Annotated in this window: 53 protein-coding genes (2 of these 53 cut by a window edge); 32 read left to right on the top strand and 21 right to left on the bottom strand. The window is 69.8% G+C overall.

Annotated elements, in window-relative coordinates; all coding sequences use genetic code 11:
- On the top strand, positions 1-170 hold the 3' portion of the coding sequence (locus tag ACWD0F_RS02825; RefSeq protein ID WP_449872152.1) for a cytidine deaminase. 226 nt of this gene lie to the left of the window's left edge; only the last 170 of its 396 coding nucleotides appear in the window; the start codon falls outside the window, past its left edge; the stop codon is at positions 168-170.
- A complete protein-coding gene (locus tag ACWD0F_RS02820; protein WP_449872150.1) occupies positions 170-1,444 on the top strand; it encodes a thymidine phosphorylase in 1,275 nt (424 codons plus the stop codon). Before ACWD0F_RS02825 ends, ACWD0F_RS02820 begins: the two co-directional genes overlap by 1 nt.
- Positions 1,445-1,500: 56 nt before the next feature.
- On the opposite strand, the gene ACWD0F_RS02815 is transcribed toward ACWD0F_RS02820, so the two are convergent.
- Entirely contained in the window at positions 1,501-1,887 is a 387-nt protein-coding gene (locus ACWD0F_RS02815) for a MarR family winged helix-turn-helix transcriptional regulator (protein ID WP_449872148.1), read from the bottom strand.
- An 87-nt stretch (positions 1,888-1,974) separates the two neighbouring features.
- Here ACWD0F_RS02815 and ACWD0F_RS02810 point away from each other — a divergent pair, with 87 nt between their 5' ends.
- A complete protein-coding gene (locus tag ACWD0F_RS02810) occupies positions 1,975-3,384 on the top strand; it encodes an MFS transporter (RefSeq protein WP_449872146.1) in 1,410 nt (469 codons plus the stop codon).
- Between the two features lie 40 nt (positions 3,385-3,424).
- On the opposite strand, the gene ACWD0F_RS02805 is transcribed toward ACWD0F_RS02810, so the two are convergent.
- Positions 3,425-5,200, bottom strand: coding sequence for a hypothetical protein (locus ACWD0F_RS02805; RefSeq protein WP_449872144.1), 1,776 nt, complete (start codon positions 5,198-5,200; stop codon positions 3,425-3,427).
- A gap of 123 nt (positions 5,201-5,323) precedes the next feature.
- Between ACWD0F_RS02805 and ACWD0F_RS02800 the strand changes: the two genes are divergently transcribed.
- From ACWD0F_RS02800 to ACWD0F_RS02785, 4 genes are read left to right on the top strand one after another with little or no spacing between them, the layout of a single operon-like run.
- Entirely contained in the window at positions 5,324-5,950 is a 627-nt protein-coding gene (locus ACWD0F_RS02800; RefSeq protein WP_449872142.1) for an AMIN-like domain-containing (lipo)protein, read from the top strand.
- A gap of 5 nt (positions 5,951-5,955) precedes the next feature.
- Positions 5,956-6,306 carry a cupin domain-containing protein gene (locus ACWD0F_RS02795; protein ID WP_449872140.1) on the top strand — a complete coding sequence of 117 codons (351 nt, stop codon included), beginning with the start codon at positions 5,956-5,958 and terminating at the stop codon, positions 6,304-6,306.
- Between the two features lie 18 nt (positions 6,307-6,324).
- On the top strand, positions 6,325-7,398 hold the full coding sequence (locus ACWD0F_RS02790; RefSeq protein ID WP_449872138.1) for an adenosine deaminase: 1,074 nt from the start codon (positions 6,325-6,327) through the stop codon (positions 7,396-7,398).
- Positions 7,395-8,003, top strand: coding sequence for a PH domain-containing protein (locus ACWD0F_RS02785; RefSeq protein WP_449872136.1), 609 nt, complete (start codon positions 7,395-7,397; stop codon positions 8,001-8,003). Before ACWD0F_RS02790 ends, ACWD0F_RS02785 begins: the two co-directional genes overlap by 4 nt.
- Here ACWD0F_RS02785 and ACWD0F_RS02780 read toward each other — a convergent pair.
- Both ACWD0F_RS02780 and ACWD0F_RS02775 read right to left on the bottom strand, forming a co-directional pair.
- Positions 8,000-8,731 (bottom strand): enoyl-CoA hydratase/isomerase family protein, encoded by a 732-nt coding sequence (locus ACWD0F_RS02780; RefSeq protein WP_449872134.1) that lies wholly within the window; start codon positions 8,729-8,731, stop codon positions 8,000-8,002. The genes ACWD0F_RS02785 and ACWD0F_RS02780 overlap by 4 nt on opposite strands.
- A complete protein-coding gene (locus tag ACWD0F_RS02775) occupies positions 8,728-8,994 on the bottom strand; it encodes a hypothetical protein (RefSeq protein WP_449872132.1) in 267 nt (88 codons plus the stop codon). Before ACWD0F_RS02775 ends, ACWD0F_RS02780 begins: the two co-directional genes overlap by 4 nt.
- 86 nt (positions 8,995-9,080) lie before the next feature.
- Here ACWD0F_RS02775 and ACWD0F_RS02770 point away from each other — a divergent pair, with 86 nt between their 5' ends.
- The 3 genes from ACWD0F_RS02770 (at position 9,081) to ACWD0F_RS02760 (ending at position 11,229) form a co-directional block, all read left to right on the top strand.
- Positions 9,081-9,221 carry a hypothetical protein gene (locus tag ACWD0F_RS02770; protein ID WP_449872130.1) on the top strand — a complete coding sequence of 47 codons (141 nt, stop codon included), beginning with the start codon at positions 9,081-9,083 and terminating at the stop codon, positions 9,219-9,221.
- 10 nt (positions 9,222-9,231) lie between these two features.
- Positions 9,232-9,717, top strand: coding sequence for a GyrI-like domain-containing protein (locus tag ACWD0F_RS02765; RefSeq protein ID WP_449872128.1), 486 nt, complete (start codon positions 9,232-9,234; stop codon positions 9,715-9,717).
- Between the two features lie 108 nt (positions 9,718-9,825).
- The gene (locus ACWD0F_RS02760) at positions 9,826-11,229 is read left to right on the top strand and encodes an ATP-binding protein (RefSeq protein ID WP_449872126.1); all 1,404 of its coding nucleotides are present in this window, start codon (positions 9,826-9,828) and stop codon (positions 11,227-11,229) included.
- Between the two features lie 20 nt (positions 11,230-11,249).
- Here ACWD0F_RS02760 and ACWD0F_RS02755 read toward each other — a convergent pair whose 3' ends face one another.
- Both ACWD0F_RS02755 and ACWD0F_RS02750 read right to left on the bottom strand, forming a co-directional pair.
- On the bottom strand, positions 11,250-11,660 hold the full coding sequence (locus ACWD0F_RS02755; protein WP_449872123.1) for a RidA family protein: 411 nt from the start codon (positions 11,658-11,660) through the stop codon (positions 11,250-11,252).
- A gap of 142 nt (positions 11,661-11,802) precedes the next feature.
- Positions 11,803-12,120: an ArsR/SmtB family transcription factor gene (locus ACWD0F_RS02750; protein ID WP_449872121.1), complete on the bottom strand. Its 318-nt coding sequence runs from the start codon at positions 12,118-12,120 to the stop codon at positions 11,803-11,805.
- Between the two features lie 115 nt (positions 12,121-12,235).
- Here ACWD0F_RS02750 and ACWD0F_RS02745 point away from each other — a divergent pair, with 115 nt between their 5' ends.
- A complete protein-coding gene (locus ACWD0F_RS02745) occupies positions 12,236-13,165 on the top strand; it encodes an alpha/beta fold hydrolase (protein ID WP_449872120.1) in 930 nt (309 codons plus the stop codon).
- An 84-nt stretch (positions 13,166-13,249) separates the two neighbouring features.
- Positions 13,250-14,497 (top strand): CynX/NimT family MFS transporter, encoded by a 1,248-nt coding sequence (locus tag ACWD0F_RS02740; RefSeq protein ID WP_449872118.1) that lies wholly within the window; start codon positions 13,250-13,252, stop codon positions 14,495-14,497.
- A gap of 16 nt (positions 14,498-14,513) precedes the next feature.
- On the opposite strand, the gene ACWD0F_RS02735 is transcribed toward ACWD0F_RS02740, so the two are convergent.
- Positions 14,514-15,035: an ATP-binding protein gene (locus tag ACWD0F_RS02735; protein ID WP_449872116.1), complete on the bottom strand. Its 522-nt coding sequence runs from the start codon at positions 15,033-15,035 to the stop codon at positions 14,514-14,516.
- A 156-nt stretch (positions 15,036-15,191) separates the two neighbouring features.
- Here ACWD0F_RS02735 and ACWD0F_RS02730 point away from each other — a divergent pair, with 156 nt between their 5' ends.
- The 4 genes from ACWD0F_RS02730 to ACWD0F_RS02715 are packed head-to-tail and all read left to right on the top strand — an operon-like array spanning position 15,192 to position 17,497.
- Complete coding sequence (locus ACWD0F_RS02730; protein WP_449872114.1) at positions 15,192-16,010, top strand: helix-turn-helix domain-containing protein; 819 nt, start codon at positions 15,192-15,194, stop codon at positions 16,008-16,010.
- Positions 15,998-16,204: a DUF397 domain-containing protein gene (locus ACWD0F_RS02725; protein WP_449872112.1), complete on the top strand. Its 207-nt coding sequence runs from the start codon at positions 15,998-16,000 to the stop codon at positions 16,202-16,204. Before ACWD0F_RS02730 ends, ACWD0F_RS02725 begins: the two co-directional genes overlap by 13 nt.
- A 22-nt stretch (positions 16,205-16,226) precedes the next feature.
- A complete protein-coding gene (locus ACWD0F_RS02720; protein ID WP_449872111.1) occupies positions 16,227-16,355 on the top strand; it encodes a hypothetical protein in 129 nt (42 codons plus the stop codon).
- The gene (locus ACWD0F_RS02715; protein ID WP_449872109.1) at positions 16,352-17,497 is read left to right on the top strand and encodes a methyltransferase domain-containing protein; all 1,146 of its coding nucleotides are present in this window, start codon (positions 16,352-16,354) and stop codon (positions 17,495-17,497) included. Before ACWD0F_RS02720 ends, ACWD0F_RS02715 begins: the two co-directional genes overlap by 4 nt.
- 35 nt (positions 17,498-17,532) lie before the next feature.
- Here ACWD0F_RS02715 and ACWD0F_RS02710 read toward each other — a convergent pair whose 3' ends face one another.
- Positions 17,533-17,943 (bottom strand): PIN domain-containing protein, encoded by a 411-nt coding sequence (locus ACWD0F_RS02710; protein WP_449872108.1) that lies wholly within the window; start codon positions 17,941-17,943, stop codon positions 17,533-17,535.
- On the bottom strand, positions 17,940-18,254 hold the full coding sequence (locus tag ACWD0F_RS02705) for a type II toxin-antitoxin system Phd/YefM family antitoxin (RefSeq protein ID WP_449872379.1): 315 nt from the start codon (positions 18,252-18,254) through the stop codon (positions 17,940-17,942). The genes ACWD0F_RS02710 and ACWD0F_RS02705 overlap by 4 nt, the downstream gene beginning before the upstream one ends.
- 259 nt (positions 18,255-18,513) lie before the next feature.
- On the opposite strand from ACWD0F_RS02705, the gene ACWD0F_RS02700 reads away from it, so the two are divergent.
- Positions 18,514-19,269: a hypothetical protein gene (locus ACWD0F_RS02700; protein ID WP_449872107.1), complete on the top strand. Its 756-nt coding sequence runs from the start codon at positions 18,514-18,516 to the stop codon at positions 19,267-19,269.
- A 197-nt stretch (positions 19,270-19,466) separates the two neighbouring features.
- Here ACWD0F_RS02700 and ACWD0F_RS02695 read toward each other — a convergent pair whose 3' ends face one another.
- Genes ACWD0F_RS02695 through ACWD0F_RS02680 form a run of 4 tightly spaced genes read right to left on the bottom strand, consistent with a single transcriptional unit; the run spans position 19,467 to position 24,249 of the window.
- Complete coding sequence (locus ACWD0F_RS02695; RefSeq protein WP_449872106.1) at positions 19,467-21,095, bottom strand: phospho-sugar mutase; 1,629 nt, start codon at positions 21,093-21,095, stop codon at positions 19,467-19,469.
- Positions 21,092-21,895 (bottom strand): purine-nucleoside phosphorylase, encoded by an 804-nt coding sequence (locus ACWD0F_RS02690; RefSeq protein ID WP_449872104.1) that lies wholly within the window; start codon positions 21,893-21,895, stop codon positions 21,092-21,094. The genes ACWD0F_RS02695 and ACWD0F_RS02690 overlap by 4 nt, the downstream gene beginning before the upstream one ends.
- A gap of 3 nt (positions 21,896-21,898) precedes the next feature.
- Positions 21,899-23,221, bottom strand: coding sequence for a M20/M25/M40 family metallo-hydrolase (locus ACWD0F_RS02685; protein ID WP_449872102.1), 1,323 nt, complete (start codon positions 23,219-23,221; stop codon positions 21,899-21,901).
- Positions 23,218-24,249 (bottom strand): Lrp/AsnC family transcriptional regulator, encoded by a 1,032-nt coding sequence (locus ACWD0F_RS02680; protein ID WP_449872100.1) that lies wholly within the window; start codon positions 24,247-24,249, stop codon positions 23,218-23,220. The genes ACWD0F_RS02685 and ACWD0F_RS02680 overlap by 4 nt, the downstream gene beginning before the upstream one ends.
- A gap of 110 nt (positions 24,250-24,359) precedes the next feature.
- Between ACWD0F_RS02680 and ACWD0F_RS02675 the strand changes: the two genes are divergently transcribed.
- Entirely contained in the window at positions 24,360-25,664 is a 1,305-nt protein-coding gene (locus ACWD0F_RS02675) for an MFS transporter (protein WP_449872099.1), read from the top strand.
- On the opposite strand, the gene ACWD0F_RS02670 is transcribed toward ACWD0F_RS02675, so the two are convergent.
- Positions 25,661-26,146, bottom strand: a complete 486-nt coding sequence (locus ACWD0F_RS02670) for a gamma-glutamylcyclotransferase (RefSeq protein ID WP_449872097.1) — start codon at positions 26,144-26,146, stop codon at positions 25,661-25,663. The genes ACWD0F_RS02675 and ACWD0F_RS02670 overlap by 4 nt on opposite strands.
- A gap of 163 nt (positions 26,147-26,309) precedes the next feature.
- On the opposite strand from ACWD0F_RS02670, the gene ACWD0F_RS02665 reads away from it, so the two are divergent.
- The 8 genes from ACWD0F_RS02665 to ACWD0F_RS02630 all read left to right on the top strand — a co-directional run bounded on the left by ACWD0F_RS02665 (position 26,310) and on the right by ACWD0F_RS02630 (position 39,398).
- Entirely contained in the window at positions 26,310-27,698 is a 1,389-nt protein-coding gene (locus tag ACWD0F_RS02665) for an NAD(P)H-quinone dehydrogenase (protein ID WP_449872095.1), read from the top strand.
- A 152-nt stretch (positions 27,699-27,850) separates the two neighbouring features.
- A complete protein-coding gene (locus ACWD0F_RS02660; protein ID WP_449872093.1) occupies positions 27,851-30,136 on the top strand; it encodes a TIM-barrel domain-containing protein in 2,286 nt (761 codons plus the stop codon).
- A 17-nt stretch (positions 30,137-30,153) separates the two neighbouring features.
- On the top strand, positions 30,154-31,458 hold the full coding sequence (locus tag ACWD0F_RS02655) for an ABC transporter substrate-binding protein (protein ID WP_449872091.1): 1,305 nt from the start codon (positions 30,154-30,156) through the stop codon (positions 31,456-31,458).
- Positions 31,459-32,322 (top strand): carbohydrate ABC transporter permease, encoded by an 864-nt coding sequence (locus ACWD0F_RS02650; protein ID WP_449872089.1) that lies wholly within the window; start codon positions 31,459-31,461, stop codon positions 32,320-32,322. It abuts the gene before it with no gap.
- Positions 32,319-33,140: a carbohydrate ABC transporter permease gene (locus tag ACWD0F_RS02645; protein WP_449872087.1), complete on the top strand. Its 822-nt coding sequence runs from the start codon at positions 32,319-32,321 to the stop codon at positions 33,138-33,140. Before ACWD0F_RS02650 ends, ACWD0F_RS02645 begins: the two co-directional genes overlap by 4 nt.
- A 14-nt stretch (positions 33,141-33,154) precedes the next feature.
- Positions 33,155-36,028 (top strand): glycoside hydrolase family 3 C-terminal domain-containing protein, encoded by a 2,874-nt coding sequence (locus tag ACWD0F_RS02640; protein ID WP_449872085.1) that lies wholly within the window; start codon positions 33,155-33,157, stop codon positions 36,026-36,028.
- A gap of 74 nt (positions 36,029-36,102) precedes the next feature.
- Complete coding sequence (locus ACWD0F_RS02635; protein ID WP_449872083.1) at positions 36,103-36,594, top strand: DoxX family protein; 492 nt, start codon at positions 36,103-36,105, stop codon at positions 36,592-36,594.
- 125 nt (positions 36,595-36,719) lie between these two features.
- Entirely contained in the window at positions 36,720-39,398 is a 2,679-nt protein-coding gene (locus ACWD0F_RS02630; protein WP_449872081.1) for a cellulose binding domain-containing protein, read from the top strand.
- 40 nt (positions 39,399-39,438) lie between these two features.
- Here the strand turns inward: ACWD0F_RS02630 and ACWD0F_RS02625 are convergent, their stop codons facing one another.
- The 3 genes from ACWD0F_RS02625 to ACWD0F_RS02615 are packed head-to-tail and all read right to left on the bottom strand — an operon-like array spanning position 39,439 to position 42,990.
- Positions 39,439-40,371: a carbohydrate ABC transporter permease gene (locus tag ACWD0F_RS02625; RefSeq protein WP_449872079.1), complete on the bottom strand. Its 933-nt coding sequence runs from the start codon at positions 40,369-40,371 to the stop codon at positions 39,439-39,441.
- Complete coding sequence (locus ACWD0F_RS02620; protein WP_449872077.1) at positions 40,368-41,339, bottom strand: ABC transporter permease; 972 nt, start codon at positions 41,337-41,339, stop codon at positions 40,368-40,370. The genes ACWD0F_RS02625 and ACWD0F_RS02620 overlap by 4 nt, the downstream gene beginning before the upstream one ends.
- A gap of 10 nt (positions 41,340-41,349) precedes the next feature.
- Positions 41,350-42,990, bottom strand: coding sequence for an extracellular solute-binding protein (locus ACWD0F_RS02615; RefSeq protein ID WP_449872075.1), 1,641 nt, complete (start codon positions 42,988-42,990; stop codon positions 41,350-41,352).
- A 227-nt stretch (positions 42,991-43,217) separates the two neighbouring features.
- Between ACWD0F_RS02615 and ACWD0F_RS02610 the strand changes: the two genes are divergently transcribed.
- The 3 genes from ACWD0F_RS02610 to ACWD0F_RS02600 all read left to right on the top strand — a co-directional run bounded on the left by ACWD0F_RS02610 (position 43,218) and on the right by ACWD0F_RS02600 (position 48,300).
- Entirely contained in the window at positions 43,218-44,429 is a 1,212-nt protein-coding gene (locus ACWD0F_RS02610; RefSeq protein WP_449872073.1) for an ROK family protein, read from the top strand.
- A 98-nt stretch (positions 44,430-44,527) separates the two neighbouring features.
- The gene (locus tag ACWD0F_RS02605) at positions 44,528-47,299 is read left to right on the top strand and encodes a glycoside hydrolase family 3 C-terminal domain-containing protein (protein WP_449872071.1); all 2,772 of its coding nucleotides are present in this window, start codon (positions 44,528-44,530) and stop codon (positions 47,297-47,299) included.
- On the top strand, positions 47,296-48,300 hold the full coding sequence (locus tag ACWD0F_RS02600) for a LacI family DNA-binding transcriptional regulator (protein WP_449872069.1): 1,005 nt from the start codon (positions 47,296-47,298) through the stop codon (positions 48,298-48,300). The genes ACWD0F_RS02605 and ACWD0F_RS02600 overlap by 4 nt, the downstream gene beginning before the upstream one ends.
- A gap of 18 nt (positions 48,301-48,318) precedes the next feature.
- Here ACWD0F_RS02600 and ACWD0F_RS02595 read toward each other — a convergent pair whose 3' ends face one another.
- The 4 genes from ACWD0F_RS02595 to ACWD0F_RS02580 all read right to left on the bottom strand — a co-directional run bounded on the left by ACWD0F_RS02595 (position 48,319) and on the right by ACWD0F_RS02580 (position 52,951).
- The gene (locus ACWD0F_RS02595; protein WP_449872067.1) at positions 48,319-48,870 is read right to left on the bottom strand and encodes an NUDIX hydrolase; all 552 of its coding nucleotides are present in this window, start codon (positions 48,868-48,870) and stop codon (positions 48,319-48,321) included.
- Between the two features lie 108 nt (positions 48,871-48,978).
- Positions 48,979-50,211 carry a hypothetical protein gene (locus ACWD0F_RS02590; RefSeq protein WP_449872065.1) on the bottom strand — a complete coding sequence of 411 codons (1,233 nt, stop codon included), beginning with the start codon at positions 50,209-50,211 and terminating at the stop codon, positions 48,979-48,981.
- A 246-nt stretch (positions 50,212-50,457) separates the two neighbouring features.
- Positions 50,458-52,200 carry an acetyl/propionyl/methylcrotonyl-CoA carboxylase subunit alpha gene (locus ACWD0F_RS02585; protein ID WP_449872063.1) on the bottom strand — a complete coding sequence of 581 codons (1,743 nt, stop codon included), beginning with the start codon at positions 52,198-52,200 and terminating at the stop codon, positions 50,458-50,460.
- 31 nt (positions 52,201-52,231) lie between these two features.
- The gene (locus ACWD0F_RS02580; protein WP_449872061.1) at positions 52,232-52,951 is read right to left on the bottom strand and encodes an SDR family NAD(P)-dependent oxidoreductase; all 720 of its coding nucleotides are present in this window, start codon (positions 52,949-52,951) and stop codon (positions 52,232-52,234) included.
- 127 nt (positions 52,952-53,078) lie between these two features.
- Here ACWD0F_RS02580 and ACWD0F_RS02575 point away from each other — a divergent pair, with 127 nt between their 5' ends.
- The 3 genes from ACWD0F_RS02575 to ACWD0F_RS02565 all read left to right on the top strand — a co-directional run.
- Entirely contained in the window at positions 53,079-53,351 is a 273-nt protein-coding gene (locus ACWD0F_RS02575; RefSeq protein ID WP_449872060.1) for a WXG100 family type VII secretion target, read from the top strand.
- A gap of 100 nt (positions 53,352-53,451) precedes the next feature.
- Positions 53,452-54,597 carry a S8 family serine peptidase gene (locus tag ACWD0F_RS02570; RefSeq protein WP_449872058.1) on the top strand — a complete coding sequence of 382 codons (1,146 nt, stop codon included), beginning with the start codon at positions 53,452-53,454 and terminating at the stop codon, positions 54,595-54,597.
- Positions 54,598-54,666: 69 nt separating this feature from the next.
- Positions 54,667-56,073, top strand: the 5' portion of a protein-coding gene (locus ACWD0F_RS02565; protein ID WP_449872056.1) for a serine/threonine protein kinase. The gene runs 861 nt beyond the window's last position; the window shows 1,407 of its 2,268 coding nt (coding positions 1-1,407); it begins with the start codon at positions 54,667-54,669; the stop codon falls past the right edge of the window.

Here is a 56,073-nt window from a genome sequence, read left to right as displayed (position 1 = left end):
CCTGCGTGGACGGTCACGGCGAGCTGCTGATGCCGTGCGGGCGCTGCCGGCAGCTCCTCTACGAGTTCGGCGGTGACGCCCTGCTGGTCGAGACCGTGGACGGGCCGAAGCCCATGGCGGAGATCCTGCCGTACGCGTTCGGCCCGGCGGACCTCAGCCGGAGCGCGTGATGGACGCGATCGAGGTCATCCGCGCCAAGCGGGACGGCGGCGAGCTGACCACGGCGCAGATCGACTGGGTGATCGGCGCCTACACGCGGGGCGACGTGGCCGACGAGCAGATGTCCGCGCTGGCCATGGCGATCCTGCTGAACGGCATGAACCGGCGCGAGATCGCCGGCTGGACGCAGGCCATGATCCGCTCCGGCGAACGCATGGACTGGTCCGCGCTCGACCGGCCCACCGCCGACAAGCACTCCACGGGCGGCGTGGGCGACAAGATCACGCTGCCGCTGGCTCCGCTGGTGGCGGCGTGCGGCGCGTACGTGCCGCAACTGTCCGGCCGCGGCCTCGGGCACACCGGCGGCACGCTCGACAAGCTCGAATCCATCCCCGGCTGGCGGGCCTCGCTCTCCAACGACGAGATGCTGCACGTGCTGCGCTCGGCGGGCGCGGTCGTCTGCGCCGCCGGCTCCGGCCTGGCCCCCGCCGACAAGAAGCTGTACGCCCTGCGCGACGTCACCGGCACCGTCGAGTCGATCCCGCTGATCGCATCGTCGATCATGTCCAAGAAGATCGCCGAGGGCACCGGCTCGCTGGTCCTCGACGTGAAGGTGGGCTCGGGGGCGTTCATGAAGACGACGTCGGCCGCCCGCGAGCTGGCCGCGACCATGGTGGCGCTCGGCACGGACGCGGGCGTGCGCACGGTCGCGCTGCTGACCGCCATGGACCGGCCCCTGGGGCGGGCCGTGGGCAACGCGCTGGAGGTCGCGGAGTCCGTCGAGGTGCTCGCCGGCGGCGGCCCCGAAGACGTGGTGGAGCTGACCGTACGCCTGGCGCGGGAGATGCTGGAGGCCGCCGGGATCTCCGGCAGGGACCCCGCCAAGGCGCTGGAGGACGGCTCGGCCATGGACGCCTGGCGGCGGATGATCTCCGCCCAGGGTGGTGACCCCGACGCGGTCCTGCCGAGGGCGGCCGAGACGCTGACCGTCGAGGCGCCCGAGGCCGGGGTGCTGACGCGGCTGGACGCGTACGCGGTGGGGCTGGCCGCGTGGCGGCTCGGGGCCGGACGGGCGCGCAAGGAGGACCCGGTCTCGTTCGGGGCCGGGGTGACGCTGCACGCCAAGCCAGGGGATCTGGTGCGGCAGGGGCAGCCGCTGATGACGCTGCACGCCGATGAGACCGCCCGGTTCGGGCGGGCCATGGAGGCGCTGGAGGGCGCCTTCGCGGTCGGGCCGGCGAGCGAGGAGCAGCTTCCGCTCGTCATCGACCGCATCACTGCTTGATGAAGGCCGCGTCGCACCCGCTCCCAGCCTCGTGGCTGAGGGCGGTGCGGCCGGTGTCAGCGGGACAGGACCGGGGCCTCGGCGAAGACGCCGGCCAGGACGGCGCGCTGGGTCGGGAGCGCTTCCGCGTGTCTGGCGCGCCCCTCGTCGGTGATGCACACGAACACGCCGCGCCGGTCCTCGTCGCACACGCCGCGTGAGACGAGCGCGGCCTTCTCCAGCCGCGCCACCACTCTGGACAGGGCGCTCTGGCTCAGGTGGACCTCTTCGCAGAGCTCCTGAATGCGCAACTTCCGGCCGTGATGCACCATCCGATCCAGCACCTCGAACTCGCTGGGCCCCAGGCCGTGCCGCTCGCCCAGCTCCCGCTCCAGCGCGCACATGGCCTTGGCGTGTTTGGCCAGGACGTAGTGCCAGGTCTCGACGACGAAGTCCTCCTGCATGTCGCGGAGGTTACCACTGCGGGAAAACTCATGCAACGGAATTAAATGCGTTTGCATTAGATGCAAACGCATGTACTGTTCTGGCTCATGTCCTCTTCCTCATCCCGGTGGAGCGCGCTCGTCGTGCTCTGCGCAGTGATATTCCTGGACGCCCTTGACGTCTCGATGGTCGGTGTCGCCCTGCCGGCCATCCAGCACGACCTGGGCCTGAGCACTTCGTCTCTGCAGTGGGTGGTCAGCGGTTACGTGCTGGGGTATGGCGGTCTTCTGCTGCTCGGGGGCAGGACCGCCGATCTGCTCGGGCGGCGCAGGGTCTTCCTGGTCGCGCTGGGCGTCTTCGCCGTCGCGTCGTTGTTCGGTGGATTGGTGGACGACGGCGGGTTGCTGATCGCGGCCCGGTTCGTCAAGGGCGTGGCCGCCGCCTTCACCGCGCCGGCGGCCTTGTCGATCATCACGACGACCTTTCCCGAAGGGCCGGAGCGCAACAAGGCATTGAGCATCTTCACCGCCTGTGGCGCCAGCGGCTACTCGCTCGGCCTCGTGTTGTCCGGCTTGCTCACCGAGATCGGCTGGCGGTGGACGTTGCTGATGCCGGTGCCCGTCGCGGTGATCGCGCTGGTCGCCGCGTTGAAGGTGCTGCCCCGCGCCAAGGAGGACCGGGCCGAGGGCGGTCACGACCTGATCGGCGCCGTGACGATCAGCGCGTCCATGTTGCTACTGGTGTTCACCGTCGTGCAGGCGCCGGAGGCCGGCTGGGCCTCGTTGCAGACCATCGGCTCACTGGTGGGCGTGGCCGTGCTGCTCGGCCTGTTCGTCCTCACCGAGCTGCGGATCAAGCACCCGCTGGTGCGGCTGGGCATCCTGCGCTCCGCCTCCCTCGTGCGGGCCAACCTGGGGCTGCTGATCCTGATGGGCTCGTACGTGTCCTTCCAGTTCGTGGCCATGCAGTACTTCCAGAACCTGCTCGGCTGGTCGGCCCTGGGCACGGCCATGGCGTTCCTGCCCGCGGGCCTGCTCGTCGCGCTCAGCTCGACCAAGATGGGCGACTTCGCGGACAGGTTCGGCACCGGCAAGCTGATCGTCGTCGGGGCGGCCGCGCTGGCCGGCGGTTACGCGATCTTCCTGGGCATCGACGAGACACCCAGTCTGGGCGGCCTGGTGATCCCCGGCATGGTGCTGCTGGGCATCGCGTTCGCGCTGTCCTTCCCCTCGCTGAACATCCAGGCCACCAACGGCGTGGACGACGACGAGCAGGGGCTGGCCTCCGGGCTGCTCAACACCTCGGGCCAGGTCGGTGGCGCGATCGTGCTGGCCGTGGTCACCGCCGTGCTCACCGCGGGCGGCGGTGAGACGCTCTCGATCGGTTCGCTGCGCGCCGCCATCGTCGTGTCGCTGGTGCTCGCCCTGGTCGGGCTGGCGATCTCGGCGACCGGGCTGCGCCGGCGCAAGGCGGCGGTCGTACCGCAGGAGAGCGCCCAGGTCTACGAGACCGTCTGATCGCGCGCGGGAGGGGGCCCTGTCATGGGGCCCCCTCCCGTCATTTCAGCGCGCCGATCGGTGAGTCGTAGCCGAGCTCCTCCATCCAGTCCTCCGAGAGCTCGACGGTGGCGCCCGAGTGCACGTTGACCTTGGTCAGGTAGGCGTAGTCGTCGTCCCACTGCCGGATCAGCACCTCGTCCGCGCTGACCCAGCGCTCGACCGCGAGCACCTCGTAGTCCTCGATCACCGTGCGGTGGCCGAAGACGCGGCCGGTGCGGGCGTCCATGGTGATGAGCGTGCTGTCCTCCGCGATCAGGGCCACCGTGCGGCCGTCCGGCGCGAGGGCGCCGCCGAGCTTGAGCAGGTCGGGATCGACGCGATAGCCGCCTTCGAGTGCCCCCGGCGCGCCGAGGGTGAGGGTGGTGACCGAGGCGTGTCCCGGCACGTCGTGAACGTCCTTACGGACGCCGGCCAGCCGCGTGCCGTCGTCGCGCACGGCGAGGACGCGCTCGCTGAACAGGTAGTGGGTCACGCCGGTGTCGAAGTCGAACAGCCCTCCGTCCGAGAACTCGGAGCCGACGGCGAAGAAGCGGCCGTTGGGTGAGGAGGTGATGGCCGGGTTGACCAGCTCGTCGCGGACGTCGAACGCCTTGACCTTGCCGCTGGGCAGGTCGTGGACGACGTAGGCGCCCTCGCTGTTCCGGTAGGCCAGGCGGTGGCCGTCGCGGCTGACGCCCAGGGGCGCGCTGGCGCCCGTCGCCTCGTCGTAGGCGGGGCGCGCCGTCGTCAGCCGCCACTCCTCGCCCGAGGTGGTCGTCAGCCGCCACTGGGCGCAGGGCTTGGCGACGCTGAAGTCGCTGATTTCGGCGGGTGTGCCCGGGCAGTAGCCCGGATAGGCGTAGCGGATGGGGGCGCTCAGCTTCGCCGGCGCCGCCTCCGGGATCGGCTGCGGCGCCGACGGGTAGCCGGTCGGGTCGGCGATGAGCTGATCAAGGTTGCGCGCCATGGCGTTCACGCTGACCGCGATGAGGGCGACGAGCGCGCCCACCATGCCGACGGAGACGGAGGTCCACAGGGCCGTGCGGACCCTGCGGCGTCTGGTGACGCGGCGCAGGACGGGCTCGGAGAGGTTGGTGTGCGGCATCTCGGCCGCGATCCCGGCCAGGGCGGCGCGCAGCTCGGGATCGTCGGGTGTGGCCGGATCGGCGGCCGGTGGCGTCGCCGCCCACGTCCGGCCCTCGACCGCCCACGGGGTGGCGGCGGGCGCGACCGTCCCCCAGGGCGCCGCCCATGACGCCGGCTCGGCCGCCTGCTCCGGTGCTGAGGGCTGTGGTGTCTCGGGCTGCGGTGGCGGGGGTTGTGGTGCCAGAGGTGCCGAGGGTGGTGGTGCCAGGGGTGCCGGGTCGGGGGCCGGGCTGTGGGGCTGGACGGTGGTGAAGAGGTCGGGGCGGGTGGCCTGGAGGTAGTCCCGGGCCTCGCGGGTCTCCTGGGTGAGCACGGCCACCCACAGTCCGGTGATCGCCGCCGCCTGCCGTACGTCCAGCCCGTCGTGGTACTGCGTGACCAGGGCCACCCTGGCCTTCGGCGGCAGGGCGGCCAGCGCGCCGGTCGCGGGCGCCTCCCCGGCGTTGAGGAAGCGCCGGTACAGCTCGCGCAGCACTGCGTCGGCCGGCCGGCTCCAGCGGATCGCGCGCCAGCGGCGGCAGACCGTGGTCAGCGCGTCCACGGCCAGCGTGCGGCCCTTGTCCGCGTCGCCCGTCAGCAGGTACGCGGTACGAGCGAACGAAGGCCCATAACTGGCCAAAAAAGCCGGTAAATCACTAGATTTGCTCACGTATATGACTCCTTGTGGGTTGATCAGCGTAGAGGAGCCCCCGGTTCCGCGAAAGGCCAGGAAAGGGTGTCCCGATCCGCCGCGAAACCGCTTGCAGGCCCGTGGTCTGGGCATTTACCGGGCATGCGCTCGTCTTCTCCACCCGCCGGCCGGCCGTCACGCCTTCGCGTCCTCGCCTCGCTCGCCTGCCTCGTCCTGCTCACCGGCTGCGGCGCGGCCACGCAGACCACCGTGCGGACATCGCCCACCGCCACCGCCACCGCCACCGCCACGGCCACCGCGACGACGCCGGCGGAGCGGGCCGTGCCCGACCCCGAGACCCCCACGAGCACGACCGAGGTCGAGGTCGAGCGGGGCGGCGTCGATCCCGCCGTGGTGACGTCGGTGCGGTTCGCGGCCCACGAGACGTTCGACCGGGTGGTCGTCGATCTCAAGGGCGGCATTCCGGGCTACCACGTGAGATGGGTGGATGAGTTCGTACAGGACGGATCGGGCACGCCGATCGACGTCCGGGGCGGCGCGTACCTCCAGCTCACGCTCTTCCCCGCGCACGCCCACGACGAGGACGGCCGGCCCACCTGGGGCGGTGGCCCCATCTACCCGGCCAAGCTCGGCAACCTCACCCATGTCGTCAGGACCGGCGACTTCGAGGGGCGCGTCGGCATCGGCCTGGTGCTGGCCAGGCGGTCCGGGTTCCAGATCAAGGAGCAGGGCGGCCCGAGCCGGCTGGTCCTCGACGTGGCACACTGACCTCCGTGGTGAGAAAGATCGAGGGCCCGGCCCGCATCCCCGTGCCGGGCGGCAAGCTGATCGACGAGCACGTCGGCCGCGTCAGCAGTGGCGACCGGGACGTCTCCATCGCGCACATGACCGCTCCGCCCGGCTGGGCGGAGCCGGCCCAGACGCCGTCGTTCACCGAATACACCGTGGTCCTGCGGGGCCTGTTGATCGTGGAGCACGCCGAGGGCACGACGGAGGTCGCGGCCGGGCAGTCGGTGGTGACGTCGCCGGGGGAGAAGGTCAGCTACCGCGTGGGCGACGAGGGCGCCGAATACATCGCCGTGTGCCTTCCCGCGTTCTCGCCGGAGGCCGCCGGGCGCGACTGAGCCTCATATCATGGCCTGATGAGTCCCACGCTGCACGAGATCCGGCGGGCTCCCAAGGTGCTGCTGCACGATCACCTCGACGGCGGGCTCCGCGCCGAGACGATCGTCGAGCTGGCGCGGGAGTGCGACTACGATCTGCTGCCCACCGACGATCCCGGCGACCTGCGCCAATGGTTCGAGGAGGCGTCCGGCTCCGGGTCGCTGGAGCGCTATCTGGAGACCTTCGACCACACCGTCGGGGTCATGCAGACGCGCGAGTCGCTCGTCCGCGTGGCCGCCGAGTGCGCCGAGGACCTGGCCGCCGACGGCGTCGTCTACGCCGAGGTGCGCTTCGCGCCGGAGCAGCACACCACCAAGGGGCTGAGCCTCGACGAGGTGGTGGAGGCGGTGCTCGACGGGTTCAGGCAGGGCTCGGCCGGGCGCGGCGTCCGCGTCGGCACGCTCCTGACGGCCATGCGGCACCAGGCCCGCTCCCGGGAGATCGCCGAGCTGGCGGTCCGCTACCGCGACGTGGGCGTGGTCGGATTCGACATCGCGGGGGCCGAGGCCGGCTACCCGCCCACCCGTCACCTCGACGCCTTCGAATACCTGCAGCGCGAGAACGCCCAGTTCACCATCCACGCGGGCGAGGCGTTCGGGCTGCCGTCGATCTGGCAGGCGATCCAGTGGTGCGGCGCCGACCGGCTCGGGCACGGGGTGCGCATCATCGACGACATCTCCGTGGCCGACGACGGCTCCGCCAAGCTCGGCCGGCTGGCCGCGTACGTGCGGGACAAGCGCATCCCGCTGGAGATGTGCCCCACGTCCAACCTGCAGACCGGCGCCGCCGACTCCATCGCCGACCACCCCATCGGCCTGCTGCGGCGGCTGCACTTCCGGGTCACCGTCAACACCGACAACCGGCTGATGAGCGCGACGAGCGTGTCGCTGGAGTTCTTCAAGCTGGTGGAGGCGTTCGGCTACGGCTGGGACGACCTGCAGTGGTTCACGGTCAACGCGATGAAGTCGGCGTTCCTGCCGTTCGACGAGCGGCTGGCGCTGATCAACGGCGTGATCAAGCCCGGGTTCGCGCAGCTCAAGTGGCAGCCGTGAAGCAGACCTACCGCTCCAGGACCGCCTTCGTGCTCGGCTGGGTGTGGGTGGCCTTCGTCGCGTTCAACGTCTACGACCTGATCGCCCGCTACACCGGCAAGTCGTCGCTGGTGGCGCTGGCCGTGCTCGGGGTGCTGACGGCGATCGTCTACGTGATCGCGCTGCGCCCGGCCACCGTGGTCACCGAGGCCGGGCTGGTGGGGCGCAACCCGTTCCGCACGACGTTCCTGCCGTGGGCCGCCATCGACGACGTGACGGTCTCCCACTCCATCAACGTCAAGCACGACGACGAGCGCACGCTGCGGTTGTGGACGCCGATGAGCAGCGCCAGGGAGCGGGCCAAGGCGCAGCGGCGCGCGGCGCCCAAGCGGCGGCGGGGGCGTTTCGACGCCGAGCCCACCCTGTCGAAGGGCGAGCAGGCGGCGGCGGAGGTGTTCGCGGGCCGGACGCACGCCGACTGGGTGGCCGACCAGATCCGCGAGCGGGCCGAGTCGGCCAGGCGGCGTGCGGAGGAGGCCACGCCCGCCCGCGTCACCTGGGCCTACGACTCCATCGCGATCGTGGTGGCCGCGCTCGTGCTCGTGGTGGCGGCGATCGTCGGCTAACGCCGGTTCACGAACCGGGACACGCCCGCCTGGGCGATGCCCCACTCCTCCACCTGCTTGGCGGCCTCCGTCTCCACGGCGAAGGCCCGCTCGACGTTCGTGCGCGAGGGGCGCAGCATGTCCAGGTGGACCGAGGTGGCGGTGCCCGGGCGCGTCCAGTGGTGCACGCGGGCGGTCGCCGACTCGGTCAGGGTCTCCTGGGCGACGATCTCGTCCAGCAGGCCCGCGGCCAGGGCGCTCTCGGCGCTCACCCGGGCCGAGTCGAGCACCAGCCGCATCGCCCTGGCGGCGCCCACCAGGCGGGGGAGCAGGTAGCTGGCGGCGTTCGAGATCGACAGGCCGAGGTGGTTCTCCGGGAAGAAGTACTCCGCCGCCGGGGTGCCGACGCGGGCGTCGAAACACAGGGTCCATTCGGCGGCGCCGCCGACGGCCAGGCCGTTGACCGCCGCGACCACCGGGACCTGCGTCTCCAGCACAGCCCTGGTCATGTCGTGGAACAGCGCCACCTCCGCCACCAGCGACTGACCGGCCGCCTCGTGGAGGTCCTCGCCGGCGGAGAACGCCCGGCCCGTGCCGGTCACGACGATGCCCTTGACGCGCTTGCCGTCGCCGTAGCCGCGTACCGCCGCCGCCAGGTCCCTGCGCATGCCGGCGGTGAGGGCGTTGAGCTTCTCCGGGCGGGTGAGCGTGATCACGGCCACCTCGTCGCGTTCGGTCACATCGATCATGTTCTCTCCTTGTCGACGGAGATGGTGGGGGCGGTGCTCCGGCAGGAGGAGGTGGCGCTTCTCGATGCGGCCGACGGGGTCAGCGAGAAGCCTCCGCCGAACTTCACGTACGCGGGGATCTTGAACCGGGCCAGGTGCTCCATGGCGTGCCCGACCACGCCGGCGGCCGGGCCGGCGTCGGCGGCGTGGGGTGGGTGAGCGTCGGGGAAGCGGAGGAACTCACGTGTGCCGGAAAAATACCCCACTCCCTCCGAAACCGCCATAGCTGGGTATGCATCGCTACAACACCACAATGCGGGAAATTTCGCTGTACTGTCCGGATCAACCGGGATGAAGGGCCGAGGACGCGGTGCAGGAGGCGTTCGTCAGGGCGGAGCGCACGTACGATCCCGCGCGCGGACCCCGGCGCCCGTGGTTGTTCCACCTGGCCACCAAGTTCCGCTTTTCGGCCCCGATGAGTTTCGAGCCCGCACGCCGTACTGAACGGTAATGGAGGAAACATGCCACAGATTGTTGATTTTCCAGAACGTCCTTACATCGGGGTGCGCGCGACCATCACCATGACCAGCTTCAGCGTGGTGGCGGACCGCATCGGTGAGCTGATCGGCCGGCTCGCCCAACGCGGCGTCACCCCGGCAGGAGCCCCGTTCCTCAGGTACGACTCCATCAACATGACCGAGGACCGGCTGGTGGTGGAGGCCGGGGTCCCGGTGGCCGCCCCGGTGGAGGGCGAGGCCGACATCTATGCCGCCACCCTCCCCGCCGGGCGCTACGTCACCGTCTCTCACCACGGCCACCCGGACCGGCTCGCGGAGGTCGTCGCGGCCCTGCTGACGTGGGCCGAGGAGCAGGGGCTGACCTGGGACATGACCGAGAAGGACGGGACCGAGCACTGGGGCTGCCGCCTGGAGCTCTACACCACCGATCCGCGAGTCGAGCCCGACCCGAACAACTGGGACACGGACCTGCAGTTCCGCCTGTCCTGACCAGAAGCGTCGGGTGATCCCAGTTACGGAGCGTCCACCTGGGAAACAACCAAGTTTGGTTGTTCCAAATCTGGTACAACCAAACTTGGTTGTTCGAGGGAGGGTGACATGGACGGATTCATCGGCCGGGATCGAGAGCTGGCCGTCCTTGGCCGCTACTTCGATCGAGTCGGGTCGGGCGATCGGCCGGGACGTGCCATCCTCATGCGCGGTCGTCGCCGGGTGGGAAAGTCGCGTCTCGCTGAAGAGTTCATCCACCGGAGCGGCGTACCCAGCCTGTTCTTCACCGCGGCCCACGAGCCGCTCTCCGATCAACTGGACCGCTTCGTCGCGGACGCCCTGGCCTCGGACCTGCCCGACGCATCTCTTTTCGAGGGTCTGACCCCGACCGGGTGGGACACCGCGCTCAGGCTGCTGGCTCAGGCCCTCCCCCAGAACTCGCCCAGCATCGTGATCCTGGACGAGCTGCCCTTCATGATCGCCGAAGACCCGCACCTGGAAGGCAGGCTGCAGCGTCTTTTCGACCGCGAGTTCTCCCGTCGGCCCATCCTGCTCATCCTGATCGGTTCCGACCTGTCCATCATGGAAGCGATCAACCAGTACGACCGGCCGTTCTATATGCGCGCATCCGACATGGTGATCAACCCGCTCACCCCCGCCGATGTGGCGGAGAAGCTCGGTCTGCCGGCCGCTGAGGCCATCGATGCCTACTTGATCACGGGTGGGCTCCCCATGATCCTTGACGAATGGCCGGTCGGTGCGACCGTGTGGGATTTCCTGAACGCATCCATCCCGGACCCGACCTCGGCGCTGACGGTGAGCGGGGAACGGGCCCTGGCAGCGGAATTCCCGCCCGAGGCACAGGCCAGGACGCTGCTGAAAGCCATCGGCTCAGGACAGCGGACCTTCTCCTCCCTCTCCCAAGCCTCCGGCGGGATACCAGGCACGTCAGTCCAGCGAGGCGTGCAGATCCTCTTGGAGAAACGCATGGTCACGGCAGAAGTGCCACTGTCCACGCGCCCATCGCGGGAGCGCCGCTACCACATCGCCGATACACACCTGCGATTCTGGCTCTCCTTCGTCGAAGCGAGCATGCCGGAGATCGAGCGCGGACGGGGCGATCTCGTGATGCGCCGCATAGAGCGGTCATGGACCGCCTGGCGCGGCAGCGCCGTGGAGCCCGTCATCCGGGAGAGCCTTCGCCGGATGGACGGTTTGCCCGAGGAGACCGGAGCCATCGGAAGATATTGGACGCGGACCAACGATCCCGAGATCGACCTCGTGGGCGCCGACCGTGAGCCGGTGGCGAAGAAGATCACGATGGTCGGCTCTGTGAAGTGGCTGGAGAACCGGCCGTTCGATCATCATGACCTGAGTGAGCTCATCACCCGTCGCGCCCGGCTGCCCCATGCCGACACCTCCACCCCGCTCTATGCGGTGTCACGGAGCGGATGCGATGTACAAGGCGTTACCCACGTCGCCCCTGAAGAACTGCTCGCCGCCTGGCGCTGAGCCGGACGGCGCAGTGGTGCTCAGGAGTCGAGCACGGCGGCGACGGCTTCGATCTCGACGAGCTGGTCGGTGTAGCCGAGCACGGTGACGCCGAACAAGGTGCTGGGGACGTCATGGTCGCCGAACGCCTCCCTGACCACCTCCCACGCTGTCCCCAGGTCCTGCCGCCGGGTGGAGGCGACCAGGACGCGGGTGCTGATGACGTCCTGCAACGTCGCGCCGGCGGCGGCGAGAGCGGTCCGCATGTTCTCGACGGCTTTCGCCGCCTGGCCCGCGTAGTCACCGATCGCCGCCGTCGAGCCGTCCTCGTTCAGGGGGCAGGCTCCGGCGAGGAAGATGAGCCGCGCCTCGGCGGGCGCCGTGGCCGCGTAGGCGTACTCGGCGACGTCGGACAGGGACGTGGAGCGAATCAACGTGATGGCATGCGGCACGATCAGGTCCTCTCACATCGGGCATGAGGCACCATCCTGGCAGGGGCGTTCTGGCGCCTGCCTGCCGTTTTCGCCGGCCGCCTCCGAGCCGCTCCTGCCGGCGGCGCTCGATGGTCTCCGCTCGGCATCGACGGTTTGAGCCTCACTCGCCACTGCTCTGCGCGGCCCGGTCGAGGACGATGTCGAGCAGGCCGGGGAAGCGGGCCTCCAGATCGTCGCGGCGCAGCGTGAGGTAGAGCTTGCGGCCCGCGCGGCGCTGGCGGATCACGCCGCTCTCGCGCAGGGCTCGCCAGTGGTGGGTCATGCTCGACTTGGGGACATCGGGCAGGATCTCGCCGCAGAACCTCTCTTCGCCGGAGACGAGGGCCAGCGCGATGCCCAGGCGGACCGGGTGCCCGAGGGCGGCGAGCACGTCGACCAGCTCGATCTCCTCGGCGGCGGGATGGTGCAGTACGGCCATGCCTACCAATGTACGCGATTCTCGTACGGTCACTTGACATCATCCATACGACTGTACGAACATCTCGTACACAAACGGTACGAAATTCTCGTACGGTCGAACGATAAGGAACGCCATGACCACGTCCCTCACTGATCCCCTGCACGACGCCGAGCTCGCGCGTTCGCTGGAGGGAGCCTTCTCCAGCCGTCACGCCGAGGTGAACGGCGTTCGTCTGCACTACGTCGAGGGCGGCAGCGGTGAGCCGCTGCTCCTGCTCGGCGGATGGCCGCAGACCTGGTGGCAGTGGAGCAAGGTCATGCCCGCGCTGGCCCGCCGCCACCGGGTGATCGCCGTTGACCTGCGCGGCATGGGAGGCTCGGACAAGCCCGCCGACGGCTACGACAAGAAGACCATGGCGGCCGACATCCACGCTCTCGTCCGCCACCTGGGCCTGACGACCGTCAGCATCGCCGGCCACGACATCGGCGCCATGGTCGCCTATGCGTTCGCGGCCAATCATCCCGAGGCGACCACGAAGATCGCGCTGCTGGACGTCCCCCACCCCGACAAGACGTGGTCCACGTTCAGCCTGCTCCCCGAGTCCGACCAGCACGTCGACTCGGTCATCGAGGCCGGCGCCCGCTCCTACCTGTGGTGGTTCGCCTTCAACCAGGTCCGTGACCTGCCTGAGCTGCTGCTGGAGGGCCGCAGCCGGCTGCTGGTCGACTGGCTGTTCAACCGTCAGGCCAAGGACCCGGGCTCTGTCGACGAGTGGTCCCGGCAGGTGTACGCCCACGCCTACTCCACCGCCGACGCCGTACGCGCGGGCAACGGCTGGTACCAGACCTTCACCCGCGACGCCGACGACGAGCAGGCCTATGGGCGGGTGACCACGCCGATCCTCGCCCTCGGCGGGGACAAGAGCAACTACGCCTTCCTGCGTGAGCTGATGCCGTCCAAGGGCACGGACGTCCAGGTGATCGAGGTGGTCGACTGCGGCCACTACATCCCCGAGGAGCAGCCCCAGGCCGTCATCGACGCCCTGACCACCTTCCTCGGCTGACAGCGCGATCCCCTTCGCAGCGGGCCCTCGACGCGGTCGTGCCGACCTCGTCCAGGGCCCGCAGGCTGCTTGATCGGAGCATCCATGCCCCACCTCCACCGGACGCCCGACCGGGCCCCGGCCACCTCGATCGCCTCCGCCCGTACGCGCCGGGCAGCGCGCGCGCTCCTCGTCCTGGGCGTCGTGCTGACAGCGGCCAACCTGCGCCCCGCCATCGCGGCCACCGCGACCATCCTGGAGCCGATCAGCAGGGACCTCCACCTGTCGGGAGTCGCCGCCGGAGCGCTGACGACTCTTCCCGTGTTGTTCTTCGGCCTGGCGGGCCCGGCGGCGCCGCTGCTGGTCAACCGTCTGGGCATCGAACGCACCCTGGCCTGGGCGCTGGCCGCCATCGCGGCGGCCACGGCGATGTGGCTCGGCGGCTCGACCCTCGCGTTGTTCGCCGGCACTGTCCTGGTCGGCGCCGCCGTGGCCGTCGGCAACATCGTGCTGCCCGTTCTCGTCCGCCGCGACTTCCCCGATCGGGCCGGTCTGATCTCCGGCCTCTACACCACCGCGCTGGCCTCCTCCGCCGCCATCGCGGCCGCCGTGACCGTTCCCCTCGGGGACGCGATCGGGGGTGGCTGGCCCGCCGCCCTGGCCATCTGGAGCCTTCCCGCGCTCGTCGCCTTCATCGTCTGGACGCCGCAGCTACGTTCAAGCGTGCGTTTCGCTGATCACTCGGCGGGGGCCGGCCTGGCCCACCTGCGGCGGCTGCTGCACGACCGGCTCGCCTGGCAGGTCACCGGGCTGTTCGGGCTCCAGGCGCTCAGCTATCACACGACCTTGGCCTGGCTGCCGTCCGTCTTCGTCGACGCGGGGATCGACCAGGCCACCGCCGGGTTCCTGCTGTCCGTCGCCGGCTTCGTGGCCATCCCCGTCTCCCTGGTCCTGCCCACTCTGGCGGCCAGACGCCCGAGCCAACGCCCCTGGATCGTCCTCCTGACCGCCCTCACCGCCACCGGTCTTCTGGGCCTGCTCATCGCCCCCACCGCGGCTCCCTACCTGTGGGCGACCCTGATGGGGCTTGGCCAGGGTCCCATCTTCCCGCTGACCCTTACCCTCATCGTCCTGCGCTCCCGGACCACCGAGGACACCGCCGCCCTGTCCACGATGGCCCAGTCCATCGGCTTCGTCATCGCGGCCGCAGGACCCCTCACGTTCGGCCTGCTCCAAGCCGTAACCGGCACCTGGACGGCCGGCCTCACCCTGCTCCTGGCCCTCCTCGTGCCACAACTGTGCACCGGGCTGGCGGCGGCCCGCGATCGCCACATCGGCGGCGATCCGCGATGAGCACGGTCTTGACGTGCTAGGGAGACGTTTCGCCGGTCCTCAAGGTTCGTTGTGACGACTCCGGGCGCGTGACGCACGCCAGGTCGGCCCACACGACGCGACAGCCTCGTCGTACGGTCTCCGTCCCCCAGCGAACCGACAGCCTGGCCACGATGTCGAGCCCGCGCCCGGATTCGGCCATGGAGCCCACCTGGTGGGGGACGAGAGTCGGCGCCCGTTCCGGGGTGCCCGGGTCGATCACTTCCAGGCGGACGAACTCGCCGCCGAAACCCAGCCGCAGCTCGACCCAATCCCGCCCGACTCCTGGCGGCACGTGCTCGCAGGCGTTGGTGACCAGCTCGGAGCTGACTTGGAGGGCATCGGACCGTGCCGGATGGTCTGGGGTCAGCCAGGCTTTGACGGCCTGTCGCGCCTGCCAGGGCGCTTTGTCGCTCCGGCGCAGCGTGGCGCCTTTCCACGCGATTACCTGTGATGGCCTGCTGTCCATTGGAATGAAATCACCGGCTTTGTCCGAGTCGTCGCTTGATATGCCGTGCACTGGGTTTCAGCATGAAGAGCCATCGAGTCAATGGGGGCGGATATCTCTTGAAATCTGAACGACATGAAAAGTCGCGCCCAGCGTATTGTTTGTCGGGGGATTGTCACTGTAAGGTCAAGCTCAATCACCAAGCGCAACGCAATCGGCTGGGATGTCATGGCCAACGACACCGACGGAGACCACTCCTCCCCACGATCCCGCTTCGCGATGGACCTCGCTGCTCACCGCACGGCGGCGATGCTGACCCAAGCCGCGTTAGGACGCCGGATGAGGTGCCACCCGTCCGCCGTCAGTCACGTCGAAACGGGCCGCAGAGCGCCAACGAGCGATTTCGCTAAAGAAGTGGATAGGGCTCTGGGCCTCGACGGCCATTTCGCTGCCTTGTACACACGAATCTGCCAATCGCCCACTTTGAGATGGTTCGCTCGCTGGGTTGAGGAAATCGAGCCACGGGCGGTCATCCTGCAAACATGGGACCCACTGGTGGTTCCCGGGCTGTTGCAGAATGCGGACTACGCGCGTGCGATATTCAACAACACCGCCTCGCCCGATCGGGTGGAGGAACGTGTCCAAGCCCGCACCGGCCGCATGCGAATTTTCGACAGCCCAGATCCGCCTACGTTTCTGGCGCTGATCGATGAGGCTGTGCTGCACCGTCCCATTGGAGGATCCGATGTCCTGGTGAAGCAGCTTCGCCATCTGCTCGACCTCACACAACATCCCCGAATCACAATCCAGCTCGTGCCGCTCGCCGTGGGTTGTGTAGCAGGCATGACCAGCGCGTTCGCGTTGGCGCGGCTGCGGGATGGCAGCGAGATCATCTCCGCTGATTCGATTCTGTCGGGGGATGTCACCGGTGATCACGAGGCGGTGGCGGATCTCAAGCAGAGGTACGACACCATCAGAGCGGACGCCCAGCCGAAAACCTTGACGAAGCAGGCCATAGAGGATGCGATGAAAAAATGGACCAAGTGAATCTCGACGCAGCGGAGTGGCACAAGGCCAACGCGAGCAGCGACGCTGGGCAGTGTGTTCAGGTTGCTACCAACCTGCCTGGCATCGTCGCCGTTCGCGACAGCAAGAATCCGCAAGGGCCCGCGCTCGTCTTCACTCCCGGCGAGTGGAAGGCGTTCGTCGATGGCGCCCGGAACGGCGAGTTCGACCTCTGACGGCGTCGGCGAGGGGGATCAGGTGGGCGGCAAGCACGAAGGCGAGCCAACGGACAAGCCGTTCAAGCCGAGCCCGCGCAAACCGGAGGACGACGACACACACCCCGGCACCGGCAACAGCGGCGACAACGAGGGCGGCAGCGGCAGGTGACCTGCGCCGACCACCGGGAATCGGCCGGGCGGATGGTCGCCGGGATCGCGCCCGCTCCGCAGCGCACCGGCGCTGTCCTGGACGCCCTGCGGAGCCTGCCCCGCCACCTGTTCATCCCGGCGCGCGGCCGGGCCGTCATCGGCGCGAAGCAGCGGGTCGCCTGGATCGACCGGCAGAGCGACCCGGCTCACTGGTGGGACGTCGTCTACCAGGACTCAGTGATCGTCACGCAGGTGGCCGACGGCAGGCGCGAGGTCACCCCGGAGGGCACCGGCTCCAGTTCCTCGGCCTCCGCGCCGTCCACGGTGGCCGACCTGCTCGGCTGGCTGAACGCCGAGCCCGGCCAGCGGGTGCTGGAGGTGGGCACTGGCACCGGCTACACCGCGGCCTTGCTGTCGCATCTCGTCGGCCGGGGCGGTGCGGTCACGTCGATCGAGGTCGACCCGGCGGTCGCCGAGCAGGCGGCCAAAAACCTGGCCGCCGCCGACGTTCACCCTCACCTCGTCGTAGGTGACGGCGCGGACGGTTGCCCGGAACGTGCGCCGTACGACCGGGTGCACGTCACCTGTGGCGTCCGCACGATCCCGTACGCGTGGGTGGAGCAGTGCCGGCCGGGCGGCGTGATCGTGCTGCCCTGGTGCCCCGGCCTCGGCAACGGGCACGCGCTGCGGCTCGTCGCCCTTCCTGACGGCACCGCGTACGGCCGGTTCCCCGGCTTCGCCGCCTACATGATGATGCGCTCCCAGCGCCCGCCGGACGCGGCCGGCGACGACGGCAGCGGACGCGACCTGCGCACCCGAGTGGACCCGCGCACGATCGCCAATGCGCCACCGGGAGCGCTGCTGGCGATGGCCGCGCTCACCGGCCTCCAGGTCACCTCCCACGTTCAGGACGGCTTGGTGCAGGTGTGGGTGGCGGACCAGGACGATCCCGCCGTGTGGTCGCTGGTGACCCACCGGTCCGGTCAGGCTGAGTTCGACCTGTACCGGCTCGGCGACCGTCCGGTGTGGGACGAGGTGACCGACGCGTACTTTCGCTGGGTGTCGTGGGGAGAGCCGAGCCGCGACCGGTTCGGGATGACGGTCACGCCTGAAGGGCAGTCGATCTGGCTGGACAGCCCAGATCACGTGCTGACCGGATGAAACGCGCAGTCCCGCAGGTGGGCGGTCTGTGTCATTTACTGAGGGCGAGTGACCGGAACCACCGTGATCAGGTGGTCCAGACCTTTGAAATCTCTGGGATTGCAGGTGTAGAGAGGGAGCCGGTTCGTGATCGCCACGCAGGCGATCATCAGATCTGCCGTGCGGGGGCGTGGTTTCCGTCCTGAGGTGATGACAGCCGTCCACAACTGGCCGTACTCGCGGGCTGCGGTGTCGTCGAAGGGAAGTGGGTCGAATTCGGCTTCGGCGGTCTGCAGGATCTTCATTCGCTGGGCGAGTTCCCGCGCCTCTGTCGCTACCAAGACGCCGACCGATAGCTCCGCGGTGGTGATGGCGCTGATCATCATCTCATCGGGGAGTTCGTTGGGATCAATGCTGGCGCGCAGGATGAGGATGTTGGTGTCGAGCAGCCCCAGGGCGTGGGTCATCCCTCGTCCTCCGGGGATTCGCGTCTACCGTATGCACGGTCGTAAGGGTCGTAGAGATCGTCGTTGACGTGGCGGTCCATGTCTTCACGATATTTGCGGTCGTCCAGTCGGGGCATACCACCCGACACGGCGGCGAATTCGGCGCGTGACACGGCGCGGCGTCGGCGGCGGAGCGGGACCAGATCGCCGATGTGGTGGCCGTTGCGAGTAACGGCATACCGCTCCCCACGTTCCAGCCCATCCATGATCTCGGCTGACCGGTTGCGCAGGTCGCGTTGAGAGATCTCATGGGAGTGGTCAGGCTCGGGCATGCTCACGTTTGTAGTCTACCGCCTTGTGCCATCGGGTGCCATGCGGTGCCACAATCGACCACCTGGCGAGCTCTTCGCTCAATCTGCTCACTCATCTCGTCGCGCGCTATCGCGGTTGGGGCGCAGACCCGATGTCCCTCCAGTGTCGATGGGTCGTCAGACATCGGTCTCACCCGGCCGTTTCCTTCATCCACACTGGCCATCGGTGTCACATCGACCACATCAATTTGTGGTGGTAGTAGGAGGCAAGAGGAGGCTCATGAAGAAGCAGCTTGTCGCCACTCTGCTGTTCGGAGGTGCCACAATCATGACAGCCTGCGGGTCAGGGGAGGTACGAGCGCCCGCTTCAGCGCATGAGGCCCTTCTAAGTGAGCAGAACAGCTCCCTCGACGTCTCTCTTCTACGGGTCTCGGAGTCCGACTTCCCCGCATACGCTTCACCTGAAGCGCTTGCAGCAGACCGACCGATCGTCCTCGCCGGTGTGATCGACGGCTGGCAACAGGGGCCCGCGACAGAGACGTACGAAAACGGCCCCCTCGATTACCGCGCCGTCCTCCGTATTCGCATTACGGAACCGCTGAAGGGCGTGAAGAACACACGATCCCTTGCTTCCGGGATCGCCTACGTCGCGTTCGACCAGGGAGCTGTCATTCGTGACGACTCGGTGCCGGTGGAGCAGTGGAAGCCGGCGAAGAGCATCGCTGACTTCGAGAAGGCCATGCCGTCAGGCACCAAGGTCCTCGCCTATCCGCGCGAACCGCCTCTGGAGGCGGTGACCGGCGCTGTACGCATCCCCGGCGACTGGTTGCCTCAGTCGGCGCGGCTCATGCTGATTCCTCCGCAAGGGCTCGTTCTAGAGGACCCTGTTCTGGCTGCGACGCGCTCCGGCGACCAGACTGCGCTCATCGGAGGACGAGAGCCACTTACAGCGGGCGGCGGAGGCTGGCTCGAACCGAAGAACATGGACGAGCTGATCGCACGGCTGAAGCAGCACGGTATAGCTGAACCCCTGTGATCGGACGGCGCTGGTCCCGAGGGGCCGCCCGCACGCCAGATGATCGGTTTGGGAGAGCGCCCGGTTCCCCGGGCAAGGCCGGGGAGCGCGAGAGGACGGGAGTCCCCTCGCCGGGGGTGTGGGGGCGTGCCCCCACAAGGCGCTGTCTGAAGCGCCCGACGCGCGCAGCGCCCCTTAGCGAAGGCGATGCTCGGGGGTTAAAGGCCCAGGTGGGTGGTTAGGTCGGTTTTGAGGGTGTTGAGGTCTTGGGCGGCCTGGGTGCGGGCGGTTTCGGCCTCTTCCGTTACCGGGACGACTACCTCCAAATAGCACTTCAGTTTGGGCTCTGTGCCTGATGGGCGTACCACTACCCGGGCGTCTTCTGACAGCAGGTAGCGCAGGCCGTCCGTCGGCGGGAGGCCGCCGTCGCCTCGGTTCAGGTCGTCCGCCCGCAGGACCGTACGGCCCCCGAGGGTGTCGGGAGGGGTGGTGCGGAGGCGGGTCATGGCGTCGGCGATCAGGGACAGGTCGTCGACGCGGAAGGAGAGCTGGGAGGTGGCGTGCAGGCCGTACCTCCTGGCCTGGTCGTCCAGGAGGTCCAGGAGGGTACGGCCGTCGCGTTTGGCCGCGGCCGCGATGGCGGCCACCGTCAGTGCGGCGCCGATGCCGTCCTTGTCGTGTACGGGGAGGCCGGTGGCCGAGCCGACGCTGTAGCCGATGGCCTCCTCGTAACCGAACACCAGGCCGGGACCGGCTTTGATGATCCACTTGAAGCCGGTCAGTGTTTCGCCGTAGCGCACGTCGTGAGCGCGGGCGATCTTGCTGAGGAGGGTGGAGGAGACGATGGTGGTGGCCACCAAGCGGTCGCCGGTGGTGTGGGTGAGCACGTGCTCGGCCAGCAGGCCGCCGACCTCGTCGCCGGTCAGCATGCGGCAGGTGCCGTCGGGCAGCGGCACGCCCACCGCGCACCGGTCGGCGTCCGGGTCGTTGGCCAGGATGAGGTCCGCGCCGTGCTTGGCGGCCAGGGCGATGGCCAGGTCCATCGCGCCCGGTTCTTCCGGGTTGGGGAAGGAGACCGTGGGGAAGTCGGGATCGGGCGCGCGTTGTTCCTCGACGGCGACCGGGGTCTCGAAGCCGGCCTCCAGGAAGGCGCCGGTCAGGGTGGCCGCGCCCACCCCGTGCAGTGGGGTGTAGACGACCCGGACGTCGCGGGCGTCGCCCAGGGGGAGGGACGTGACGGCGGCGATGTAGTCGGCGACGATGCCCTCGCCCAGCTCCGTGAGGGTGCCGGGGGCGTTCAGCGGGAGCTCGTCCACGCGGCCCACGGCGTCGATGGCGGCCGAGATCTCGCTGTCGATCGGCGGCACGATCTGCGAGCCGTCGCCCCAGTAGACCTTGTAGCCGTTGTCGCGCGGCGGGTTGTGGCTGGCGGTGACCGTCACACCGGCGTCCGCGCCGAGATGGCGTACGGCGAAGGCCAGGACGGGCGTCGGCAGCGGGCCCGGCAGGAGGGAGGCGTGCAGGCCCGCGCCCGTGAGGACGGCGGCCGTGTCACGGGCGAAGACGTCGGACTTGTGCCGGGCGTCGTAGCCGATGACCACGTGCTTGCCGGGGCCGAGCACCGCGGCCAGGCCGGCGGCGGCGCGCATGACGGTGACGCGGTTCATGCGGTTGGGGCCGGCGCCCAGCTCACCCCGCAGGCCCGCGGTGCCGAACTCCAGCTTGGCCCCGAAGCGGTCGTCCAAGGGCGCTCCCCGGGAGAGCAGGTCGGACAGCTCGGCGCGGGTGTCGGGGTCGGGGTCCTGGGTCAGCCAGGCGCGGGCCTGTTCGGTGAGAGTGCGGGTCACAGCCGGTCCACCACCTTGGCCAGCAGGACGCCCATGCGGGTCGCCGTGGCCCGGCCGACCTCCAGGACCTCCTCGTGGTTGAGCGGCTCGCCCGCCAGCCCCGCCGCCGGATTGGTGACCAGGGAGACACCCAGCACCTCGATGCCCGCCTCGCGGGCCGCGACGGCCTCCAGGACGGTGGACATGCCGATCATGTCGGCACCCATCGTGCGGAGCATCCGGATCTCGGCGGGCGTCTCGTACGTGGGCCCGCGGAAGGCGGCGTACACGCCCTCAGCCAGGGTCGGGTCGATCTCGCGGACCAGGGCGCGCAGGCGGCCCGAGTAGACCTCGGTGAGGTCGAGGAACGTGGTGCCGGTGATCGCGTTGGCCCCGGTCAGGTTGATGTGGTCGCTGATCAGGACCGGGTCGCCGACGTTCTGCGTCTCGGGGCGCAGGCCGCCGGCCGCGTTCGTGAGCACGATGGTGCGGACCCCGGCCGCGGCGGCCGTGCGGACGCCGTGCGTGACGGCGTCGACCCCGAGGCCCTCGTAGAGGTGGGTGCGCCCGAGGAAGACGAGCGCGTGCCGCCCGGACGCGGTGCGTACGACGCGGATCTTGCCGCCGTGTCCCGCCACCGCCGGTGCCCGGAAACCGGGCAGGTCGGTGAACGGGATCTCGGCCACCGTCTCGCCGATCGCGTCGGCGGCGGGCACCCACCCCGACCCCAAGACGAGCGCCACGTCGAAGGTGTCGAGGCCGGCGGCGCCCGTCAGCGCCGCGGCGGCCTCGGCGGCCAGGGTGTATGCGTCTTTGCTCACAGGTCAGTAGTTTATGAGCAGCCTGTCCAGCACTCGTACGCCGAACTGCAGCGCGTCGACCGGAACCCGCTCGTCCACGCCGTGGAACATCGCGGCGAAGTCCATGTCCGCAGGCAGGCGCAGCGGCACGAACCCGAACCCGCGCACCCCGAGGTCGGCGAAGAACGTCTTGTTGTCGGTGCCGCCCGACATGCAGTAGGGGATCGCGCGCGCCGCCGGGTCCTCGGCCTTGAGCGCCGCGATCATCGACTCGACCAGGGCGCCGTCGAACGTGGTCTCCAGCGCGATGTCGTGGTGGATGTAGTCACGCCGCACCTTGGGCCCGAGCAGCGAGTCGATGGTCTTGAGGAACTCCTCCTCGAACCCGGGCAGGAACCGCCCGTCGACCACGGCCCCGGCCTGGCCGGGGATCACGTTGGACTTGTAGCCGGCGTTGAGCTGGGTCGGGTTGGCGGTGTTGCGCAGGGTCGCGCCGACGAAGCGCACCAGGGGACCGATCCGGTCGAGGATCGGCTGGGGGTCGGTCTCGTCGAACGGGAGGCCGAAGGCGTCGGCGACCTCGGTGAGGAACCGGTGGACCGTCGGCGTGTAGGTCAGCGGCCAGTCGTGCTCGCCGATCCTGGCCACCGCCCTGGCGATCTCGGTGACGGCGTTGTCGGAGTTGAGCATCGAGCCGTGGCCGGCCGTGCCGTCGGCGGTCAGCTTCATCCAGGCCAGGCCCTTCTGGGCGGTCTCGATGAGGTAGAGGCGCAACGACGGGTCCACTTCGAGGGAGTAGCCGCCGACCTCGCTGATCGACTCGGTGACGCCCTCGAACAGCTCCGGGTGGTGGGCGGTGAGGTATTTGGCGCCATAGACGCCGCCCGCCTCCTCGTCGGCCAGCCAGGCGAAGACGATGTCGCGGCGCGGCTTGCGCCCCTCGCGCTTGAGCTGGCGCAGCACGGCCAGCATCATCGCGTCCATGTCCTTCATGTCGACGGCGCCGCGGCCCCAGATGTAGCCGTCGCGCACCTCGCCGCCGAACGGGTCGACCGACCAGTCGGCGGCGTTGGCGGGCACCACGTCGAGGTGCCCGTGCACGAGCAGGGCGGGCAGCGACGGGTCGGAGCCCTCGATCCGGGTGATCACGTTGCCGCGGCCGGGCTCGCTCTCGATGTACGTCGACTCGGCGCCGACCTCGGCCAGCCTGGCCATGACGACCTCGGCGGCGGCCCGCTCGCCGGGGCCGCTGCCGTCCCCGTAATTGCTGCTGTCGACGCGGATCAGCTCCACGCACAGGTCGGCGACTTCCTTCTCGGCGGCGCTCATGGCCTCGGCGGCTGTCATGTTCTCTCCCAACGGTTATCCAGCGTGAGCAGTCCGGACTTGTGCAGATGACCGCGCTTGTAGGCGCGGGTGATCAAGGTGAGGTCGTTGTCGGTGATCTCGTCGTGGCTGCCGACGACCTCGGTCATGAAGCGGTACAGGTCGGATTCGTGGGCGGTCACGACTTGCACGATGAGGGAGTGCGTGCCCGTGGTGGCGGCGCAGTAACGCACGTCCGGGTGCGTGGCGAGCCGCCGGCCGACCAGATCGAGCCCGTACGGGCGGACCTTGAGCCAGAGCACGGCCTCCACCTCCAGCCCGAGCAGCGCGGGCTCCACCTCGGCGCGCGGCAGCAGCAGGCGGCGCTCGATCAGCGAGGTCACCCGCCGGCGCGCGGTCGGCACGGAGATGCCGAGGCGCTCGGCGACGGCGGTGAAGGCGATCCGGCCGTCGGCGGCCAGCAGCTCGGCGATCTCCAGCTCCAGAGGTGACAGGCCCTCTTCCGCGGGCGGCTGGCCGGTCTCCAGAGGTGACAGAGCCTCGTGATCGGGCAGGGGGCCGGGCGGCGGCGCGGGCCGCAGCTCGGCGATCTCCTGATCACCGAGGTAGGGCGCGTGCCACTCGGCCACCGTCCTGAACGTGTGGAGGACGACTTGGGTCTGGGTCTGCAGCACCCCGTCGATGTCGGGGAGCTGCGTGGACAGGATGCGGTGCAGATCCTCGCGGGACGGGCAGACCAGCTCGCAGCCGATGTCGGCGGCGCCGGTCAGCGAGTAGACCGACCGCGTGTCGTCGCGCTCGGCCAGCGCCTTGGCCACGTGGCCGGCCGTGCCGGGGCGGACCTGGACGTGCAGGTGCACGGGACGGCCGTGGCCGGTGCGCAGGTCGTCGTAGATGGCGGTGACCCGCACCACGCCCTCCGCCATCAGCCGCTGCAGCCGCCGGGCGACCGTGCGCTCGTGCTCGCCGACGGCCCGGCCGATCTCGCCCCACGACGCGCGCGGGCTGACTTGCAGCGCGGCGACGAGGCGCCGGTCGAGAACGTCCACTCGCAACCGTTCCTGTGTCGGATTAGTAAAGCCTGGCTCAGATATTTGACTGTTTCCGTCGTTCGACTGCACAGTAAGCCATTACCGCTCTCGGCAGCAAAGGAGCCCGCGTGGCGACCCCTCCCGCGACGCAATCCCCTCTCGGCATCCCCAAAAGCCGGGTCCGCCAGCTCATGGCGGCCAGCATCGGCAACGTGGTCGAATGGTACGACTGGTATGCCTACACGTTCCTAGCGACGTATTTCTCCGTTCAGATCTTCCCGAAGAGCGCCGGCAACGACCTGGTGCCGCTGCTGGCCTCGTTCGTGGTCTTCGCGGTGGGCTTCTTCATGCGGCCCCTCGGCGGCCTGCTGGTCGGCGCCTTCGCCGACAGGTACGGCCGCAAGTCCGCGATGACGTTCACCATCGTGCTGATGGGCGCGGGCTCGCTGCTCGTCGGCCTGACCCCCACCTACGCGGCCGTCGGCCTCCTGGCGCCGATCATCCTGGTCCTGGCCCGGCTCATCCAGGGCTTGTCGGTGGGCGGTGAGTTCGCCGCCGCGACCACGTTCCTGGTGGAGTCGGCCCCGCCCGGCCGGCGCGGCCTGTTCTCCAGCTTCCAGTACGTCAGCACCACCCTCGGCCAGCTCCTGGCCTCCGGCCTGGCGGCACTGCTGGCCACCACCCTGATCAAACCCGACATGGACTCCTACGGCTGGCGCATCCCCTTCATCGTGGGCGCCGTGCTCAGCCTGGTCGGCCTGTGGATCCGCAAGGGCGCCGACGAGACCTCGGCCGTGGCGGAGGAGATCGCGCAGGGCAGGGCCGAGCGGCCGAAGCTCTTCGACTTCCTGCGCCACCATCCGAAGTCGGCGCTGACGATCGTGGGCATCACGGTCGCGGGCACGGTCGCGTACTACACGTGGACCAGCTTCCTGCCGACCTACGCGCAGATCACCGTGAAATTCGACAAGGCGGACTCGCTGCAGGTCGGCACCATCTCGCTGGTCTTCTTCATGATCCTGCAGCCGCTGCTCGGCATGTTGTCGGACCGGATCGGGCGCAGGCCGCTGCTGATCACGTTCGGGCTCGGCTTCGTCATCCTGCCGGTGCCGCTGCTCGGCATGCTGACCGACGACTACGGGAGCCTGCTGGCCGTGCAGCTCGTCGGGATGGTCTTCCTCGGCTGCTTCACCTCGATCTCGGCGGCGGTCAACTCCGAGCTCTTCCCGACCAGGGTGCGCGCGGCGGGCGCCGGGTTCCCGTATTCGCTGACCGTGGCGCTCTTCGGGGGCACCGCTCCGCTGATCGGCACCGCGCTGGAGGACGCCGGCAACCCCCAGCTCTTCCCGTGGTACATGTCGGCGCTGGCGCTGGTCTCCACGCTGGTCTACGTCTTCGTGTTGCGCGAGACGAAGGATCAGCCGCTGCGCTAGCCGGTCGAGGTGCAGGGGCGCTCCCGCATCTCCTTGACGTAGTCGTCGGGGGCGCCCGCACGCTCGGCGGCCTCGGCCAGGCTGCCGAGGTAGCGGGCGGAGGGGAGGCCGCCTTCGTAGCCGTCGAGCACGTAGAACCAGGCCAGGACGGCGCCGTCGAGGGTCTGCACCCGCAGCCGGACCTTGTGGTAGGCCCCGCGCACCGCGCCCTCCCACTGGTCGAGCGAGCTCTCCTCCCAGTCGGGCACGTCATAGAGGACGACGAACACGTTTTCATCGGGAGCCTCGACGATGGTGGCGAGCGCGCCCTCCCAGGCGGGGTCGTTGCCGCCGAAGGTCAGCCGCCAGTCCTGCAGCCAGCCGACGCCCCAGACGGGGGAGTGCGGGGCGCGCATGGCCATCTGCTCCGGGTCCATGTTCGAGCCGTAGGCGGCATAAAGCCTGAGGTCATTCGGCTTGCCCGAATCTGAATGCCACGCCACGATCCGCCCCTCTCGCCGGGTGCTGCTCGTCATCCAGCTACCGCGCCATCCTGCCATGCCGGGAGGCCGAGTCGGTCAATGACGAGCTCAGGCGCGGCGAGGCCGGAGGCCGGGTGATGGGCCGGTGGCAGCTTGGCGGCGCTGGTGCGGGAGAATGGTACACGTGACGAGGATCGTGATCATTGGTGGCGGACCAGGCGGCTACGAGTCGGCGTTGGTGGCCGCTCAGCTAGGCGCGCAAGTCACGATGGTCGAGCAGGACGGCCCCGGTGGCGCGTGCGTGCTGACCGACTGCGTGCCGTCCAAGACGCTGATCGCGACCTCGGTCCGCAAGCAGGCGCTGCTCGACGCGCCGTCGCTGGGAGTGGCCTTCTCCGGCGGGCTCGACGGTGACGCGGGCGTGGTGGGCGTCGACCTGCCGCTGGTCAACAAGCGGGTGAAGGAGCTGGCCCAGGCGCAGTCCGCCGACATCGCCACCCGGGTCGAGGCCGAGGGTGTCGAGATCATCAAGGCGCGCGGGCGGCTGGTCGACCCGCAGGTGGTCAGGGCGGGTGACCGGACGATCAGGGCCGACGTGGTCCTGGTGGCCACCGGGGCGACCCCGCGGGTGCTGCCGGGGGCCGAGCCCGACGGCGAGCGCATCCTCACCTGGCGCCAGCTTTACGACCTGGAGGAGCTGCCCGAGCATCTGATCGTGGTCGGCTCCGGGGTGACGGGGGCCGAGTTCGCCGGCGCCTACCGCTCGCTCGGGGCCGAGGTCACGCTGGTCTCCAGCCGCGACCGGATGATGCCCAACGAGGACGCCGACGGCGCCGAGGTGCTCGAAGAGGTCTACCGGCGCCGCGGCATGAACGTCATGGGCCGCTCGCGCGCCGCCTCCGTCAAGCGCACCGCCGACGGAGTGGTGGTCACCCTGGAGGACGGCCGCACGGCCGAGGGCACGCACGCCCTGATGACCGTCGGCATGGTCCCCAACACCTCCGGCATGGGGCTGGAGGAGGCCGGGGTGCAGCTCGACCGGGGCGGCTTCGTCAAGGTCGACAAGGTCTCGCGCACCTCCGCGCCGGGCGTCTACGCGGCCGGCGACTGCACCGGGGTGCTCATGCTGGCCTCGGTCGCGGCCATGCAGGGCCGGATCGCGGTCTGGCACGCGCTCGGGGAGGCCGTGCAGCCGCTGCGGCTGGCCACGGTGGCCTCCAACATCTTCACCGATCCCGAGATCGCGGCCGTCGGGGTGGCGCAGCGGGCGATCGAGGCGGGCGAGATCGAGGCCAACGTGGTCAAGCTGCCGCTGGCCACCAACGCGCGGGCCAAGATGCAGGGGTTCAACGACGGGTTCGTCAAGTTGTTCTGCCGGCCGCACACCGGGATCGTCCTGGGCGGCGTGGTGGTGGCGCCGCGCGCCTCCGAGCTGATCCTGGCCGTCTCCGTGGCGGTGCAGCAGCGGCTCACCGTCGATCAGCTCGCGCACACGTTCGCGGTCTATCCGTCGTTGTCGGGCTCGATCACCGAGGCCGCGCGCCGGCTGATGCAGCCGGGCTACTCCATCTGAATCACCACGTCTGAGCTTCGAGCCCGCCGCGTCGTCGCGGCGGGCTTTTTCGTGTGCGCTGACACGGGGTCATGGCCGCTGACCGTTGACGTTTGTTGGTATGGACAGCAAACTAATTCACGAAGTTGGCGCAGCCGTTCAAAGGAGCATCCATGCCGTATCGCCCCCCGCTGGTCGCGCATGAGTACTTCGTCGCGGACCCGCCCGAGTTGCCGGTGCGCGCGCGAGGTGAGGCCGGCCTGTCGGCGCTGACCGCCGCCGAGCTGGTCGCGGCCGACGGCGCCGAGGTGATGCTGAAGGCGGTCACCACGGCGGACGAGACGCTGATCGTGCAGGTGGGCGTGGCCGGCGAGGGTGTCATCCGGGTGCGGTTGTCCGAGGACGCGACCGCCAGGCCGCGTTCGGAGCGGGCCATCTCGCTGGTCACCCCGGGCACCTATCCGGGGGCGCGGGCCGGCGTCCAGCCCGGCGCGCCGATCGTGATCGACGCGGGGTCGTTGCGGGCCGAGATCAGCCTGGCACCGTGGCATCTGCGCTTCACCGACGCCGCCGGGACCACGCTGGTCGAGCAGGATCGCGGGCACACCGACATCAGCGGGCGGCTGCGCACGCTGCCCTTCGGCCGCTCGACCGCCGGCGGCGCCGCCGTGGCCTACCACGAGAGCTTCGCCGCCGCCCCCGACGAGGCGTTCGCCGGGTTCGGCGAGTCGTTCACCCGGCTGGACAAGCGCGGGCAGCGCCCGGTCATGTGGAACTACGACGCCTTCGGCGCGGAGTCGCAGCGGGCCTACAAGAACGTGCCGCTGTACCTGTCGAGCAAGGGGTACGGCGTGCTGGTCGACAGCGGGGCGCCGACCGAGTTCGACGTGTGCCAGTCCACGCACAGCGTGGTGCAGATCCTGGTGCCCGACGACGTGCTGGACTACTACGTGATCGCCGGACCGGCGCCCGCTGACGTTCTGGACCGTTACGACCGGCTGACCTCCCGGCCCGCGCTGCCGCCCAAGTGGGCGTTCGGCACCTGGATCTCCTCCGGGTTCTGCGTGGACAACCAGGAGCGGGTGCTGGCCAGGGCGCGCACGATCAGGGAGCGCGGCATCCCGTGTGACGTGCTGCACCTGGACACCTACTGGCAGACGGACGGGCACTGGTCGGACCTGCGCTGGGACCCGGTGAACTTCCCGGACCCGGACGGGATGCTGGCCGAGCTGACGGAGACGGGGTTCAAGGTCTGTCTATGGATGAATCCCTACATTTCCCAACTAAGCCCCGCGTTCGCCGCAGCGGCCGATGCCGGATATTTCCTGACTGATGAGGCCGGCGAGGCGTACGTGGCCGACTGCTGGCACGGATCCTTCCCCGCCTGCGGCATCGTCGACTTCACCAACCCGGCGGCGGCCGAGTGGTTCAAGGAGTTGCTCCGCCCGCTGCTGCGCCAGGGCGTGGCCGCCTTCAAGACCGACTTCGCCGAAGGCGTGCCGGCGGACGCGGTCGCCCGCAACGGCATGACCGGCGCCGACCTGCACAACGTCTACACCCTGCTGTTCAACGACGTCGTCGCCGGCGTCACGCGCGAGGTCAACGGCCACGACCTGGTGTGGGCGCGCTCGTCGTTCCTCGGGGGCCAGCGGCACAGCGCCCAGTGGGGCGGCGACACCTACACCAGCTACGCCGCCATGGGCAGCACGCTCAGGGGCGGCCTCGCGCACGGCCTGTCCGGCGTGCCGTTCTGGAGCCACGACGCCGGCGGCTTCACCGGCAGGCCGACCGACGACCTCTACGTCCGCTGGACCCAGTTCGGCGCCCTGTCCCCGCTGATCCGCCTGCACGGCACCACGACCCGCGAGCCGTGGGAGTTCCCGGCCGTCGAGGAGCAGGTCGTCGAAGCGCTCAAACTGCGCTACCGGCTCATGCCGTACATCTATTCGGCGGCCGTCGAGGCCGCCCGCACCGGCGCGCCGATGATGCGGGCGCTGTGCGTGGACTTCCCGGACGACCCCGTGGCCTGGCAGGCCGACCTGGAGTACCTGCTGGGCCGCGACCTGCTCGTCGCCCCCATGACCGCGCCGGGGAACACGCGCGACGTGTACCTTCCGCGCGGCCGGTGGGTCGACTACTGGACCGGCGAGGTGCTGGAAGGCTCCCGCTACGTCCAGGTCGGCAAGCCGCTCGACCAGATCCCCCTCTTCGTACGGCACGGCGCGCTCATCCCGATCGCCCACCAGGGGGACACGGTCGACGTGCCTGCCGAGATCGTCCTCGTCGCCTTCGGGGGCGGCGACGGCACTGCCGAGATCCACGACGAAGACGGCGTGACGGTCGCCGTCGCCACCAGGGACGGTGACGTGCTGCGTGTCGCCGTCACCGGCCCGAAGCGCGTCACCGGCGTGGACATCGCCCCGGTGGCCGGCGCCCCCGCGCGGGCCGTCATCTCGTAACACCCCCTGGAGGGATCATGGTGAAGTCAAGAGGCGCCGCGGTGCTGGCCGCCGCTGTGCTCGTCCTGTCGGCCTGCGGCTCCGGCTCGGAGACGCCGTCGCCCGCGCAGAGCGGTCAGCCGCGGGTGCTCAAGTTGTGGCACTACGAGACTGCCGACAGCGCCATGGGCAAGGCGTGGGCCGAAGCGATCAAGAAGTTCCAGGCGTCGCATCCGAATGTCACCGTCAAGTTCGAGGAGAAGGGCTTCGAGCAGATCCAGAAGACGGCGAGCATGGTGCTCAACTCCGACGAGGCGCCCGACATCATGGAGTACAACAAGGGCAACGCCACCGCCGGACTGCTGTCGAAGCAGGGCCTGCTGACCGACCTGACGGAGGAGGCCGCCAAGCGCGGCTGGGACAAGTTACTGCCGGGCGGCCTGCAGACCACCGCGAAATATGATGACCGGGGTGTCATGGGCTCCGGCAAGTGGTACGGCGTGCCCAACTACGGCGAGTTCGTGATGGTCTATTACAACAAGGACCTCTTCGACAAGCACAAGGTGACGGTCCCGGCCACCCTCGACGAGTTCACGGCCGGGATGGACACGTTCGTCAAGGCCGGGGTGACCCCCATCGCGAACGCCGGGGCCGAGTACCCGGCGCAGCAGATCTTCTACCAGCTCGCGCTGAGCAAGGCGCAGAAGCCGTGGCTGGAGGCGTACCAGTCCTACAAGGGCAAGGTCGACTTCCACGGCCCCGAGTTCACCTACGGCGCTGACACCCTCGCCGACTGGGTGAAGAAGGGCTACATCGCCAAGAACTCCTCCGGCCTCAAGGCTGAGGACATGGGCGTGGCGTTCATGAACGGCAAGTTCCCCATCGTGATCAGCGGTAGCTGGTGGTACGGCCGGTTCGCGTCGGAGATCAAGAACTTCCAGTGGGGCCACTTCCTGTTCCCCGGCGCCACGATGGCCCCCGGTTCGAGCGGCAACGTCTGGGTGGTCCCCGAGAAGTCGAAGAACAAGGACCTGGCCTACGACTTCATCGACATCACGATGAGCAAGGACATCCAGAACCTGCTCGGCAACTCCGGCGGCGTGCCCGTGGCCGCCGACGCGACGGCGATCACCGACCAGAAGAGCAAGGAGCTGATCGAGACCTTCAACAAGCTGACCAGCACCGACGGCCTGGCCTTCTACCCCGACTGGCCGGCGCCCGGCTACTACGACGTGCTGGTGGCGGGGGTCCAGAACCTCATCAACGGCAGCAAGACCTCCGCCCAGGTGCTGGACGAGATCGCGGGGCCCTACGAGGACAACCTCGCCGACATCGGCAACTAGATGAGGATGCGCACGAAGGGGTACTGGCCCTATCTGGTCCCCAGTCTGCTGCTGTTCATCGGCGTCATCGTGGTGCCGTTCCTGATCAACGTCGGGGCGAGCTTCACCCGCTGGTCGGGGGTGGGCACGCCCCGGTGGATCGGGTTCGGCAACTACGCCAGGCTGCTGGAGGACGAGCGGTTCTGGGAGTCGTTCCAGCACAACGTGGGGCTGATCGTGGCCATGGCCGTCGTGCCGACCGCGCTCGGCCTCGTGCTGGCGGCCGCCCTGTTCGACTACATCGGCCGGCGGTTCGGGCCGCGGACGGCGTCGGCGCTGCGGGCGATGTACTACCTGCCCCAGGTGCTGCCGGTGGCCGTGGCCGGCGTGGTGTGGGGCTGGATGTTGCACCCGTCCTACGGGGCGGTCAACCAGATCTTCGGGCTGGAGCTCGACTGGCTCGGCGACCCCGACCTGGCGCTGGCCACCGTCATGGCGGTCATGGTCTGGTTCCAGCTCGGCTACCCGGTCGTCATCTTCATGGCCGGGCTGCAGCGGGTGGACCCGTCCTACTACGAGGCGGCCGAGATCGACGGGGCCTCGTGGTGGCGCAAGTTCTGGCACATCACGATCCCGCAGATCCGGCCGGAGATCTTCGTGGTGCTGCTGACGTGCACGATCGCCGCGCTGAAGGTGTTCGGGCCGATCTTCGTGCTGACCCGGGGCGGGCCGGGGAACGCGACGATGGTGCCGTCGTACTTCTCGTACCTGAGCTTCTTCCAGAAGAGCAACGTCGGGTACGGCTCCGCCATCGCCACGGTGCTGGCCCTGATCATCATCGTGGTGACGTTCCTGTTCCTCCGGGTCCAGGAGCGTGAGCAGTGAGGGGGCCCGGGCGGTGGGCGGTGCTGTTCGCGCTGGTCGTGCTGGCGGTCGTGATGGTGTTCCCGTTCGCGATCGTGGCGATCAACGCGGTCAAGTCGCCGGCCGACTACAGTTCCCATGGTCCGCTGAGCCTGCCTGACGGGCTCTACCTCCAGGGCATCGTCGACTTCTGGAACCGGGTCGACTTCGGCACCAAGCTCTGGAACAGCTTCGTCATCAGCGCCTCGGTCTCGGTGCTGGCCGTCGTGTTGTCGGTGCTCAACGCGTACGCGCTGGGCATCGGCCGGGTGAAGGGCCGGCTGTCGATCCTGGTGCTCTTCCTGGTGGCCAACACGCTGCCGCAGGAGGCCCTCGCCTATCCGCTGTACTACCTGGCGAAGGCGACCGGCCTCTACGACACGAAGCTGGCCGTGATCATCGTGATGACGGTGATCCAGGCGGCGTTCGGCACGTACCTGCTCAGCGCGGTGCTCGGCCAGTTCCCGAAGGAGATCCTGGAGGCGGCGGCCATCGACGGCGCGGGGCGGTTGCGCTCGTTGTGGCGGATCGTGGTGCCGATCAGCAGGCCCACCCTGAACGTCCTGCTGATCTTCTTCTTCATCTGGACCTGGAACGAGTTCTTCCTGCCGCTGATCTTCCTGATCTCCAACGACACCCAGACGGTGCCCGTCGCGCTCGGTGTCCTGCAAGGCGAGAAGTACATGGACGCCACCATGTCCAGCGCTTCGGCCCTGCTCGGCGTCGTCCCGGCGGTCGCCTTCTTCCTGATCTTCCAGCGCACGCTGACCCGAGGTGTGACGGTCGGCGCCATTAAGTGATGGAGAACCTCCCTATGCGCATTCCGTTATTGGCGGCCCTCACGCTGACGGCCGCCCTGCTCTCCGCGCCGGCGCAGGCCGCGGAGACCTACCCCTTCCAGAACCCGAGCCTGCCGCTGGACCAGCGCGTGAGCGACCTGCTCGGCCGGCTCACGCAGCAGGAGAAGCTCAGCCTGCTGCACCAGTCGCAACCGGCGATCCCGCGCCTGGGCATCGCCTATCACAAGAACGGCACCGAGGCGCTGCACGGCGTCGGCTGGTCCAACCACCTCAACGACAACTGGAACCAGAAGTTCGCCAGCGGCACGGTCTTCCCGCAGGCGATCGGGCTGGCCAGCACCTGGGACCCGGCGCAGATCAAGAAGGTCGGCTCGGCGGTCGGTGACGAGGCCCGCGGCTACAACGCCGTCGATCCGGTGCTCTGGGGGCTGCAGGTGTGGGCTCCCGTCGTGGACCTGCTGCGCGATCCGCGGGCGGGCCGCAACGAGGAGGGGTACGCGGAGGACCCGCTGCTGACCGGGGCCATCTCGACGGCCTACGGCAAGGGGCTGCAGGGTGACGACCCCTTCTACCTGAAGACCGCGCCCGTGCTGAAGCACTACCTGGCCTACAACAACGAGGCCAACCGGAGCCTCACCTCCTCCAACCTGACGCCGAAGCTCAAGCACGAGTACTACGAGCCCGCCTTCAAGGCCGCGATCTCGGCGAACGCCGCGACCGGCGTGATGGCGTCGTACAACCTGGTCAACGGCCGCCCCAACCACGTCAACCCCGACCTGGACGCGGTGGTCAGGTCGTGGACGGACAAGACGCTCTACAACGTCAGCGACGCCTGGGGGCCGCACGCGCTCACGGACCTGGAGAAGTACTACGACAACAAGCCCGAGGCGTTCGCCGCCGTGCTCAAGGCCGGGCTCGACAGCTACACGATCGACGGCAGCGACATCGGGCCGATGGTGACGAACCTCACGGCCGCGCTGGAGCAGGGCCGCATCACCCAGGCCGACGTGGACCAGGCGGTGCGGAACGTCCTGTCCATCAGGACCCGGCTGGGGCACTTCGATCCGGACGGCGGGCCGTACAAGAAGATCTCGGCGGCGGTGATCAACAGCGCCGCGAACCAGAAGCTGAACCGCGAGACCGCGGGCAAGGCGGCGGTGCTGCTGAAGAACTCCGGCGTGCTGCCGCTGGCCAAGCCGAAGTCGGCGGCCGTGGTCGGGCCGCTGGCGGCCAAGGCGTACCGCGACTGGTACGCAGGGCAACTGCCGTACCAGGTGACGCCGCTCGACGGGGTCAAGGAGCGGGTCGGCGACGTCGCCACCGGCGAGGGCCTGGAGCGGATCGCGCTGAAGCATCTGGACTCCGGCAAGTACATCACGGCCACCGGCACCGGCCCCGACGACAACGCGGTCCTCACCGGCACCGCGGCGGCCGCCGCGCAGTGGGACCTGACCGACTGGACCGGCGGCGTGTCCACGCTGCGCAACGCGGGCAACGGCAAGCTGCTCGGCGGTGACTGGCGCTCGCTCGACACCGACGACGCCGACCCCGACGGCTGGTACGTCTCCCAGCAGTTCGCCCTGGAGCGGCAGTCCGACGGCGGCTACCTCATCAGGTACGCCGGCTACGAGGCCGTAGAGGGCTGGTTCGCCCTGCCCGACCCGTACGTCAGCGTCGCCGCCGACGGCACGCTCGGCCTGGCCCCCAAGGCGCAGGCCGCGAAGTTCGCCAAGGAGGTCGTCTCCGACGGCGTCGCCGCGGCCGCCGCGCAGGCCGCCAAGGCCGAGGTCGCGGTCGTGGTGGTGGGCAGCCACCCGTTCGTGGCCGGGCGCGAGTTCCACGACCGCGACAACCTGCAGCTCGGCGACGGCCAGAAGCGGCTCATCGAGGCCGTGCGCAAGGCCAACCCGAAGACGGTCGTCGTCCTGGAGACCAGCTACCCGGTCGTCGTGGACGCGCCGACCCTGCTGTGGACCACGCACGCGGGCGCCGAGACCGGGCACGCCGTCGCCGACGTGCTCTTCGGCGACGTCAACCCGGCCGGCCGGCTCACCCAGACCTGGCCCGCCTCCGACAACCTGCCGAGCATCCTCGACTACGACCTGGCCAAGACCGGTATGACGTACCTGTACGGGAAGGGCAAGCCGCTCTACGCGTTCGGGCACGGGCTCAGCTACACCTCCTTCGGCTACCAGGGGCTGAGCGTCCAGGGTGAGACGGTCGCGGTGAAGGTCACCAACACCGGCCGGGTCAAGGGCGACGAGGTCGTCCAGCTCTATACCCATCAGCGCGACTCCCGCTTCAAGCAGCCGGTCAAGCAGCTACGCGGCTTCCAGCGGGTCACGCTGAACCCGGGCGAGAGCCGGACCGTGACCTTCCCCCTGAAGAAGTCCGACCTGGCGGTCTGGGACCACACCCGCAACAAGTGGGCCGTCGAGAGCGCCACCCACGATGTCCTCGTCGGCTCCGCCTCCGACCGGATCCGGCAGTCCACCACGCTGCGGGTCTCCGGCGAGACCATCCCCGTGCGCGACCTGAGCAGGACCACGCGGGCGATGGACTTCGACGACTACTCCGGGGTGGCGTTCGCGGACGAGACCAAGGTCGCCGGCGAGGTCGTGGAGGGCGGCGCCGGGGACTGGATCTCCTTCACCGGCGCCTCGTACGGCTCCCGCCTCACCGCCTCGGTGGCCTCGGTGACCGGCGGCTCCTTCGAGGTGCGCTCCGGCTCGCCGACCGGCGCCCTGCTCACCACCGTCCAGGTGCCCGCCACCGGCGGGATCTACCAGTGGGGTACGGCGAGCGCCACGCTGAAGGCCGGCAAGGGCAGCCTGTACCTCGTGTTCAAGGGTGACCTGCGGCTCAAGGACGTGAGGTTCGCCTCGTAAACAATCCTCTTGCAAGTTGGATAGTAGTGTTATCTAATACGGGATAGCACTACTATCCAACGAGGGGATGAACGATGGTCGTGATCGTGTTGCTGGTCGCCACTGTGGTGTTCCGGCTGCTGGGCGCGCTGGGGGTGCGCCGGTTCGGCTCCTGGCGGGAGAGCGCCGCCCACGGGCTGGCCGTGATGCTGGTGATGACGGCCAGCGCCCACTTCGTCCCGGCCGAGGTGACCTTCATGCCGAACCGCGCCGACATGGCGGCCATGGTCCCGCCGTTCGTGCCGTTCCCGATGGCCATGGTCTACCTGAGCGGCGTGCTGGAGCTGGCCGGGGCCGTGGGTCTGGTGCTCCCGGCGACGCGCAAGGCCGCGGGGATCTGCCTGGCGCTGCTCTTCGTGATCCTGCTGCCCGCCAACGTCTACGCCGCTGTAACCCTGCCGGCCGGCACGGCGACGCCGCTGTGGCAGCGGGTCCCCGAGCAGGTCCTGTACATCGGGATAGCGCTCTGGGCAGCCTTTAATTCGTTGTCTATCCAAACTATTGACCTTCGACGCGCGCGTGTGTGAGCCTACTTTCTGAGCTCATGCGCGAAGGCGCGGCGACGGTCAGGGTCCTGCACTCTGCTCGTGCATGGCGGTCATCTGAACCCTTTGGGGCGCCTGCTGGCGTGCCTGGAAAGGAAGAGCCGCGCATGCGAAGAAGATTATTCGTCATGCTCGCGACCGTAGCCGTGTTACTCGTGGCTGCGGTCGTGCGGATGTCGCCGGTCTCGGCCGTGGCCTCGGATCCGTACGCGTACAAGAACGTCCGGATCGACGGTGGCGGCTTCGTGCCCGGCATCATCTTCAACCAGACCGAGAAGAACCTCATCTACGCCCGCACCGACATCGGCGGGGCGTACCGATGGAACCAGTCCACCAAGTCCTGGACCCCCCTGCTCGACTGGGCCGGCTGGGACAAATGGGGCTACAACGGCGTGATCAGCCTCGCGACCGACCCCGTGCAGACCAACCGCGTGTACGCCGCCGTCGGCATGTACACCAACAGCTGGGATCCCAGCAACGGCGCGATCCTGCGCTCGACCGACAAGGGCGACAACTGGCAGGTCACGCCGCTGCCGTTCAAGCTGGGCGGCAACATGCCGGGCCGCGGCATGGGCGAGGCGCTGTCGGTGGACCCGAACAACAACGGCGTCCTGTACTTCGGCGCCCCCAACGGCAACGGGTTGTGGCGCAGCACCGACTTCGGCGCGACGTGGGCCAAGGTGGCGAGCTTCCCCAACGCGGGCAACTACGCCCAGGACCCGAACGACGCCAACGGCTACCTCAGCCACCGGCCGGGCGTCATCTGGGTGACCTACGACCCGCGCTCGTCGGCCAAGGGGACCACCACCAAGACCATCTACGTGGGGGTCGCCGACAAGGAGAACAGCATCTACCGCAGCACGGACGCGGGCGTCACGTGGACGCGCCTGGCCGGGCAGCCCACCGGTTACCTGCCGCACAAGGGCGTGCTCGACACCGTCAACGGCTACCTGTACATCGCCACCAGCGACACCGGCGGCCCGTACGACGGCGCCAAGGGCGACGTGTGGCGCTACGCCACCGCGACCGGCACCTGGACCCAGATCAGCCCTGTCCCGTCGTCCAGCGCCGACGACTACTTCGGCTACAGCGGCCTGACCATCGACAAGCAGAAACCGGGCACGCTCATGGTGGCCACCCAGATCTCCTGGTGGCCGGACGTGATCTTCTTCAGATCGACGGACTCCGGCGCGACCTGGACCAGGGTGTGGGACTTCACGTCGTACCCGAACCGCAGCTTCCGCTACACGATGAACGTCACGGAGAACCCGTGGCTGACCTTCGGCGGCAACCCGCAACCCCCCGAGGTCACCCCGAAGCTCGGCTGGATGACCGAGTCGCTGGAGATCGACCCGTTCGACTCCAACCGGATGATGTACGGCACGGGCGCGACCGTCTACGGCACCGAGAACCTGGCGTTGTGGGACTCGGGCGGCCAGTTCACCATCAAACCCATGGCCAAGGGCCTGGAGGAGACGGCCGTCCTCGACCTGATCAGCCCGCCGAGCGGCGCGCCCCTGGTCAGCGGCCTGGGTGACATCGGCGGCTTCCGGCACGCGAACCTGGACGCGGTGCCGCCGATGATGTTCACCGCGCCCAGCTTCACCTCCACCACCAGCCTCGACTTCGCCGAGAAGACGCCGAGCGTGATGGTCCGCGCGGGCAACTTCACCGACGCCGACCGGCCCAACGACAGCCACGTGGCCTTCTCCACCGACGGCGGCGCGAACTGGTTCCAGGGCACCGAGCCGGGCGGCGTCAACGAGGGCGGGACGGTGGCCGCCGCGGCCGACGGCTCCCGCTTCGTCTGGGCCCCCAAGGGCGTGACACCGGTCTACTCGGTCGGCTACGGCAACTCCTGGCAGACCGCCTCGGGGCTGCCGACCGGCGCGATCGTGGAGTCGGACCGGGTCAACGCGATGAAGTTCTACGGCCTCAGCGGCGGCCGGCTCTACCTCAGCACGAACGGCGGCGCCACCTTCACCGCCACCGCCGCCACCGGCCTGCCCACGGTCGGCACGCACTTCAAGGCGCTACCGGGCAAGGAGGGCGACCTCTGGGTGGCCGGCGAGGGCGGCCTGTGGCGCTCGGCGGACAGCGGCGCCTCGTTCACGAAGGTGTCGGGCGTCACGAGCTCCGTCAACGTCGGCTTCGGCAAGGCGGCGCCCGGTCAGACGTACCCGGCGGTCTTCGCGGTGGCCACGATCGACGGTGTCACGGGCCTGTACCGGTCGGACACGGCGGGCACGGGCTGGCTGCGCATCAACGACGACAAGCACCAGTGGGGCAACATGGGCGAGGCCCTCACCGGTGACCCGCGCATCTACGGCCGCGTCTACCTGGGCACCAACGGCCGGGGCATCCTGTACGGCGACCGCACGGGCCCGGTGGTGACCCCGACCGTGACCCCGACGGTCACGCCCACGGTCACCCCGACCGTGACACCCACCGTCACCCCGACGGTCACCCCGACCACCGGGACGGGCTGCGCGGCGACGTACACGCCCGGCAACACGTGGCCGGGCGGCTTCCAGGCGGACGTCACGGTCAGGAACACCGGCTCCACCCCGATCACCGGCTGGAAGGTCACCTGGGCCTGGTCAGGAGACCAGAAGATCACCCAACTCTGGAGCGGCGTCCACACCCAGACGGGCACCGCCGTGAGCGTCACGAACGCCTCCTACAACGGCGGCCTGGCCCCGAACGCCACGGCGTCGTTCGGCTTCAACGGCAGCTACACCGGCACCAACGCCGCGCCGGCCACCGTCACCTGCACACCGGCCTAGAAACACCTGAGGGGCGCCGCTCAGCGGCGCCCCTCAGCACTCAGCCCTTGATGGCCCCCACGATCACGCCCTTGGTGAAGTGGCGCTGGACGAAGGGATAGATGATCAGCGCCGGGACCACCGCGATCACCACGATGGCCATCTTGATCGCCAGAGTCGGCGGCGCGTCGCCCGTGACGCCCGCCGTGGCGGCCGGCAACGGATTGTTGTCCACCACGTACTGCCGCAGGATCAGCGCCAGCGGCCATTTCCGCGTGTCGTCGATGTAGAGCATGGCGTTGAACCAGGCGTTCCAGTAGCCGACCGCGTAGAACATCGCCACCACGGCGGTGACCGCCTTCGACATGGGCAACACGATCCGCCACAGGATCCGGAACTCCCCGGCTCCGTCGATGCGCGCGCTGTCCAGCACCTCGCCGGGGATGCTCATGAAGAACGAACGCAACACGACCACGTTGAACGCCGAGACCGCCGTCGGCAGGATCAGCGACCAGTAGCTGTCCTTCAGCCCCAGCCCGCTGACCATCAGGTAGACGGGGATGATGCCGGGGAAGAAGACGAACATCAGCAACACGCTGAACAGCAGCGGCCGGTGCAGGAACGAGCCGGGGCGCGACAACGAGTACGCCCCCAGGATGCTCACCCCCGCGCTGATCAGCGTCCCCGCGATCGTCACGCCGGTGCTGACCAGCACGGCCCGGCTGACCACGGTGTCGGAGAAGATCTGCCGGTAGGCCTCGAACGTGATCCCGTCCGGCACCAGCACCAGGCCGCCCGCCCGGTTCACCGTGGCGGAGGAGCTGAGGCTGGTCAGCAGGATCGTGTAGAGCGGGCCGAGCACGACCCCCACGATCAGCAGGATCAGCGTGCCCTTGCCGAGCCGCCCCGCCGGAGAGGGCCGCTCCTCCCAGGGCGCCAGCCCGGCGGGCTTCCTGGGCCGGGTCCTCGGCGCCTTGGACGTCAGCGCGGTCATCTCGAATACACCCCTCGCTCACCGAACGCGTGCGCCACCCGGTTGGCCGCCATGATGAGCAGCAGCCCGACCAGGCCCTTGAACAGCCCGGCCGCCGCCCCGTACCCGAGGTCGCCGGTGCGGATGCCCTCCCAGTAGACGAACGTGTCGAACACCTCCGAGGCCCCGCTGCCGACGGCGCTGCGCTGCAGCATGAACTGCTCGAACCCGACGTTCAGCGCGTCGCCCAGCCGCAGGATGAGCAGCAACACGATCACCGGCCGCAGCCCGGGCAGCGTGATGTGCCACATCCGCCGCCACCGGCGGGCGCCGTCCACGGCCGCGGCCTCGTACAGGTTCGGGTCGATGGTGCTGAGCGCGGCCAGGAAGATGATCGCGCCCCAGCCGGCGTCCTTCCAGATCGTCTGGGACGTGATCAGCAGGATGAACGTGTCGGCGTCCGTCATCCAGTCGACGGCCTCGCGGCCGTTCTCGCGCAGGATCTGCGCCAGCAGGCCCGCCCCGCCGAACATCGCCTGGAAGATGGCCACGACCAGCACCCAGGAGAAGAAGAACGGCATGTAGACCACGCCCTGCACGAACGCCCGCAACTTCGCCGAGACGATGCTGTTGAGCAGCAGCGCCAGCATGATCGGCACGGGGAAGTAGAAGACGAGCTGGAAGGCCGTGATCGACAGGGTGTTCGTCATCGCGCGCAGGAACTGCGGGTCCTCCAGCAGCAGCGCGAAGTTGGTGAAGCCGATGATCGGGCTGCCGAGTATGCCGTCGGTGTACGGGTTGTAGTCCTGCAGGGCGATGACGTTGCCGAGCGCCGGGATCCACCAGAAACCGAGGACCACCAGCAACATGGGCAGGTTCATCACCAGCAGGGGCCAGTCCCTGCGCAGCCTGGCCCGCCACGGGGGCTTGCCCTGCGGGGTGGTCGCCGTTCCGGGCGTGACCGGGCGCTTGGCGGTCACCACGCTCATGGGGTGCTCCTCACAGCCTGCCGTTCTCCCGCGCGACCTTCATGTAGAAGTCGCGCGCCTCGTTGCCGCCCTGGTCCTGCCACTCCTTGACGATCTTGGACCACTCGGACACCGGCCGCTTGCCGCGGAAGATCTCCTGCATCTTGTCCTCGGTGGGCTGCGCCAGACCGGCCATCTTGGACGGCGTCTCCACCCGGATGCCGACGAACGGGTCCTTCTCCAGCAGCTTGGCCGCGTTGGTCGACCAGTCCCACAGCCCCTGCACGAGGCCCTCGTACTGGCTCTTCTCGTTGGCGTTCGGCCGGCCCGACAGGAACATGTACGTGGGCGCGACCTCCTTGCGCCCGAGCGCGGTCTGCTTCACCTTGCCGTCGTCGACCGTGTAGTGCTTGCCCTCGACGCCGTTGAAGACCAGCTCGTACTCCTGGGTGCCGAACGGCGCCGAGGTCCAGTTGGCCAGCGAGAGCAGCTCGCGGGTGCGGGCGTCGCCGAGACCCTTCTTGATGAAGACGAACATGCTGGCGGGCTCGTTGCGCCACATGATGGGCGTGCCGCCGGCGTGCGCCGGGTAGGGGGTGACGATCTGCTGGTCGAACTTGGGGTTGTCGGCCTGGAAGCGGCCCAGGTTCTCGTGCCAGGCGCCGAGGCCGTCACGGTAGATGACCATCTGGCCGCTGCCGAAGATGCCCTTGTTGTCGGCGTCCTTGTTGGCCACGATGTCGGGGTGCACGTGGCCGTCGGCGTAGAGCTTGGCGAGAAACTCGATCGAGGCGGCCCACTCGGCCGTCTCGTACTTGTACTCCAGCGTGCCGTCGCTCTTCTTGCGCCACTCGCGCGGCGCGCCGAAGGCCCGCTGCAGCTCCTGCTCCATGCCGCCGCCGAGCGCCCAGCGCTTCTTCTTCGGGTCCGTGATCGCCTTGCTGAGCGTGACCAGGTCGTCGGCGCTCTTGGGGTGCTCCAGGCCCAGCTCCTTGAGGATGTCCTGGCGGACGAAGGTGGCGAACGGGAACGGGTCGTTCTGCCAGGGGATGCCCTGGAGCACGCCGCCGAAGACGCCGTACTGCCAGGCCGCGGTGTCGTAGTTGGCCAGCATCGGGAACTCTTTGGCCTTGTCGCCCGCGAGGTAGGGGGACAGGTCGGCGAAGAGCTTGTTGGCCGCCTCGGTGAAGTGGGCCAGCTTGATCAGCTCCCAGTTCGGGACCTGCAGCAGCTCGGGCACGTCGCCGCTGGCCAGCAGGGTGCTCAGCTTCTGCCCGTAGGTGTTGCCGTCGGAGATGTTGAACCGCACGACGCCGCCGAGGCGCTCGTTGACGGTCTCGTAGTAGGAGTTGTCGCCCAGGCCCGGCGGCACCGTGCCCCACAGCGGCGTCATCGCGGTGACCTCCTTGCCGCTGGTCAGCGGCTTGGAGGTGATGGCCTGCACCATGGTGGCCGGACGCGTCAGGTAGCCGGGCGCGACGAACTCGGCGCCGGCCAGGTCCGGTGTGAGCCCGGGGATCTGGAACGGGATCCGGGTGGGCACCAGGCTCTTCAGCTTGTCGGCCGCCACGGCCGTGCCCTTGGACAACTCCTTCTTCTCAGCGCAGCCCGCTACCAGGACGCTCGCGCCGACCAGGCCGAGGAACCCGCGGCGAGTCGTGTCATTTGGCATGGCTCGCTCCCTTCTCCGAGTGGGGATGGCCTATCTACAATTAGTTGGTATTGCGACCAAACAAATTAGTAGACTGTGACCGTGGCCACAAGGGAGCGTGATGGTCACAGGTTGGTGCCGATGAGAAACCCGGTAGGGCGGTGGCTCGATGAGCGGGTCTCTCGTTAGGGAAGGGAGCCTGCGATGCGGCATGCTTGGGGCATCTCTTGGCGGGAACGGGGCTGATATTGATCACTTCTACGACCGGCCCGCAGCCGGCCGACTTCGCCGACGTACGGGCCACCAATCTCGCGGTCGTGCTGCGCTTCGTCCGCGAGCACGCGCCGTGCTCGCGCGCCGACATCGCGGCCTCCACGGGGCTGAACAAGGCGACCGTGTCGAGCCTGGTCGCCGACCTCATCGACCGGCGGCTGGTGCGTGAGACGGGGCTGACGGAAAACCGGGTGGGCCGGCCGGCCACGATGCTCGTCCTCGACGGCTCGCCCTATGCCGCCATCGGGGTCGAGATCAACATCGACCACGTGTCGGCCGTGGCCACCGACCTGGCGGGGGAGCGGCTGCTCACGTGGCGGCGCGCGTTCTCCGGCGGCGACCCGGTCAACCAGGGCGTGGCCGGGGTCGGCGCGATCGTGCGGCGCGTGGTCAACCGCATGGCCAGGGAGGAGCGCCAGGTGCTCGGCCTGGCCGTGGCCGTGCCGGGGCTGGTCGACGTGCAGGGCGTCGTACGCATCGCGCCCACCCTCGGCTGGCACGACGCCGACATCGGCGGCCACCTGGCCAAGGCGCTGCGCGATCCCGGCTTCCCCATCCAGGTCGACAACGACGCCAACCTCGCGGCCCTGGCCGAGCAGCGGTTCGGCGCCCACGCGGGCGCCTCCGACCTGGTCTACCTGACCGGCGAGATGGGCGTGGGGGCGGGCATCATCCTCGACGGCCGGTTGCGCCGCGGCGGGCTCGGCTACAGCGGCGAGATCGGCCACGTCCAGCTCGACCCCGACGGCCCCGAGTGCCACTGCGGCCGGCACGGCTGCCTGGAGGCGATGGCGGGCATCGGCGCCGTGCTGGGCAAGGACCCGTCCCCGGCGGAGATCCAGGTCGAGGTCGAGGAGGCGGTGCGCCTGGCGCGCGCGGGCGACGCGGGCACCCTGGCCGCGATCGAGTCGGCGGGCCGGAGCCTGGGCAAGGGCGTGTCCATCCTGGCCAACCTGCTCAACCCGGAGGTGGTGGTGCTCGGCGGTTACTACGTCGCGCTGGCGCCCTGGTTGCTGCCTGAGGTCCAGCGCGAGCTGAGTCACCGCGTCCTCGCCGTGGGGGCCGGTGGCTGCCAGGTCGTGGCCTCGACCCTGGGCCACGACGCGGCCGCGCTGGGGGGCGCGGCCCGGGTGCTGGATTCCGTGGATTCAGGAAAGTTGCCGGGAGGATTGTCGCGAATCCCTTGACCTTGGTCACCGGGGCGTGCACCCTTCAGTCAATCCACCGAAATGTCCGCGTAACTTCCCCAGGCCGGTCGTCGAAGCGCTTCGACACTCTCAGAGGGATGACCATGCACGAGCCCCCCTTCCGCGACCCAGCGGTGCCGCTGCCCGACCGGATCGACGACCTGATGCGCAGGCTCACTTCCGAGGAGAAGGTCCGCCTGCTCCACCAGTACCAGGCTCCGGTCGAGCGGCTGGGCCTCGGTGCGTTCCGGACCGGCACGGAGGCGCTGCACGGGCTGGCCTGGCTCGGCCCGGCCACGGTCTTCCCGCAGGCGGTCGGGCTGGCCACGACGTGGGATCCGGAGCTCGTGCGCAGGGTGGGCGAAGCGACCAGTGACGAGGTGCTGGCCTTCCACCACAAGGACCCGAGCGGGGCGGGTCTCAACGTGTGGGCGCCCGTGGTCAATCCGCTGCGTGATCCCCGGTGGGGGCGGAACGAGGAGGGCTACTCCGAAGATCCGTGGTTGACCGGCGTCATCGCCGCGGCGTTCGCGCATGGGCTTCGTGGGAGCGCTCCCGAAATCCTGAAGACGGCCCCCACACTCAAGCATTTCCTCGCCTACAACAACGAGAGCGACCGCTGCACGACCTCCAGCAACGTGCCGCCGCGAGTGCTGCGCGAGTACGAGCTGCCCGCCTTCCGCCCGGCCATCGAGCAGGGCGCGGCCGTGGCCGTCATGCCGTCCTACAACCTGGTCAACGGCCGCCCCGCGCACCTCAGCCCGCTGATCGGGCAGGAGTTGCGCGCCTGGGCGCCGGACGACCTGCTGGTGGTCAGCGACGCCTACGCGCCCGGGAACCTCACCGCGCTGCAGGGCTACCACGACACGCTGCCCGAGGCGTACGCGCACGCGGTCAAGGCCGGGCTCGACAGCTTCACCCAGGACGACGACCGCTCCGAGGCCACCCTCGGCCACCTGCGCGCGGCGCTGGCCGCGGGCCTGCTCGCCGAGGAGGACGTCGACGCGGCCGTGCGGCACACGTTGTCGATCCGGTTCAGGCTGGGCGAGTTCGATCCGGCGACGCCCTACGACGACATCACCGACAGCGTGGTCAACTGCCCCGAGCACCAGGAGCTGGCCAGGGAGGCGGCGCGCCGCTCGTTCGTGCTGCTGCACAACGACGGGCTGCTGCCGTTCACCGGCGTGACCAAGGTCGCGGTGATCGGCCAGCTCGGCGACACGCTCCTGGAGGACTGGTACAGCGGCACCCTGCCGTACGCCGTCACCGCCCGCGTCGGGCTGGCCGAGCGGTGCGAGGTCGTCTTCTGCGAGGCCGTGGACCGGGTGACGCTGACCTCCGAGGCCGGGCCCGTGGTCGCCGACGCCGCCGGCGGGCCGCTGAGCGTGGGGGCCGCGGAGGCGGGGGAGTTCGACCTATTCGACTGGGGCGGCGGCGCCTTCGCGCTGCGGGCGGTGGCGACCGGGCGGTTCGTGTCGGTGGACGGCACCACGCTGGTGAACGACCAGCCGGGGCCGGGCGGGTGGGAGGTGCGCCAGACGTTCCGGATGGAGGAGCGCCCGCGCGGCACCCTCGCCCTGCGGCACATCTCGACGGGCTGCTACGCGGGCGCCGGCGAGGACGGCGTGCTGCGCCTGGTGGACGACGCCGACCAGGCCGTGTGGCTGGCCATGGACGTGCTGCGCTCCGGCACCGATCAGGCGGCCCGCGTGGCCGCCGAAGCCGACGTGGCGGTCGTGGTGGCCGGCGACCATCCGCTGGTCAACGGGCGTGAGACCGAGGACCGCATGACGCTGGCCCTCGCCCCCGCCCAGGACGCCGTGGTCCAGGCCGCCCGCAAGGCGAACCCGCGTACGGTCATGGTCATCACCAGCGGCTACCCGCTCACCTGGACCGCCGCGGACGTCCCCGCCGTGTTGTGGTCGGCCCACGGCGGCCAGGAGTACGGCCACGCGCTGGCCGAGGTGCTCTTCGGCGACGCCGACCCCGAGGGCCGCCTCACCCAGACGTGGTACCGCTCGGAGCAGGAGCTGCCCGACCTCCTCGACTACGACATCATCGCCTCCGACGCCACCTACCTGTACTTCCGCGGCACCCCGCTGCACCCCTTCGGCCACGGCCTCAGCTACACCACCTTCGACTACGCGGACCTGCGGGTGCAGCTCACCGGCGACGTCCTGCGCGCCCAGGCCACGATCACGAACACCGGCGCCAGGCCGGGCGTCGAGGTCGCCCAGTTCTACACCCACCAGCAGCGCTCGCGGGTCAAGCAGCCGCTGCGCCGCCTGCGCGGCTTCGAGAAGGTGCGGCTGGCGCCCGGCGAGAGCCGTACGGTCACGCTGACGCTGCCCGTCTCCGAGCTGGCCTTCTGGGACGTGACCAGGAGCAGGCTCGTGGTGGAGAGCGCCCCGCACCAGCTCATGGTCGGCCGCAGCGCCACCGACCTGCGCCTGAGCGCCCGCTTCGAGGTCGAGGGCGAGACCATCCCGCCCCAGTCGGGGCTGCTGCGCGCGGCCGACCACGACGAGTACGACGCGATCACGTTCGTGGACGAGAGCAAGCTCGACGGCGACGCCGTGCGCTCGGACGTCGAAGGCGCCTGGATCCTCTTCCGCCAGGTGGACCTGACCGGCAGCCTGACCTGTGTGGCCGAGGCGGGCAGCACGGAAGGCGGCATGATCACCATCCGCCGCGGCGACCCCCTCTACGGCCCCGCCATCGCGACCTTCCCCGTGCCCAGGACCGGCCGCTACACCTACCACGCCATCACGGCGGCCCTGGACGGCGCCGACGGAGTGCATGATCTCTATGTGGTGTTCGAGAACGACGGCGTGACGCTGACCAGGCTCGCCTTCGGAGCAGGGGGTTGAGCGGGCGCACGGTCACGATCTCCGAGGTGGCCAAGCACGCGGGCGTGGCCGTCAGCACGGTCTCCTACGTGCTCAGCGGCAAGCGGACGATCTCGGCCGACACCAGGCGGCGGGTGCTCGACAGCATCAGCGTGCTCGGCTACCACCCCAACGCCGGCGCCAGGGCCCTGGCCAGCAAGCGCTCCAACGTGATCGCGCTCGTGCTGCCGCTGCGCGCGGGCATGCACGTGCCCGTCCTGATGCGCTTCGCCAGCGCCGTGGTCACGGCCGCCCGCCGCTTCGACCACGACGTGCTCCTCCTGACCGCCGACGAAGGCACCGCGGGGATCCGCCGGGTGGCCGCGAGCGCGCTGGTGGACGCGCTGGTCCTGATGGACGTGGAGCTGGACGACCGGCGGGTGCCGCTGCTGCGCGAGCTGCCCGAGCCGAGCGTCCTCATCGGCTTCCCCGCCGAACCGGCCGGTCTGACCTGCGTCGACCTCGACTTCGCGGTGGCCGGCGCCCGCTGCGTGGAACACCTGGCCGAGCGCGGCCACGAGGAGATCGCCCTGCTCGGGGCCGCCTCCGTGGTGTACGAGCGGGGCACCGGCTTCGCCCGGCGGACCCGGGAGGGGTTCGTGGCGGCGGTGGCCGCCCACGGGCTCAAAGGCGTGGCCCTGCCCTGCGAGGAGACGTTCGACGAGGTCTACGAGACCCTCCGCGATCTGCTCCTCGACCACCCGGGGCTGTCCGGCCTGGTCGTGCACAACGAATCGGCGGTCGGGCACGTGCTGGCCGCGCTGCGCCAGCTCGGCCGGCGGGTGCCGCAGGACGTGGCGGTGGTGGCGATCTGCCCCGACGACGTGGCCGAGCGGGCCAGCCCGCCGCTCACCTCGGTGCTGATCCCGGCGGAGGAGGTGGGCCGGGAGGCCGTCCGCCTGGTCATGGAGAAGCTGGAGGGGCGCGCGGTGCCCGACTCCACCCTCCTCACCCCGCTGCTCGCCGTCCGCGCCAGCACCTGACCCGCCGACGCCGCCCGGTCAGCCGGGTTCGGTTTTCGGCAGGTGCCATGGCAGGACGATCGGCTCCGGCGGCGGGTCGCCGCCCACGAGCCGGGCCACCAGTTCGCCGGCGTCCTGCGGCACGATCTTCTCGCCCGCGGTGGCCAGCTCGGACGGCGTCCACCAGTGGAAGCGGTCGGTCGCCGCGCGCTCCTCCTCGTCCATGCCCGAGGTGTCGACGACCAGGTCCCGCACGCGCAGCAGGAAGTAGGAGTCGTGCGAGAAGAAGCTCTGCCCGCCGACGGTCCACGTGCCCGAGCTGGTCGCCACCACCGGCCCCAGCTCCTCGGGCGCCACGACGTGCCCGAGCTCCTCGCGCAGCTCCCGGGCGGCCGCCTGCCGCAGGGTCTCGCCCGGGTCGACGGCCCCGCCCGGCGTGAACCACGCGTACGGCCGCTCCGCCACCTGCAGAAGCAGCCCGCGATAGAGCAGGACCCGATCAAGGTGGTCGATCACCAGCACGCGCGCCGTCGCGCGGGACACGAGTCCTGTCACACCGCCACCCGCGCCCTCCTGGGCAAGATAGATCACACCCGACATTCTGGCCGCCCATCGTCAGCCCTGGCGGCCACGCCGGAAAACGCGAAGCGCTCCCGCGGGAGCCCGTTGATCGGGCCCCGGGGAGCGCTTCTCGACGATCTACCAGTCTCCGCCGCCGAAGTCTCCGCCACCGAAGTCTCCGCCGCCGCCGAAGTCGCCCCAGCCGCCGCTGTCTCCGCCGCCGCCCATGTCGCCGCCGCCCATGTCACCGCCACCGTAACCGCCGTGGCCGAAGCCGCCGCCGAGCATGCTGCCCATCATGGTGCCGATGAACATGCCGGTCATGATGTCGCCGAAGCCGCCGTAGTAGCCGTAGGCGTAGGGCTGGTAGGCCGGGCCCGCGTCATAGTAGGGACGGCGCTGGCCGTCGACCATGACCTCGCGCATCTGCGGGTCGAAGCCGCGCTCGACCGCCTCCGCGTCCGTCTTGCAGGCGGGCACGTCGCGGGCCGCGCCACCGGGCGGGGACCAGCGGACGTCCCGGATCGACGGGCCGTGCTGCGGGTTGAAGAAGCAGGGCGCCCGCCGCTCGGGCACCGGCTCGTTGTTGACCTTGGCCTTGACCACGGCCAGCGCGTAGCGGCCGTCCTCAAGGGTCTGGGTGACCTCACGGACCTGGTCGGCGCGCTGCACGGTGGCGAGCTGCGTCTTGGCCTTCTCGTAGGAGTCGAGGGCCTGCTGCCACTCGTCGATGTGCTTGCCACCCTCGCCGGCGAGCGTCACGTCGGTGTCGACGGCGGTGATCTCCTCGCCGAGCTTGGTGACGTCCTCGTCCACGGTCTGCTTGACGGCCGCGAGGTCCTTCGCGTCCTGGATGGCGCGCTTCTTCTTCTTGTTGCTGGAGTAGAGGAAGTAGCCGCCACCGCCGACGACGACCAGCGCGCCCAGGCCGACCAGCGCGGCCGTGCTGCCGGCGCCCGGGTTGGCCTGGCTGCCGGTGTTGAGCGCCGAGCGCTTGCCCGCGACGGCGAGGTCCACGCGGTTGGCGAAGTCCTTCATGCCCGCGACGACGTCACCCGAGTTGGCGTTGACCGAAAGTTTGGCCAGGTTGCCCGCGAGACCCTGCTGGCGGATCGAGCTCGACGCCGCGTAGAGCGTGGTGCCGTCGAGAATGGCCACGGTGGACGAGGGGGCGCTCGCCGCGACCATCGCGGCGGTGAGGCTGGACATGTAGGACTTGATGGTGGAGTCGGTCACCGTGCCGTCCGGGAGCGCCGCAGCGTAGATCTTGCTGTCGGCCCCCTTCAGCGCGTCCCTGATCTCACCCTGCTGGTCCGACGTGAGCGGTGAGCCGGACTCTACGTAGAGCGGATCATTCTTCCAGGTGGACACCACCGTATTAGCGTCAGGCGGAGCCGCCGCGTAGGCGGCAGGGGACAGCGCAAGAACGACGAAAAGACCGGCGATCAGAGCCGCGATCGCGGCCCCTGCTCGGCGCAGCGAATGAGTCATTGGCAGCAAGCCTCCTTCGCCCATGAGGACGAACGGGCGGTCGGCAAAGTTCCTCACTGTTCACGTTACCCGCCCGGAGCCTCTCAAGCGCGAACCGTGACCCTACGGAGTGAGCCCCGCCAGGCGTCAGGTGTCCTTGATCTCGCAGATCGTGGCTCCGGACGTCACGGACTGCCCGACGGCCGCCGTGAGCCCCGTGATCGTGCCTGCCTTGTGGGCCGTGAGCGGCTGCTCCATCTTCATGGCCTCCAGGACCACGACCGTGTCGCCCTCGGTCACGGTGTCGCCGTCACTGGCCACGATCTTGACGATCGTCCCCTGCATGGGGCTGACCAGCGCGTCGCCGCCGGCCGACGACTTCTTCGCGGCGCCCCCGGCGCGCCGGGGCTTGTTCGCGCCCGGCGTAGCGGCGGACGGGCCGAAACCGGCCGGCAGGACCACCTCCAGCCGCTTGCCGCCGACCTCGACGGTGACCGTCTCACGGCCTGGATCCGCGCCGGAGGCGACGTCCCCGTCGTACGGCGGCACCGGATTGTCCCATTCCGTCTCGATCCACCGCGTGTGCACGGAAAAGGGCGCGGAGGTGAAGGCCGGGTCGGACACGACGGCCCGATGGAACGGCAACACGGTCGGCATGCCGGAGATCTCGAACTCCGCCAGCGCCCGCCGCGCCCGCTCCAGCGCCTCCTGCCGGGTCCGCCCGGTCACGATCAGCTTGGCCACCAGGGAGTCGAACGTCTGCGGCACCGTCATCCCGGCCTCGTAACCGGCGTCCAGCCGCACCCCCGGCCCGGAGGGTGCGCGCAGGACGCTCAGCGTGCCGGGTGCGGGCAGGAAGTCGCGCCCCGCGTCCTCGGCGTTGATCCGGAACTCGATCGAGTGCCCGCGCCCGGCCGGGTCGTCATAACCCAGCGGCTCGCCCTCGGCGATCCTGAACATCTCCCGCACCAGGTCGATCCCCGCGACCTCCTCGGTGACCGGATGCTCGACCTGCAGCCGCGTGTTGACCTCCAGAAAGGAGATCGTGCCGTCCTGCCCGACGAGGAACTCGCACGTCCCGGCCCCGACGTAGCCGGCCTCCTTCAGGATGGCCTTGGAGCTCTTGTAGAGGATGCCGAGCTGCGCGTCCGACAGGAACGGCGCCGGAGCCTCCTCCACCAGCTTCTGGTGGCGGCGCTGCAGCGAGCAGTCACGGGTGCTGACCACGACCACGTCGCCGTGCGCGTCGGCCAGGCACTGCGTCTCGACGTGGCGGGGCCGGTCGAGATAGCGCTCGACGAAGCACTCGCCGCGCCCGAACGCGGCGACCGCCTCGCGCACCGCCGACTCGTACAGCTCGGCGACCTCGCCCAGCTCGCGGGCGACCTTGATGCCGCGCCCGCCGCCGCCGTACGCGGCCTTGATCGCGATCGGCAGCCCGTGCTCCTCCGCGAACGCCACCACCTCGGCGGCCCCGGAGACCGGATCCTTGGTGCCCGCGACCAGCGGCGCGCCGACCTTCTGCGCGATGTGCCTGGCCCGCACCTTGTCGCCGAGCGCGGCGATGGCGGCCGGCGGCGGGCCGATCCAGGTCAGGCCCGCGTCGATGACGGCCTGCGCGAACTCGGCGTTCTCGGCCAGGAAGCCGTATCCGGGGTGCACGGCGTCCGCGCCGGCGCGGGCGGCCACGCCGAGCAGCTTGCCGATGTCGAGGTAGGTCTCCGCGGGGGACTGGCCGCCCAGCGCGTAAGCCTCGTCGGCCACCCTGGCGTGCAGGGCGTCGAGGTCCTGGTCGGCGTATACGGCGACGCTGCCGATCCCCGCGTCCTTGCACGCGCGGGCGACGCGTACGGCGATCTCGCCGCGGTTGGCGATCAGAACCTTCCGCACGGGCTTCCGTCCTTCCTGCGACAGTCGTGGCTCAGCGGCCAAGGTAAGCGCCGCCGTTCACGTGGAGCACCTGCCCAGTGACGTGCCTTGCTCCCGCCGAGGCCAAGAACAGCACGGTATCCGCCACGTCGGCGGGAGTGCCAGGGCGGCCGTTGCGTGTGTTCTCCACACGGGCCCGGATGCCCTCCTCCGTCAGCCGGCCGCGGAAGAACTCGGTGTCCACGACCAGGCCGGGGGAGACGACGTTCGCGGTGACGCCCTTGGGGCCCAGCTCGGCGGCCAGGTCGGCGGTCCAGGACTCCATGGCGGCCTTGGCGGCGCCGTACGAGCCCGAGCCGGTGCCCCTGGCGGCGATGGAGCCGATCGAGATCACCCGCCCGCCCGCGTCCATGCGCGGTGTCAGCGCGGTCGTGACGAGCACGGCGGACATCAGGTTGGCGTTGAGGTTGGCCCACCAGGACCCGGCCACCTCCATCAGGTCGCCGGACTGGCGGCGGTCGAGGTTGGTGTTGCCGCCCGCGTTGTTGACGAGCACGTCCACCCGGCCGGGCAGGCTGTCGAGGGCCTCATTGACGGCCACGGGGCTGGCGGCGTCGAACACCGCGCAGGCGGCGCCGAGGCGCTGCGCGGCCTCCTTCAGGACGTGCTCGCGGCGGCCGGTGATCGTGACGTGATCGCCGAGGGAGACGAACGCCTCGGCGATGGCGTATCCGATGCCGGTGCCGCCGCCGGTCACCACAACCTCGCGCATGGCCGGACAGCTCCCTACGGATCCCGAATAATCCTCGGGTAGACCATAGCCGCTCGGCATAACTCCGGCGACGGGTGGCGCCCCCTCCTTAAGGTGAGGGCGTTTTCCCGAGTTCCAGGAGGTAAGCATGGGCCAGAGCATGCTCGGCGGCGACCCTGCGGAAATGCAGACCATGTCCACCCAGTTCACGCAGCAGTCGGAGGCGGTCCGCACCACGATGACCGCGCTCGACCGCGAGGCCGCCAAGGTCGGCACCGCGTGGACGGGGCCGGGCGCCCAGCGTTTCCAGCAGGCGTGGCAGAACTACCGCACGGCCTTCCAGCGCATGACGGAGGAGCTCGCGGAGGCCTCGCGGGTCATCGGCACCTACCGGCAGAACATCGAGTCCGCCACGAAATGAGCACCGGATCGGGCCCTGGCGAGGATGCCGGGGCTTCTTTCCGCCACCGACAGCACGTCAGGTAAACGATAGGTAATCGGGCAAGCTACGCTTTCCGGCCATGATCGGTCGCGCCCTTGTGGCGAGTGTGCTGGCCTTGCACGTACTCGCGGTCCCCGCCATGGCGGTGGCCGACGACGACTGCAACCCGAAGAAGGGCGTGCTGAAACTGCCCGCCGGGGAGCCGTGGGCGCAAAAACGCCTCGACGTCAAGAACGCCTGGCGCCTCACCAGGGGCGCGGGGGTGACCGTCGCCGTCGTGGACAGCGGCGTCGACTACCACCCGCAGGTGCAGATCTCGAAGATCATCGATGAGACGCACACCGGCTATCGCGACTGCGTGGGCCACGGCACCGCGGTTTCGGGCATTATCGGCGCCCGTTACTACGCCGGAGTGCCCTTCCATGGTGTCGCGCCGGACGCCAAGATCGTGGTGGTCAAGCAGAGCAACAAGACCGACGGCGACGTCGCCAAGCTGATCAGCGGGATCGACGACGCCGTCGCGGCGAAGGCCCGCGTGATCAACGTCTCCGTGCGGGCCTCCGACAACCCCGGGCTGAAGGCGGCCATCCAGCGGGCGCTGGACCAGGACATCCTCGTGGTCGCGGCGGCCGGCAACGTGACCGGTCCCGACGACGAGGACGTGCCCGCCTACCCCGCCGCCTACGACGGCGTGCTGGCCGTGGGGGCGGCCACCCCCGAGGGGGTCAGGGCCGACTCCTCCAACGCCGCCACGCCCGTCGGCGTGCTCGGCCCCGGCACGGACATCACCGCGCCCTGGCCGGGCCGCAGCTACATGCGCGGCCTGCAGGGCACGAGCTTCGCCGCGCCGTACGTGGCCGGCACCGCCGCCCTGGTGCGCTCCCGGTTCCCCCGGCTCTCGCGCGAGCAGGTCCGCCAGCGCATCATCGCCACCGCGGACGGAACGGTCGGCGTGGGCAGCGGGGCGGGCATGGTCAACCCGGTGCTGGCGCTGACGGCCGTGCTGCCCTACGAGGCCGCCGGCGCGCCCGTGGTGGCCGAGCCGGCCGCTGCCGCGCTGCCGCCGAACGCCATCGCCAAGGTCGCCCCGCGTGACGAGAGCGCCATCGGCATCGCCATGGCGGTCGGCACCGGGGTGCTGGTCGCGGTCATGCTGGCGGGCGCGCTCGCGCTGCTCATCCCGCTGGGCCGCAGGCGTGGCTGGCGTGCCGGGCGTGTGTCCTGAACATTGCTTGACGATGAAAGGTCAAATTGGGACCGAAACTACTGATGCAAATGTGGCGGATTTGGTTGAATGTCCTTTCTAGATCGTGCAATGACTGAAGGGATGGAGATGCACCCCCTGCGGCCCGGTGATCCCGAGAACCTGGGCGCGTACGTCATCTCTGGACGGCTGACCGAGGGCCCACGTGGCGCGGCGTTCGTCGGCAGAGAATCTGATGACGCGCCGTTACGAGTGATAAAGCTGCTGCCCTCGTCTCCGGACGAGGTCGGCGACGACGTCGCTCGCCTCACTGGGATGCAACGCGTTTCAAGTTCCCACGTCGCCAGGACACTGGAGGCGGGACAGCACGGCGACCAGCCGTACGTGGTGCGTGAGTACGTCGAGGGACGCAGCCTCGCCGAAGTCGTGGCGGAGGACGGCCCGCTCGACGGCGACGCGCTGGAGCGGCTGGCGACCGGAGTGCTGACCGCGCTGACCGCGGTGCACCTGGCGGGCATCACGCACCGCGGGCTCACCCCGTACAACGTGATCATCGGCCCTGACGGGCCGCGCGTGACGGACGCCGATCTCGGCGAGCCCGCCGGCGAGATCGGCTACCGGGCGCCCGAACAGATCCGGGGCCTGGGTTACGGGCCTTACGCCGACGTGTTCGGCTGGGCCTCGCTGGTGGTGTTCGCCGCCACCGGGCAGCCGCCGTTCGGCCACGAGGCCGACGCGGTGCTGGACGAGGAGCCCGCGATCGGCGAGCTGGCCGACCCGCTGCGCCGCGTGGTGCTGCTGGCGCTGGCCAAGGACGTCGGAGGACGCCCGACCACGTACACGGCGCTGCTGCAGCTCCTCGGAGACAAGCGTGGCGAGACCGCGCTCATGACGCAGCAGCAGCCGGCCCAGCCCGGCGCGCCCATCGAGGGTGTGCCGGTGCCCGGCCTGCCGTTGCAGGGACTGCCCATCGAGGGCATGCCCCCGCTGGTGGGCCCGCAGGCGTGGGGCTCGCAGGACCCGATGCAGTCAGGTCCCATGCCTGGTCCCATGCAGGGCGGCCCGATGCAGCAGGGTCCGATGCAGCCTGGCCCGATGCAGGGCGGCCTGATGGGTCCCCTGCAGCAGGGTCCGATGCAGGGCGGCCCGATGCAGGGTGTTCCGCTGCCGCCTGCCGAGCCCGTGTGGGGTCCGCCGCAGGACGCGCCGCAGCAGGCGTGGCAGCCGGTCCAGGGTCAGACGGTCTCTTCCCGCAAGCCTCGCCGGTCGTTCCCGGTGGGTCTGGTCGCGGCTGTCGGCGCGCTGGCGCTGCTGTCCGGCGTGGGGCTGTGGGGAGCCAACCACTACGCCTCCACGCAGCGTTTCGAGCCTGTGGCGGCGGCGGTGGGCGCGAACCCGTCCAGCGGCGCCGCGGGTGTCCGCGGCACGGAGAACGGAGTCGACCAGCCGGGCCAGCCGGTGCAGGAGCAGCCCGGTCAGGGGCAGCCCGAGGTGACC

The sequence above is a fragment of the Nonomuraea sp. NPDC002799 genome (genome assembly GCF_053592075.1).
The sequence above is the reverse complement of the archived record's forward strand: the minus strand, read 5'-3'. Positions and strand labels throughout refer to the sequence as shown.

Coding starts and splice junctions, on each gene's coding strand:
- ACWD0F_RS02815 (WP_449872148.1), bottom strand. CDS start 1,887: ATGCAGGAGGACTTCGTCGTCGAGACCTGGCACTACGTCCTGGCCAAA.
- ACWD0F_RS02775 (WP_449872132.1), bottom strand. CDS start 8,994: ATGGCGGTTTCGGAGGGAGTGGGGTATTTTTCCGGCACACGTGAGTTC.
- ACWD0F_RS02650 (WP_449872089.1), top strand. CDS start 31,459: ATGAGGATGCGCACGAAGGGGTACTGGCCCTATCTGGTCCCCAGTCTG.
- ACWD0F_RS02765 (WP_449872128.1), top strand. CDS start 9,232: ATGCCACAGATTGTTGATTTTCCAGAACGTCCTTACATCGGGGTGCGC.
- ACWD0F_RS02580 (WP_449872061.1), bottom strand. CDS start 52,951: ATGCGCGAGGTTGTGGTGACCGGCGGCGGCACCGGCATCGGATACGCC.
- ACWD0F_RS02685 (WP_449872102.1), bottom strand. CDS start 23,221: ATGACAGCCGCCGAGGCCATGAGCGCCGCCGAGAAGGAAGTCGCCGAC.
- ACWD0F_RS02640 (WP_449872085.1), top strand. CDS start 33,155: ATGCGCATTCCGTTATTGGCGGCCCTCACGCTGACGGCCGCCCTGCTC.
- ACWD0F_RS02725 (WP_449872112.1), top strand. CDS start 15,998: ATGGACCAAGTGAATCTCGACGCAGCGGAGTGGCACAAGGCCAACGCG.
- ACWD0F_RS02790 (WP_449872138.1), top strand. CDS start 6,325: ATGAGTCCCACGCTGCACGAGATCCGGCGGGCTCCCAAGGTGCTGCTG.
- ACWD0F_RS02620 (WP_449872077.1), bottom strand. CDS start 41,339: ATGAGCGTGGTGACCGCCAAGCGCCCGGTCACGCCCGGAACGGCGACC.
- ACWD0F_RS02700 (WP_449872107.1), top strand. CDS start 18,514: ATGAAGAAGCAGCTTGTCGCCACTCTGCTGTTCGGAGGTGCCACAATC.
- ACWD0F_RS02760 (WP_449872126.1), top strand. CDS start 9,826: ATGGACGGATTCATCGGCCGGGATCGAGAGCTGGCCGTCCTTGGCCGC.
- ACWD0F_RS02705 (WP_449872379.1), bottom strand. CDS start 18,254: ATGCCCGAGCCTGACCACTCCCATGAGATCTCTCAACGCGACCTGCGC.
- ACWD0F_RS02625 (WP_449872079.1), bottom strand. CDS start 40,371: ATGACCGCGCTGACGTCCAAGGCGCCGAGGACCCGGCCCAGGAAGCCC.
- ACWD0F_RS02800 (WP_449872142.1), top strand. CDS start 5,324: ATGCGCTCGTCTTCTCCACCCGCCGGCCGGCCGTCACGCCTTCGCGTC.
- ACWD0F_RS02820 (WP_449872150.1), top strand. CDS start 170: ATGGACGCGATCGAGGTCATCCGCGCCAAGCGGGACGGCGGCGAGCTG.
- ACWD0F_RS02810 (WP_449872146.1), top strand. CDS start 1,975: ATGTCCTCTTCCTCATCCCGGTGGAGCGCGCTCGTCGTGCTCTGCGCA.
- ACWD0F_RS02630 (WP_449872081.1), top strand. CDS start 36,720: ATGCGAAGAAGATTATTCGTCATGCTCGCGACCGTAGCCGTGTTACTC.
- ACWD0F_RS02615 (WP_449872075.1), bottom strand. CDS start 42,990: ATGCCAAATGACACGACTCGCCGCGGGTTCCTCGGCCTGGTCGGCGCG.
- ACWD0F_RS02635 (WP_449872083.1), top strand. CDS start 36,103: ATGGTCGTGATCGTGTTGCTGGTCGCCACTGTGGTGTTCCGGCTGCTG.
- ACWD0F_RS02730 (WP_449872114.1), top strand. CDS start 15,192: ATGGCCAACGACACCGACGGAGACCACTCCTCCCCACGATCCCGCTTC.
- ACWD0F_RS02780 (WP_449872134.1), bottom strand. CDS start 8,731: ATGATCGATGTGACCGAACGCGACGAGGTGGCCGTGATCACGCTCACC.
- ACWD0F_RS02660 (WP_449872093.1), top strand. CDS start 27,851: ATGCCGTATCGCCCCCCGCTGGTCGCGCATGAGTACTTCGTCGCGGAC.
- ACWD0F_RS02605 (WP_449872071.1), top strand. CDS start 44,528: ATGACCATGCACGAGCCCCCCTTCCGCGACCCAGCGGTGCCGCTGCCC.
- ACWD0F_RS02570 (WP_449872058.1), top strand. CDS start 53,452: ATGATCGGTCGCGCCCTTGTGGCGAGTGTGCTGGCCTTGCACGTACTC.
- ACWD0F_RS02750 (WP_449872121.1), bottom strand. CDS start 12,120: ATGGCCGTACTGCACCATCCCGCCGCCGAGGAGATCGAGCTGGTCGAC.
- ACWD0F_RS02575 (WP_449872060.1), top strand. CDS start 53,079: ATGGGCCAGAGCATGCTCGGCGGCGACCCTGCGGAAATGCAGACCATG.
- ACWD0F_RS02745 (WP_449872120.1), top strand. CDS start 12,236: ATGACCACGTCCCTCACTGATCCCCTGCACGACGCCGAGCTCGCGCGT.
- ACWD0F_RS02740 (WP_449872118.1), top strand. CDS start 13,250: ATGCCCCACCTCCACCGGACGCCCGACCGGGCCCCGGCCACCTCGATC.
- ACWD0F_RS02655 (WP_449872091.1), top strand. CDS start 30,154: ATGGTGAAGTCAAGAGGCGCCGCGGTGCTGGCCGCCGCTGTGCTCGTC.
- ACWD0F_RS02710 (WP_449872108.1), bottom strand. CDS start 17,943: ATGACCCACGCCCTGGGGCTGCTCGACACCAACATCCTCATCCTGCGC.